Annotated in this window: 53 protein-coding genes (2 of these 53 cut by a window edge); 32 read left to right on the forward strand and 21 right to left on the reverse strand. The window is 65.9% G+C overall.

Annotation, left to right across the window (positions count from 1 at the left end; all coding sequences use genetic code 11):
• Positions 1-883, forward strand: partial view of a lipopolysaccharide biosynthesis protein gene (locus tag SBA_RS02525; RefSeq protein WP_261935783.1) — the 3' portion only. It extends 605 nt beyond the left edge of the window; only the last 883 of its 1,488 coding nucleotides appear in the window; the start codon falls outside the window, past its left edge; the stop codon is at positions 881-883.
• A 19-nt stretch (positions 884-902) separates the two neighbouring features.
• On the opposite strand, the gene SBA_RS02530 is transcribed toward SBA_RS02525, so the two are convergent.
• Positions 903-1,328 carry a CBS domain-containing protein gene (locus SBA_RS02530; RefSeq protein ID WP_224546694.1) on the reverse strand — a complete coding sequence of 142 codons (426 nt, stop codon included), beginning with the start codon at positions 1,326-1,328 and terminating at the stop codon, positions 903-905.
• Positions 1,329-1,401: 73 nt separating this feature from the next.
• Here SBA_RS02530 and SBA_RS02535 point away from each other — a divergent pair, with 73 nt between their 5' ends.
• A complete protein-coding gene (locus tag SBA_RS02535; RefSeq protein ID WP_224546693.1) occupies positions 1,402-1,701 on the forward strand; it encodes a hypothetical protein in 300 nt (99 codons plus the stop codon).
• Positions 1,691-2,086, forward strand: a complete 396-nt coding sequence (locus tag SBA_RS02540; protein ID WP_224546691.1) for an acyl-CoA thioesterase — start codon at positions 1,691-1,693, stop codon at positions 2,084-2,086. Before SBA_RS02535 ends, SBA_RS02540 begins: the two co-directional genes overlap by 11 nt.
• A gap of 17 nt (positions 2,087-2,103) precedes the next feature.
• On the opposite strand, the gene SBA_RS02545 is transcribed toward SBA_RS02540, so the two are convergent.
• The 6 genes from SBA_RS02545 to hisS form a co-directional block, all read right to left on the reverse strand.
• Positions 2,104-3,666 (reverse strand): DUF4139 domain-containing protein, encoded by a 1,563-nt coding sequence (locus SBA_RS02545; protein WP_261935784.1) that lies wholly within the window; start codon positions 3,664-3,666, stop codon positions 2,104-2,106.
• 13 nt (positions 3,667-3,679) lie between these two features.
• Positions 3,680-5,083 carry a DUF4139 domain-containing protein gene (locus tag SBA_RS02550; RefSeq protein WP_261936661.1) on the reverse strand — a complete coding sequence of 468 codons (1,404 nt, stop codon included), beginning with the start codon at positions 5,081-5,083 and terminating at the stop codon, positions 3,680-3,682.
• Between the two features lie 286 nt (positions 5,084-5,369).
• Positions 5,370-6,350 carry a DUF4167 domain-containing protein gene (locus SBA_RS02555; RefSeq protein ID WP_261935785.1) on the reverse strand — a complete coding sequence of 327 codons (981 nt, stop codon included), beginning with the start codon at positions 6,348-6,350 and terminating at the stop codon, positions 5,370-5,372.
• A 310-nt stretch (positions 6,351-6,660) separates the two neighbouring features.
• Positions 6,661-7,491, reverse strand: coding sequence for a peptide chain release factor N(5)-glutamine methyltransferase (gene prmC, locus SBA_RS02560; RefSeq protein ID WP_224546734.1), 831 nt, complete (start codon positions 7,489-7,491; stop codon positions 6,661-6,663).
• 13 nt (positions 7,492-7,504) lie between these two features.
• The gene (gene prfA / locus SBA_RS02565) at positions 7,505-8,599 is read right to left on the reverse strand and encodes a peptide chain release factor 1 (RefSeq protein WP_390902368.1); all 1,095 of its coding nucleotides are present in this window, start codon (positions 8,597-8,599) and stop codon (positions 7,505-7,507) included.
• The gene (hisS, locus tag SBA_RS02570) at positions 8,599-9,861 is read right to left on the reverse strand and encodes a histidine--tRNA ligase (protein WP_261935786.1); all 1,263 of its coding nucleotides are present in this window, start codon (positions 9,859-9,861) and stop codon (positions 8,599-8,601) included. Before hisS ends, prfA begins: the two co-directional genes overlap by 1 nt.
• Before the next feature lie 142 nt (positions 9,862-10,003).
• On the opposite strand from hisS, the gene SBA_RS02575 reads away from it, so the two are divergent.
• Positions 10,004-11,923 carry a M61 family metallopeptidase gene (locus tag SBA_RS02575; RefSeq protein ID WP_261935787.1) on the forward strand — a complete coding sequence of 640 codons (1,920 nt, stop codon included), beginning with the start codon at positions 10,004-10,006 and terminating at the stop codon, positions 11,921-11,923.
• Positions 11,924-11,960: 37 nt separating this feature from the next.
• Positions 11,961-12,503 carry an inorganic diphosphatase gene (gene ppa / locus SBA_RS02580; protein WP_261935788.1) on the forward strand — a complete coding sequence of 181 codons (543 nt, stop codon included), beginning with the start codon at positions 11,961-11,963 and terminating at the stop codon, positions 12,501-12,503.
• A gap of 126 nt (positions 12,504-12,629) precedes the next feature.
• Here the strand turns inward: ppa and yczR are convergent, their stop codons facing one another.
• On the reverse strand, positions 12,630-14,093 hold the full coding sequence (yczR, locus tag SBA_RS02585; RefSeq protein WP_261935789.1) for a MocR-like transcription factor YczR: 1,464 nt from the start codon (positions 14,091-14,093) through the stop codon (positions 12,630-12,632).
• 90 nt (positions 14,094-14,183) lie between these two features.
• Here yczR and yczE point away from each other — a divergent pair, with 90 nt between their 5' ends.
• The gene (gene yczE, locus SBA_RS02590) at positions 14,184-14,795 is read left to right on the forward strand and encodes a membrane protein YczE (protein ID WP_261935790.1); all 612 of its coding nucleotides are present in this window, start codon (positions 14,184-14,186) and stop codon (positions 14,793-14,795) included.
• A gap of 119 nt (positions 14,796-14,914) precedes the next feature.
• The gene (locus SBA_RS02595) at positions 14,915-15,421 is read left to right on the forward strand and encodes a DUF1993 domain-containing protein (protein ID WP_261935791.1); all 507 of its coding nucleotides are present in this window, start codon (positions 14,915-14,917) and stop codon (positions 15,419-15,421) included.
• Here SBA_RS02595 and SBA_RS02600 read toward each other — a convergent pair.
• The gene (locus tag SBA_RS02600; protein WP_261935792.1) at positions 15,418-15,912 is read right to left on the reverse strand and encodes a hypothetical protein; all 495 of its coding nucleotides are present in this window, start codon (positions 15,910-15,912) and stop codon (positions 15,418-15,420) included. The two genes, SBA_RS02595 and SBA_RS02600, sit on opposite strands and share 4 nt — an antisense overlap.
• Before the next feature lie 86 nt (positions 15,913-15,998).
• Here SBA_RS02600 and gyrB point away from each other — a divergent pair, with 86 nt between their 5' ends.
• From gyrB to SBA_RS02615, 3 genes are all read left to right on the forward strand, one after another.
• On the forward strand, positions 15,999-18,515 hold the full coding sequence (gene gyrB, locus SBA_RS02605) for a DNA topoisomerase (ATP-hydrolyzing) subunit B (RefSeq protein WP_224546673.1): 2,517 nt from the start codon (positions 15,999-16,001) through the stop codon (positions 18,513-18,515).
• A 96-nt stretch (positions 18,516-18,611) separates the two neighbouring features.
• Positions 18,612-19,172 (forward strand): DNA-3-methyladenine glycosylase I, encoded by a 561-nt coding sequence (locus tag SBA_RS02610; protein ID WP_261936662.1) that lies wholly within the window; start codon positions 18,612-18,614, stop codon positions 19,170-19,172.
• On the forward strand, positions 19,169-19,714 hold the full coding sequence (locus tag SBA_RS02615) for a membrane-like protein (RefSeq protein ID WP_261935793.1): 546 nt from the start codon (positions 19,169-19,171) through the stop codon (positions 19,712-19,714). Before SBA_RS02610 ends, SBA_RS02615 begins: the two co-directional genes overlap by 4 nt.
• Here the strand turns inward: SBA_RS02615 and SBA_RS02620 are convergent.
• Positions 19,711-22,134 carry a ligase-associated DNA damage response DEXH box helicase gene (locus SBA_RS02620; RefSeq protein ID WP_261936663.1) on the reverse strand — a complete coding sequence of 808 codons (2,424 nt, stop codon included), beginning with the start codon at positions 22,132-22,134 and terminating at the stop codon, positions 19,711-19,713. The genes SBA_RS02615 and SBA_RS02620 overlap by 4 nt on opposite strands.
• A 157-nt stretch (positions 22,135-22,291) precedes the next feature.
• On the opposite strand from SBA_RS02620, the gene SBA_RS02625 reads away from it, so the two are divergent.
• The 5 genes from SBA_RS02625 (at position 22,292) to SBA_RS02645 (ending at position 25,403) form a co-directional block, all read left to right on the forward strand.
• Positions 22,292-22,489: a hypothetical protein gene (locus SBA_RS02625; RefSeq protein WP_224546668.1), complete on the forward strand. Its 198-nt coding sequence runs from the start codon at positions 22,292-22,294 to the stop codon at positions 22,487-22,489.
• Positions 22,490-22,626: 137 nt separating this feature from the next.
• A complete protein-coding gene (locus tag SBA_RS02630; RefSeq protein ID WP_261935794.1) occupies positions 22,627-22,770 on the forward strand; it encodes a hypothetical protein in 144 nt (47 codons plus the stop codon).
• Positions 22,771-22,803: 33 nt separating this feature from the next.
• Complete coding sequence (locus SBA_RS02635; RefSeq protein WP_224546668.1) at positions 22,804-23,001, forward strand: hypothetical protein; 198 nt, start codon at positions 22,804-22,806, stop codon at positions 22,999-23,001.
• 137 nt (positions 23,002-23,138) lie between these two features.
• Positions 23,139-24,464, forward strand: coding sequence for a cystathionine gamma-synthase family protein (locus SBA_RS02640; RefSeq protein ID WP_224546666.1), 1,326 nt, complete (start codon positions 23,139-23,141; stop codon positions 24,462-24,464).
• A gap of 3 nt (positions 24,465-24,467) precedes the next feature.
• A complete protein-coding gene (locus SBA_RS02645; RefSeq protein WP_261935795.1) occupies positions 24,468-25,403 on the forward strand; it encodes a 2-hydroxyacid dehydrogenase in 936 nt (311 codons plus the stop codon).
• Between the two features lie 104 nt (positions 25,404-25,507).
• Here SBA_RS02645 and SBA_RS02650 read toward each other — a convergent pair whose 3' ends face one another.
• Positions 25,508-26,236, reverse strand: coding sequence for a hypothetical protein (locus SBA_RS02650; RefSeq protein ID WP_224546664.1), 729 nt, complete (start codon positions 26,234-26,236; stop codon positions 25,508-25,510).
• A 256-nt stretch (positions 26,237-26,492) separates the two neighbouring features.
• On the opposite strand from SBA_RS02650, the gene SBA_RS02655 reads away from it, so the two are divergent.
• From SBA_RS02655 to SBA_RS02680, 6 genes are all read left to right on the forward strand, one after another.
• On the forward strand, positions 26,493-26,939 hold the full coding sequence (locus SBA_RS02655; RefSeq protein ID WP_224546662.1) for a DUF3576 domain-containing protein: 447 nt from the start codon (positions 26,493-26,495) through the stop codon (positions 26,937-26,939).
• Between the two features lie 100 nt (positions 26,940-27,039).
• Positions 27,040-29,568 (forward strand): leucine--tRNA ligase, encoded by a 2,529-nt coding sequence (leuS, locus tag SBA_RS02660; protein ID WP_261935796.1) that lies wholly within the window; start codon positions 27,040-27,042, stop codon positions 29,566-29,568.
• Positions 29,569-29,631: 63 nt separating this feature from the next.
• Complete coding sequence (gene lptE, locus SBA_RS02665; RefSeq protein ID WP_261935797.1) at positions 29,632-30,132, forward strand: LPS assembly lipoprotein LptE; 501 nt, start codon at positions 29,632-29,634, stop codon at positions 30,130-30,132.
• Positions 30,129-31,157: a DNA polymerase III subunit delta gene (gene holA / locus SBA_RS02670; RefSeq protein ID WP_261935798.1), complete on the forward strand. Its 1,029-nt coding sequence runs from the start codon at positions 30,129-30,131 to the stop codon at positions 31,155-31,157. The genes lptE and holA overlap by 4 nt, the downstream gene beginning before the upstream one ends.
• A 45-nt stretch (positions 31,158-31,202) precedes the next feature.
• A complete protein-coding gene (msrB, locus tag SBA_RS02675) occupies positions 31,203-31,607 on the forward strand; it encodes a peptide-methionine (R)-S-oxide reductase MsrB (protein WP_066607291.1) in 405 nt (134 codons plus the stop codon).
• Positions 31,608-31,819: 212 nt separating this feature from the next.
• Entirely contained in the window at positions 31,820-33,949 is a 2,130-nt protein-coding gene (locus SBA_RS02680; RefSeq protein WP_261935799.1) for a transglycosylase domain-containing protein, read from the forward strand.
• 3 nt (positions 33,950-33,952) lie between these two features.
• Here SBA_RS02680 and SBA_RS02685 read toward each other — a convergent pair whose 3' ends face one another.
• Complete coding sequence (locus tag SBA_RS02685) at positions 33,953-34,933, reverse strand: retroviral-like aspartic protease family protein (RefSeq protein ID WP_261935800.1); 981 nt, start codon at positions 34,931-34,933, stop codon at positions 33,953-33,955.
• A 267-nt stretch (positions 34,934-35,200) separates the two neighbouring features.
• Between SBA_RS02685 and rho the strand changes: the two genes are divergently transcribed.
• Both rho and SBA_RS02695 read left to right on the forward strand, forming a co-directional pair.
• On the forward strand, positions 35,201-36,457 hold the full coding sequence (gene rho / locus SBA_RS02690) for a transcription termination factor Rho (protein ID WP_261935801.1): 1,257 nt from the start codon (positions 35,201-35,203) through the stop codon (positions 36,455-36,457).
• A gap of 119 nt (positions 36,458-36,576) precedes the next feature.
• Complete coding sequence (locus SBA_RS02695; RefSeq protein ID WP_261935802.1) at positions 36,577-37,299, forward strand: YjbE family putative metal transport protein; 723 nt, start codon at positions 36,577-36,579, stop codon at positions 37,297-37,299.
• 72 nt (positions 37,300-37,371) lie between these two features.
• On the opposite strand, the gene SBA_RS02700 is transcribed toward SBA_RS02695, so the two are convergent.
• Both SBA_RS02700 and SBA_RS02705 read right to left on the reverse strand, forming a co-directional pair.
• Entirely contained in the window at positions 37,372-38,340 is a 969-nt protein-coding gene (locus SBA_RS02700; protein ID WP_261935803.1) for a quinone oxidoreductase family protein, read from the reverse strand.
• Positions 38,337-39,038, reverse strand: a complete 702-nt coding sequence (locus SBA_RS02705) for a dienelactone hydrolase family protein (protein WP_261935804.1) — start codon at positions 39,036-39,038, stop codon at positions 38,337-38,339. Before SBA_RS02705 ends, SBA_RS02700 begins: the two co-directional genes overlap by 4 nt.
• A 152-nt stretch (positions 39,039-39,190) precedes the next feature.
• Between SBA_RS02705 and SBA_RS02710 the strand changes: the two genes are divergently transcribed.
• From SBA_RS02710 to pepN, 7 genes are all read left to right on the forward strand, one after another.
• Complete coding sequence (locus SBA_RS02710; RefSeq protein ID WP_066607277.1) at positions 39,191-39,439, forward strand: DUF6489 family protein; 249 nt, start codon at positions 39,191-39,193, stop codon at positions 39,437-39,439.
• 4 nt (positions 39,440-39,443) lie between these two features.
• Positions 39,444-40,736, forward strand: coding sequence for a tRNA uridine-5-carboxymethylaminomethyl(34) synthesis GTPase MnmE (gene mnmE, locus SBA_RS02715; protein WP_261935805.1), 1,293 nt, complete (start codon positions 39,444-39,446; stop codon positions 40,734-40,736).
• A 60-nt stretch (positions 40,737-40,796) separates the two neighbouring features.
• Complete coding sequence (mnmG, locus tag SBA_RS02720) at positions 40,797-42,647, forward strand: tRNA uridine-5-carboxymethylaminomethyl(34) synthesis enzyme MnmG (protein ID WP_261935806.1); 1,851 nt, start codon at positions 40,797-40,799, stop codon at positions 42,645-42,647.
• Positions 42,644-43,279: a 16S rRNA (guanine(527)-N(7))-methyltransferase RsmG gene (gene rsmG / locus SBA_RS02725; RefSeq protein ID WP_261935807.1), complete on the forward strand. Its 636-nt coding sequence runs from the start codon at positions 42,644-42,646 to the stop codon at positions 43,277-43,279. Before mnmG ends, rsmG begins: the two co-directional genes overlap by 4 nt.
• 2 nt (positions 43,280-43,281) lie before the next feature.
• On the forward strand, positions 43,282-44,064 hold the full coding sequence (locus SBA_RS02730; protein ID WP_224546637.1) for a ParA family protein: 783 nt from the start codon (positions 43,282-43,284) through the stop codon (positions 44,062-44,064).
• The gene (locus SBA_RS02735; RefSeq protein WP_261935808.1) at positions 44,061-44,987 is read left to right on the forward strand and encodes a ParB/RepB/Spo0J family partition protein; all 927 of its coding nucleotides are present in this window, start codon (positions 44,061-44,063) and stop codon (positions 44,985-44,987) included. Before SBA_RS02730 ends, SBA_RS02735 begins: the two co-directional genes overlap by 4 nt.
• A gap of 112 nt (positions 44,988-45,099) precedes the next feature.
• Positions 45,100-47,700, forward strand: coding sequence for an aminopeptidase N (gene pepN / locus SBA_RS02740; protein WP_261935809.1), 2,601 nt, complete (start codon positions 45,100-45,102; stop codon positions 47,698-47,700).
• Between the two features lie 54 nt (positions 47,701-47,754).
• On the opposite strand, the gene SBA_RS02745 is transcribed toward pepN, so the two are convergent.
• The 4 genes from SBA_RS02745 to SBA_RS02760 are packed head-to-tail and all read right to left on the reverse strand — an operon-like array spanning position 47,755 to position 51,373.
• The gene (locus SBA_RS02745) at positions 47,755-48,381 is read right to left on the reverse strand and encodes an ABC-type transport auxiliary lipoprotein family protein (protein ID WP_224546728.1); all 627 of its coding nucleotides are present in this window, start codon (positions 48,379-48,381) and stop codon (positions 47,755-47,757) included.
• Between the two features lie 32 nt (positions 48,382-48,413).
• Entirely contained in the window at positions 48,414-49,376 is a 963-nt protein-coding gene (locus SBA_RS02750; RefSeq protein WP_224546634.1) for an MlaD family protein, read from the reverse strand.
• A gap of 3 nt (positions 49,377-49,379) precedes the next feature.
• On the reverse strand, positions 49,380-50,264 hold the full coding sequence (locus tag SBA_RS02755; RefSeq protein ID WP_224546633.1) for an ABC transporter ATP-binding protein: 885 nt from the start codon (positions 50,262-50,264) through the stop codon (positions 49,380-49,382).
• Positions 50,264-51,373 (reverse strand): ABC transporter permease, encoded by a 1,110-nt coding sequence (locus SBA_RS02760; RefSeq protein WP_261935810.1) that lies wholly within the window; start codon positions 51,371-51,373, stop codon positions 50,264-50,266. The genes SBA_RS02755 and SBA_RS02760 overlap by 1 nt, the downstream gene beginning before the upstream one ends.
• Positions 51,374-51,501: 128 nt before the next feature.
• On the opposite strand from SBA_RS02760, the gene SBA_RS02765 reads away from it, so the two are divergent.
• Positions 51,502-52,149, forward strand: a complete 648-nt coding sequence (locus SBA_RS02765; protein WP_390902428.1) for an HAD family hydrolase — start codon at positions 51,502-51,504, stop codon at positions 52,147-52,149.
• Between the two features lie 9 nt (positions 52,150-52,158).
• Here SBA_RS02765 and SBA_RS02770 read toward each other — a convergent pair whose 3' ends face one another.
• Complete coding sequence (locus SBA_RS02770) at positions 52,159-52,713, reverse strand: thiamine phosphate synthase (RefSeq protein WP_261935812.1); 555 nt, start codon at positions 52,711-52,713, stop codon at positions 52,159-52,161.
• Positions 52,714-52,736: 23 nt separating this feature from the next.
• Here SBA_RS02770 and SBA_RS02775 point away from each other — a divergent pair, with 23 nt between their 5' ends.
• Positions 52,737-53,471: a YggS family pyridoxal phosphate-dependent enzyme gene (locus SBA_RS02775; protein WP_261935813.1), complete on the forward strand. Its 735-nt coding sequence runs from the start codon at positions 52,737-52,739 to the stop codon at positions 53,469-53,471.
• On the opposite strand, the gene SBA_RS02780 is transcribed toward SBA_RS02775, so the two are convergent.
• Together SBA_RS02780 and pdeM are read right to left on the reverse strand one after the other, a co-directional pair.
• Positions 53,468-56,278: a TonB-dependent receptor gene (locus SBA_RS02780; RefSeq protein ID WP_261935814.1), complete on the reverse strand. Its 2,811-nt coding sequence runs from the start codon at positions 56,276-56,278 to the stop codon at positions 53,468-53,470. The two genes, SBA_RS02775 and SBA_RS02780, sit on opposite strands and share 4 nt — an antisense overlap.
• 189 nt (positions 56,279-56,467) lie before the next feature.
• Positions 56,468-56,992, reverse strand: the 3' portion of a protein-coding gene (pdeM, locus tag SBA_RS02785; RefSeq protein ID WP_224546625.1) for a ligase-associated DNA damage response endonuclease PdeM. It continues 135 nt past the right edge of the window; only the last 525 of its 660 coding nucleotides appear in the window; its start codon lies beyond the right edge, outside the window — the gene reads right to left on this strand; the stop codon is at positions 56,468-56,470.

The following is a 56,992-nucleotide window of genomic DNA, read 5'->3' on the forward strand; positions in this document are numbered from 1 at the left end:
GTTCAGGCCGATACCCAGCTTCGATTTCCGCGGCACCGGCGCGATGGTCGCCTATGGCGCATCGCTGCTGGGCGGGCAGCTCTTCTGGATCGTCCAGAGCCAGGCCGATATCTTCATCGGCGGCCGGATGCTGGAACCGCACCAACTGGGCCTCTACGCCGAAGCCCTGTTCCTGACCCAGATTTTCGTCAGCAAATTCGTGCCGCCGCTCAACGACGTCGCCTTCCCCGCCTATGCGCGGATGCAGAAGGACGTATCGCGGGTGGCCTGGTCCTTCTGCAAGGCGGTGAAGCTGCTGCTGCTGCTGACCTGTCCCATCTATCTGGGCATGGCGGTGACGGCCGAGCCGCTGGTCGAGACATTGTTCGGGCAGAAATGGCTGGAAATGGCGCCCTTCGTCGCGATCCTGGCGCTGGCGATGCCGTTCATGACGCTGCAGGTGATGTTCGCGCCGGTCAGCAATGCGCTGGGCCGCCCCGGCACGACCGCGCGAGTCGCCGCGGTCGGCGCGGTGCTGATGCCGGTCGCCTTCCTGATCGGCATCCAGTCCGGCGCGATCGGCCTGGCCTGGGCCTGGCTGATCGCCTTCCCGATTCTCACCGCTGTCACCGCCCGATTGGCGGGCGGCCCGATGGGATTGCGCTTCGTCGACCTGATCCGCGCCGCCGCACCGGGGCTGGGCTGTTCGATCCTGATGGCGGGGGTGGTGATGGCGATCGACCGGCTGCTGCCGCCGCTGGCAGCGCCGTTGCGGCTGTGCGTGCTGGTGCCGGCGGGAGGGCTGGCCTTCCTCGCCGCGCTGATGCTGTGCGCGCGCGGCACGTTGATGGAACTGGTCGCGCTGGTGGTGCGGCGCGCGCCGCCGGTCCAGGCCCCGGCCTGAACCGACGGCTGGGGCCGGATCAGGCGGTCTGGATATAGTCGCGCAGCGCCGCGGCTTCCGATTCGATGGTATCGATCCGGAATTTGACCAGATCGCCGATCGAGATCATGCCCACCAGCGCGCCGTCGACCACGACCGGCAGATGGCGGATGCGCCGCTTCGTCATCAGCGACAGGCCGTGAATTACCGGCGTTTGATGGTCGATGGTGATGGCGGGCGCGGTCATGACTTCGCCGACATCATGGTCGAGTGCGGCTGCGCCTTCGGTGGCGACCCGATAGACCACATCGCGTTCGGAAAAAATGCCGACGACCTGCCCATCCTCAACCACCGGCACGCAACCGATCCGCCGTTCCGCCAGCAATTGCACGACGGAGAGCACGCTGTCGGTGGGCCGTACGCTGACAACGTCGCCCTTGCCCTGCAAAATCGTTGCGATGCTCATGACCACTCTCCTTTTCCGAGACATTTCCCGATAGGCGCTTGATGATCCCACTTTCGCGGCCCAATGAAAAGAGATGACGCGCAAGCAAGCCCTGGATGATCCACAGATCGCCGCAACCGCCTGGGCGCGGTTTCGCCGCATCATGGCGTGGATGGCGCTGGGCGGCGCGGTCTGTGTCGGACTGGCGCTGTTGTTCCTCCATTGGTGGGCGGGCCAGTTGCCGATTCACATGGCGATCGCCACCATATTGGGCGTATGGCTGACCTTCATGCTGGGGACCGGCCTGATGGCGCTGACATTCCTGTCGAGCGGCACCGGGCATGACGAACAGGTGATGGACAGGCTGAAGGACGAGGTGCCGCTTGACGACTGACACGGCGAAAACCGGAAAGCGGGGTGAGGTGGTGCTGCGGCTGGTGCCGCATCTGACCGACATCAACGCCAACGGCCACATCTTCGGCGGCTGGGTGCTGAGCCAGATGGATATCGCCGGCGGCATCGTCGCGGCGCGAATCGCGCGCGGCGCGGTGGCCACGGTGGCGATCGAGAGCATGACCTTCATCACGCCGATCCTGCTGGGCGATGTCGTGTCGGTCTATGCGGTCGAGGAACGGCGCGGCCGCACGTCGGTCGCGATCCGGATCGACGTGGTGGCGATCCGCGGCGTCGGCATGGACGAAGTGCTGCTGACCAGCGGCGTCTATACGTTCGTGGCGCTGGACGCCAATCACCGGCCGCGGCCCCTCCCCGACTTTTGACGTCCGACGCCTGACGGTCAGCGCGCCAGCCGCTCCGCATAGGACCAGGTCACCGTGTCGTTGGCCGGGATCGTGACCCGCCAGATCCATCCGTTGCCACGCCGCTCCATGGCGGTGGGACGGGGCGCGATGTCGTGCGGAATGGTGACTTCCGCCGTCACCGCGAAGGGACGGGCGTTGCTCAGCGTGATCGCCCAGTTGCGGGACTTGCGGGACTGTCCCGTCGCCCGCGCGGCGATGCGGACGTCGGCGCTGGCCGCGATGTCATAATCGACCCGTTCGCCTTCCGCCTTGTCGCCGATATCGGCTTCGCCCGCGAGCAGGCGCAGGCCGCCGACATCCTCGAAGATCGCGACCCGGCCCGACGGCATGGGCAGGCCGAGGCCGTCATCCTTACGATTCTGCAATCGCAGCCGCAGCGTCATCGGCCGCGAATCGCCCGCGCCGTCGCCATAGCCGATGGCGGCCGCATAGAGCCGCTCCACCTTGACGCCCGGCTGGCGCAGCAGCGCGACCTGCTTCTGGGCATTGGCGGCGACATCGACGGTCACCGGCACGCGATAGAGTTTGAGGTCGCCGACATCTTCGGGCGGCGGCGGTGGCGGTGGCGGAGGAGGGGGCGGCGCCGCGGGCGCTGCCATGGCGACGCGTTCGGTGCGGCGCATCGAGGTGACGACGATGTCCTGCGCGCCCTCCATCATCATCGCGGCTTCGGGCGCCTGCACCGGGAACAGATCCCAGCGCGGATGGGTGCTGGTGACGTCCATCGGCCAGCAGGTCAGGCGCAGCGGACCGCCGGTCGGGCGCGGTTGCACCCCGCGCGCCTGCTTGTTGGGCTGGCCCGCGATGACGCTCAACTGCGCGTCGGGAAAGCCGGTGACCCCGCCATTGGCGACCGTCAGCCAGGCCATGAGGTCGAGCATGCTGCCGTCATCGCCCAAGTCCGCGACATAGTTGGCGGCCCAGTCGAACCCTTCGGCCAGATAGGTGAGTTGCAGCGTCGCACGGGTCGGCCGGTCGCTTGTGGCGATCACCGACAGGGTCGGGCGGGGCGACAGATCGGCGGGTCTTTGCGGATAGAGCATCCGCTCTGGCAGGCCGCTGCACCCCAGCGCCTCATAGCCCTGCGCCGTCTTGAGAATCACGCCCCCGGTCGGCCCGGCGCTGATGATCGCGTCCTGCTCGGTTACCTTGCCGGTCTTGCGGTCGGTGCGGCGCAGGGTGACGCTGCGCTTGAGATAGGCGTCGACGAGGCCGGCGGGGGACAGCAGCCGGGCGTCCCGGTTCTTTTCCCGCACGCCGCGCGGCATGCCGGAGAGGATCGCGGTTTCGGGCATCAGTCCTTCGGCCACCCCTTCGAACCGCACGACCGAGTCGCCCTGGGGCAGATCGACGGTGCGGCTTTCGGTGACGAGCGCATAGCCGCCCGGCCAGTCGCGGTCGATCGGCCCCTTGGCCCGGAAGGGCGCGCGGTAGACGGTGACGGAGACGGAATCGGCGCGGGGCGAAACGATCGTTTCCGCCTGCGCCGGGACGGCCAGCGCCCAGAGCGCCAACAACAGGACAAGGATGCGCGGCACGGGCGCTCTCCCGTCAGTAGCGCGAATCGAAGGTGACGCTGAGGTCGATCGTGCCGTTGGCCGGCACCGGCACGCTCCATTCCATCCGGTCGGCAGAGACGCGCTTGCCTTCCAGACTTTGCGCCGTCACGCGCTTGTCGCCCCATAATCCCTGCTGCGCCAGATCGATCGTCACGGATTCGGGCCGGGCGTTGGTGAGCGTGTAGCGCATCCTGGTTTCCCAGCGCGCGCTGCCCTTGCGCGTGCGCTGTTCGACGGTGGGGCGCACCTTCACGTCGAACGCCTCGCCGGTGCGGAGCGCCATGGAAGACCCCATGGGCGTATGGTCGATGCTGTTTTCGCCGATGAATTGCGGGTTGCCGCGCGCGTCGCGCATATAGACGCGGATCGTGCCGGCAGGCAGTTGATCGCCCAGGCCGCCTTCCTTCGAGGTGGAGAATTTCAGCACGCTCGATGCGCTCATCGGTTCGGCCGAACTGCCAAGCCAGCCATTGACATATTCATAGGTGGCGCGGGCCGGCGCGCCCTTCACGTCGAGGAAACTGACCTGTTTCTGCTGCGCATTGGCGATCGTGGTGCGGGCGGCCAACGGATAGAGATAATAGTCGCCCAGCCGTTCGCGTGGACCGCTTTCGGTCCCGGCCTGATCGATCGCGCCGCTGCCTGTTTGCCACCAGTTGGTGCGCCCGCCGCCATTGGCCGGGTTGCCCGCGACCAATATCGTCTTCGCGTCGGTGAAGGTCGTGCCCGTATTGTTGGTGAGCGTGACCCATCCCTGCATGTCCATGGCCCCCTTGGCCGCGTCGAACAGCGCGACATAGTCGGCCGTCCAGCCCAGATTGGGGGTGAGGTAGGAGAGGCGCGCGGGCACCGTGCCGCCGCGATCCGCCTGCACCGTGACCGACAGGGTGGGACGGGCGCGCAGATTGGGGGGCACCCGGTCGAAGATGACGCGGACCGGCAGGCCATCGTCGCGCAGCACCTCGATCCGGCTGCCAATCTGGAGGACAATGCCCCCATTGGCGGCGAGAATCTTGGCGCGTTCGCGCGTTTCCGCGCCGGTGGCCGGGTTGGTGCGCAGCAGCGTCACTTCCTGCCCCACCGCCTTGTCCATCAACTTGTCGGGGGAAAGGAGGTCATAATCGAAATTCTGTTCGACGATGGCGAGGCCGGGGCCGGACAGGTTCACCGTTTCCGGGCGGATGCGGGCCGACACGTCGGGAAATTCGATGCGGTTGCGGCCTGCCGTCACCGGCAATTGCCGATCGTCCTGCACCAGCGACTGGCCATTATTGTAGATGGTGACGGCGACATCGCCCTGCGCGGTGGCGCCGGTGGGATCGGCCGCGCTTTGCGCCATCGCCGAAGGGGACAGGGCCGACAGGGAAAGGGCCGACAGGGGCAGGGCAGTGAACATCAGGGGCAGCAGGTGCGCGGCACTCATCGGCCTCTCTCCAGATATGTGCCAGATATATAGAGCGATTTCTAATCAGATGAAATCATCTGATGACTCGGAAATCGCGTAAAACCAATAATCTAGAGCGGTTGATCCGATACAATCGGATCAACCGCTCTAGCGCCTTGTGCCGGATCGCGCCGGGGTTGCAAAGCCGGCTTGTCGGTAGCGGCAAGAAAAGACAGGGACATGAAAAAGGGGACGGCGCGTTGCGGCGCCGTCCCCTGATTTTTTCGCTATCGAGCGCTTATTCGGCGGCTTCGGTCGCCGGGCGGGCGCGACGGGTGCGCTTCTTGGGCGCTTCCTCGGCCACTTCGGCGTCATTGTCGGCGCGGGCGATCGAGGGCGGCAGCACCGCCAGGTCCAGCCCTTCGCTCGCTTCCGCTTCAGCCACGACCTTGCGCGGGCGACCGCGACGGGGGCGCGGGGCCTCGGCTTCGGGCGCGGCCGCTTCGGGTGCGGTCTGGACGACCGGCTGCTGGCGCGGGGCTTCCGTAGCGGGATTGCCCGCCGGGCCTTCTACGCCCATTTCCTGCTGCACCGGGGCATCGCCGTCGGCATTGAAGCGATCGCGGCGGGGACGGTCGCGACGGACATTGCCGGCGCGCGCCTCGCGGGGTTCGCGCGGCTCGCGATTGTCGCGGGGTTCCCGATAGTCGCGACTGTCGCGCGGCTCGCGGGCTTCGCGATCGTCCTGACGCTCAGACCGGCGATCCTGCTGGTCACGCGGGGCCTGCTGGTCGCGCTGACCCTGTTCACGCTGGCCCTGTTCACGCTGGCCCTGTTCACGCTGGCCCTGGTCCCGCCCATTTTGTTCACGGGGGGCCTGCTCCCGCGGGGTACGATCATAGGCGTGCTGCTGGTCGCTGCGGAAATCGTCGACGCCATCGTAGCCGCCGTCGAAATCGTCGCCATCCTGGTCGAAATTCTCGTCGCGGGTGCGCTGCCGGGGGTTCTGCTCCTCCTGGCGGGCGCGGTTGTCGGCGAGCACGCGGAAATAATGATCGGCGAACTGGAGATAATATTCGGCATTCACCCGGTCGCCCGCCATCTGGGCGTCGCGGGCAATATTCTTGTATTTCTCAAGAAGCTGGGTCGCATTGCCGCGGGCGCGGTTGTCGATGCGATTACCGTTGTCGCCACCGCCCCGATTATTGCCGTTGGGACGTCCGTTGTTATTATTGTTCCGGCCGCGATTGCGGCGGCCGGCCTGCCGGTTGTTGATCAAGACATGATCCTTGCGTTCGCTATGATATCATTCACTGAAAACACTGTTCAGTCGCCATCCCCAAGCACGGCCTGTCCTTCAGGCCGGATACGGCTCCGCCACGGCATGATCCTTCCCGGATCATTACCCCGACTGCCAGCGGCGCTGCGCAGCATGCGCCGTCATGACTTTAAGGAGCGGGAAAACGGCCTTTTCTATCAACGATCTAAGCGACCATGTCACAAGATAGAGCCGTCCCTGACGCTGATGTAGTGGCTTTCGCGCGATAAACCAAGCAATTTTCGCTTGCCCGATGGTAAATCGACCATTTCTAACCTGGGTTTGTCACGATCAGGCAGCGGTCGTGCCCGGCGAGGTCGCGCCGCAAGGCGACGGCCAGCCCCCTTTCCTTCAGCAGCGCGGTGACGCTGGCCGCCTGGTCATGGCCGATCTCGATCGCGGCCATGCCGCCCGGCGCGATCAGCCGCAGCAAATCGGGCGCGATGCGGCGATAATCGTCCAGGCCATCGGCGCCCGCGAACAGCGCGCTGGCCGGTTCGCGCAGCACGTCGCCGGAAAGCGGCAGGTCGGCGACGATATAGGGCGGGTTGATGAGCAGCAGGTCGAACGGGCTTTCCACATCCTGCGCCCAGTCGCCCAAGCGGAAAACGGCGCGGTCGGCCATGCCCAGTCGCATCGCATTGCCCTGCGCCACCGCGAGCGCGGGTGGGGAAGCGTCTATGCCGAGCCCCTGCGCGCCGGGCCATTGCGCCAGCGCCGCCAGCAGCAGCGCGCCGGAGCCGGTGCCCAGGTCGAGGATCGTGGCGGGCGATTGGGTTGCGAAATGATCGACCGCCGCCTCGATCAGCGTTTCGCTGTCGTGTCGGGGGATCAGCGTGTCGGGCGTGACGGACAGGCTGATCGTCCAGAAATCGCGGGTGCCGGTGATATGGGCGATCGGTTCGCCCGACAGGCGTCGGTCCAGCAGCGCGGGGAAGGTGTCGGGGATGCCGAGGTCGCGCTGGCGCAGCAGCATGTCACCCCGCGACAGGCCCAGCGCATGGGCCATCAGCAGTTCGGCGTCGAGCCGGGCCGTGTCGCTGGCGACGGCGAGTTGGACAGTGGCTGCACGGAGCGCGTCTGCCACGCCCTCGATCGTCATGCGGGCAAAGGGATCAAGACACCCCGTCCAGTTGCGCCAGCCTTGCCGCTTCATCTTCCGCGACCAGCGCGTCGATGACGTCGGCGAGGCCCGGGCCTTCGAGAATCTCGGGCAGGCGGTGCAGGGTGAGGTTGATGCGGTGGTCGGTGACGCGGCCCTGCGGGAAATTATAGGTGCGGATGCGTTCGGAGCGGTCGCCCGATCCCACCATCGCCTTGCGTGCGCCGGCCTGTTCGCTCTGGGTGCGCTCGCGCTCGGCTTCGTAGAGGCGGGCGCGCAGCACCTGCATCGCCTTCGCCTTATTTTTGTGCTGCGAGCGTTCGTCCTGCTGGATGACGACGGTGCCGGTCGGCAGATGGGTGATGCGCACGGCCGAATCGGTGGTGTTGACGTGCTGACCGCCCGCGCCCGATGCGCGGTAGATGTCGATCTTGAGGTCGCCATCGGCGATCTGCACATCGACTTCCTCGGGTTCCGGCAGGATGGCGACGGTCGCCGCGCTGGTGTGGATGCGCCCGCCGCTTTCGGTCGCAGGGACGCGCTGGACGCGGTGGACGCCGCTTTCGAACTTCAGCTTGGCGAAGACGCCGACGCCATTGATGCTGGCCACCACTTCCTTGAAGCCGCCGACTTCGGACGCATTGGCCGACATCAGCTCCATCTTCCAGCCCTGGGTGTCGGCATAGCGCTGATACATGCGGAACAGGTCGCCGGCGAACAGCGCCGCTTCGTCGCCGCCGGTGCCGGCGCGGATTTCCAGCATGGCGGGGCGGGCGTCGGCGGCGTCGCGGGGGAGCAATTGCAGCGCCAGCGCGCGTTCGGCTTGCGGAAGCTGGCTTTTGAGGATCTGCATTTCCTCCTGCGCCATTTCGCGCATGAGGGGGTCGGCGTCGGGATCGCCGCCGCCGCCCGCCATGACATCGAGCGCGGCCAGTTCCTGCCGCAGGCGGCGCACCTCATGCGCGGCGCGGGCGACCGGTTCGATCTCCGCATATTCCTTCGACAGTTTGACGAACGCTTCGGGCGCGAGGTCGGCGCGCGTCATCGACGCCTGCACCTCGTCCCGGCGCGCCTCGATCTGCGCGATGCGTTCGGGGGAGATGTGCATCAGAGCGCCGTCACCGTCCCGATCAGGGCGTCCAGCGCGACGGCCTGCTGCTGGCCCGTGCCTAGATTCCGCACCGACGCTTCGCCGCGGGCCAGTTCATCGTCGCCCAATATGATCGCCCATGACGCACCAGACGCATTAGCGCGCTGCATCCGCTTCTTCATATTGCCGCGATAGCCCATGTCGCAGGCGACGCCAGCGCGACGCAGATCGGCGACGATGCCGATCGCCTTCGTTTCGGCCGCTTCGCCCATAGGAATCAGCACCACGCTGGGCTTCTCGATGTCCGGCATATCCATCAGCATCGCCAGCCGCTCGATCCCTGCCGCCCAGCCGACCGCAGGGGTCGCGGGGCCGCCCAGATTTTCGATCAGGCCATCATAGCGCCCTCCGCCCAGCACGGTGCCCTGTGCGCCCAGACGGTCGGTGATGAATTCGAACGCGGTGTGGCGATAATAGTCGAGGCCGCGGACCAGCCGGGCATTGCGTTCCCACGCCACGCCTGCGGCATCCAGCCCCGCCGTCACCTTCTCGAAGAAGCTGCGCGCTTCGTCGGTCAGATAGGCGTCGATGTCCGGCGCACTGTCGGCGACCGGGCGGTCGCGCGGGTCTTTGCTGTCGAGGATGCGCAGCGGGTTCTTCGCCAGCCGCTCGACGCTGTCTTCCGACAACTGGTCGCGATGCGCCTCGAAATGGGCGATCAGCGCCGCGCGCCAGGCATCGCGGCTCAGCCCGTCGCCCAGCGTGTTGAGGGTGAGCGTCACGCCGTCTGCGACGCCCAGTTCCTTGAGCAACTGGTCGGCCAGCACCAGCAGTTCCACGTCGGCGCCCGGTTCGCCCGCGCCGATGATTTCGGCGTCGAGCTGGTGGAACTGGCGGAAGCGGCCCTTTTGCGGGCGTTCGTAGCGGAAGAGCGGGCCGTGGGTCGCCACTTTGAGCGGCGCATATTGCTGCCAGCCTTCGGTGATGTAGGCGCGGCTGATCCCGGCGGTGAATTCGGGGCGCAGGGTGATGCTGTCGCCGCCGCGATCCGTAAACGTGTACATCTCCTTCGAGACGACGTCGGTGCTTTCACCCAGCGACCGGGCGAAGACGGCGGTGGATTCGAACACCGGCACTTCGACCCGCTGGAAGCCATAAAGCTTGCGCACCCGGTCGAAGGTCGCGACCACATGGGCGAAGCGTTCCGCAAACGCCTCCGTGGTGCCGCCCAGCATGTCCTGCGTTCCGCGCACCGGGCGCGGCGTTTCTATCTTCGCCATGGGGCCGGGCCTTTAACGGCAAATCACCCCCAAGGAAACGCGCTTTTTACCGGCCGCCATCAGGGGGTGGACGACGCGCCGCGCCCTCGCCATGCTAGGGGCAATCGGGCCGTTCGGCCCATCTGCATTTTCGGAGACCTCCATGATCCGCAGCATTGCTGCCGCCCTTTGCCTTTCGACGGCCATCGCCAGCCCGCTCTTCGCCCAGGACGCGATCCGGTCCAAGCCGACCGCCCTGCCCGTCGACAGCGCCGCACCTGCACCAAAGGACATCCCCTATCCGGGCGGCACCATCAAGCTGGAGGTCGATGCGACCGACACGGTCCAGCGCATCTTCCGCGTCAAGGAGACGATCCCCGTCGCCGCCGCCGGGCCGATGACGCTGATGATGCCGGCCTGGCTGCCGGGCAATCACGCCCCGCGCGGGCAGATCGAGAAGCTGACGGGCCTGACCTTTACCGCCAATGGCCAGACGCTGGCATGGAAGCGCGATCCGTTGAACGTCTATGCCTTCAATCTCGACGTGCCGCAGGGTGTGACCGAAGTCGTGGCGCAGTTCCAGTTCCTGTCCGCCACCCAGCCCGCCCAGGGCCGCGTCGTCGTGACGCCCAAGATGCTGAACATCCAGTGGGAGAGCGTGTCGCTCTATCCGGCCGGCTATTATACGCGCCAGATTCCGATCCAGCCGACCGTGACCTATCCCGCCGGCTGGCAGGCCGCGACCGCGCTGCGCGGGACGAAGAGCGGCAATGTCATCGCCTATGAGACGATCGACTATGAGGCGTTGCAGGATTCGCCGGTATTCGCCGGCACCCATTTCAAGGCGGTGGACTTGGGGCAAAACGTCACGCTGAACCTGGTCGCCGACGATGCCGACGAACTGGATTACAAGCCCGAGCAGATCGCCAAGCACAAGAAGCTGGTAGCGGAGGCGGGCGCCTTGTTCGGCGCCTATCATTTCAACCATTATGACTTCCTGCTCGCCATCACCGACGAGATGGGCGGGATCGGGCTGGAGCATCATCGCAGTTCCGAGAACCAGGTCGAGCCGGGCTATTTCAAGAGCTGGGACAAGGGCGAGGCGCTGCTGGACCGCAACCTGTTGCCGCATGAATTCACCCATAGCTGGGACGGCAAGTTCCGCCGCCCGGACCTGTTGTGGACGCCCGACTTCAACGTGCCGATGCAGGACAATCTTCTGTGGGTCTATGAGGGGCAGACGCAATTCTGGGGCTATGTGCTGGGCGCGCGGTCGGGGATGTTCAGCAAGCAGGAGACGCTGGACGCCTATGCCCAGATCGCGGCCAAGCTGGACACGGCGGTCGGCCGCCAGTGGCGCCCGATGGAGGACACTACCCATGATCCCATCATCTCCGCCCGCCGGCCCAAGGGCTGGGCAAGCTGGCAGCGGTCCGAGGACTATTATAATGAAGGGCTGATGATCTGGCTGGAGGCCGACGCGATCATCGCCAAGGCGACCCGCGGCAGGAAGGGGCTGGACGATTTCGCCAAGGCCTTCTTCGGCATCAATCCGGGCGACTGGGGTCAGGTCGTCTATAATCGCGGCGACGTCATCAAGACGCTGAACGCTATCGCGCCCTATGACTGGGCGGGCTTCTTCCAGAAATATGTGGATGCGCCCACCAGGGAAACGCCCAAGGGCGGCTTCATCCTGGGCGGCTACTCCCTCGTCTATGGCGACGAACCGGGCGCCATCACCAAGGCGGCCGAGGGCGCCAACAAGATGGTCGACCAGAGTTTCGGCATCGGCGCGATCGTCAAGAATGACGGCGAAGTCAGCGGCGTCATCTGGGACAGCGCGGCGTTCAAGGCGGGCCTTGTGACCGGCGCGAAGATCGTTGCGGTCAATGGCGACGAATATTCGGGCGACGCATGGAAAGCGGCGATCAAGGCCAAGACGCCGATCCAGATCATCCTAAAGCAGGATAAATACTATCGTGTTTTGACACTCGATTATTCGGGCGGGCTGCGCTATCCGCGCCTCGAAAAGACAGGAGAGGGTGAAGGCAGTCTCGATAAGCTGCTCAAAGCCAGAACGTGACTCACCCGCAACGCAACATGAAGCAGAAGGCGTTTCCATGAACATCGAACTGATCCCGGTCGGCGACGATCCGCCCAACAGCCTGAACGTCATCATCGAAGTGCCGGTCGGCGGCGAACCGGTGAAATATGAATTCGACAAGGCCAGCGGCGCGCTGTTCGTGGATCGCATCCTGCACACGCCGATGCGCTATCCGGCCAATTACGGCTTCGTGCCGCACACGCTGTCGCCCGACGGCGATCCGCTGGACGCGCTGGTCATCGCCCGCTCGCCCTTCGTCCCCGGCTCCGTCGTGCGCGCGCGCCCGATCGCGGTGCTGAACCTGGAAGACGAAGCCGGCGGCGACGAAAAGCTGGTCTGCGTCCCCGACAACAAGACCTTCCCCTATTATGCCGACATCAGCGAAAAGGACGACCTGCCCGGCATCGTGATGGAGCAGATCGAGCATTTCTTCACCCACTATAAGGATCTGGAAAAGACCAAGTGGGTCCGCATCGGCACCTGGGGCGGGGCGGAGGACGCCAAGCAGATCACCCTGGAAGCGATCGCGCGCTATCAGGCAGCGAAGAAGACGGACTGAGGTCTGTTCTTCGAATGACATAAAAGGCCGCGCGGATCACTCCGCGCGGCCTTTCTGTTATACATATATATATATGCCGTGTTCCCGCCTTCGCGGGAACACGCAGCATTCAATGCAAGCGCCCGCTCAAATCAGCCGGTCCGCGTCCAGCGCCATGGCCAGCGAATCGCGGCCCTTGGGCAGGCGCGCATGGAGCCGGGCGTCGGCCTCGACCAGCCGCTCGACGCCGATGTCGAGTTGCTCTTCGGGCAGGGTGAAGGGCAGGCGCAGGAAGCGTTCGAACGCCCCGCTGACGCCGAAGCGCGGGCCGGCGGCGATGCGGACGCCCAGACTTTCGGCCAATGCCGCCAGCGCGGTCGCCTCCGCACGGGGCAGTTCGGCCCAGAGCGACAGGCCGCCCGCGGGCGATTCCACCCGCCAATGGGGCAGGCGCCGCGCGATGAGGCCCAGCAGATGGTCGCGCCGCCCGCGCAGCAGGCCGGCCCGTTCGCCCAGGCCCACATCGGCGTCGATCAATTGCGCGACCGCGATCTGTTCGACCACCGGGCTGGCCATGTCCATCGTGGTGCGCAGACGGCCGAGCGCCGCGACCGTCTGAACATCGGCGCGAATCCAGCCCACCCTCAGCCCGCCCCAGAAAATCTTGCTCGCCGACCCCAGGGTGATGACCTGCCGCCCCGACGGATCGTGCATCGCGACCGGCGGCGGCGGCGCGAAGTCCAGCCCCATCGCCACCATCGTTTCGTCGACGATCAGCGGGGTGTGGGTACGCATCGCCGCCGCGACCAGCGCGCGGCGGGTGGCGGGGTCCATGCTGCGCCCGGTGGGATTGTGGAAATCGGCGATGACATAGGCGAAGCGGGGGCTGGTCTGGCGGAAGGCGGCCTCCATCGCGTCGACGTCCCAGCCCTGCATGGGCAGGCCGACCGGCACCGGCACGACATGGGCGCGCTGCAACGCCTGGATGGCGTTATGATAGGTCGGATGGTCGATCACCACCCTGTCGCCCGGCCCGGCCAGCCATTTGAGCAGCAGCGAAAAGCCCTGTTGCGCACCGTTGGTGACCATGATCTGGTCCGGGGAGGTGGGGCAGCCGCGCCGCTCATAATGGGCGGCGATCGCGCGGCGCAGCACCATGATGCCCAGCGGATCATAGCCCAGATCGCCGAGATAGCCGGGCAGCGCCTCCACCGCATGGGCATAGGCGCGCGCGACGCCGGGCGCGGCGGGCAGGGCGGCATGGGTCCAGTTGAGCAGGTTGCCGCCGGTCGTCGCGTCGATCTCCCCCGGCGTCGTTTCGGCCCGGCCCGGCGGGATGCGGGTGACGCTGCCCGACCCCTGCCGGCTTTCCAGATAGCCTTCGTCGCGCAGCCGGTCGAAGGCGGCGGCGACGGTGGTGCGCGAGAGGCCCAGCGCCGCGGCCAGTTCGCGTTCGCCCGGCAGGCGGACATTAAGGCCGACCCGGCCGTCCAGCACCAGCATCCGCAGCGCCTGCGCCAACTGGCGATAGGCCGGTTCGGCGCTGTCCTGCGCGCGCCAGGCGCCGAGCAGGCGGAGCAGGGACGGGGGACGGAGAAGCGAAGTGGACATGGGGCGCATTCCAATCTGGCCATGGATCAAGGCCATTTACCCGCAATTGGCTGTTTTGGAAAAGGCCAGTTGCGCGAAATAAGCCTCCCCATGACGCACAACCGCTACGCCCTCCGTTTTTGGCAACTCTTCTGGGGCCTTGGCCTCTACGGCTTTTCCATGGCGCTGATGCTGCGCGCCAATCTGGGGCTGGATCCGTGGGACGTGCTGCATCAGGGACTCGCGCCCCGGATGGGCCTGAGCTTCGGCATGACCGTCAACCTGATCGGCGCGCTCGTGCTGCTGCTATGGTGGCCGCTGAAGCAGCGACCGGGGGTCGGCACGATCGCTAACATCCTGGTGATCGGGACCGCGGTGGACCTGTCGCTGATGCTGCTGCCGACACCCGAAGGCCTGTGGGTGCGCACGGCGTGGCTGGGCGCGGGGATCATCCTCAACGGCATTGCCGGGGGCGCCTATATCGGCGCGGGGATGGGGCCGGGGCCGCGCGACGGATTGATGACGGGCCTGTGCCGCCGCACCGGCTGGCCGGTCAAATGGGTGCGCACCGCGATCGAGATCGGCGTGCTGGCGATCGGCTGGCTGCTGGGCGGCACGGTGGGCGTGGGCACCATCCTCTATGCCGCGACGATCGGCTGGATCGTCCACCATGCGTTGCCCTTTTTCCGCATCGCCGCGCCGGAGCGTCCGGCGCGCGCGTGACGGTGGCGCCGCTTCGGGTCGATGCCGTTTGAACTCCACGGCATTGATACCGGCAGCGGCCGCCATATCTATGCGATCAGGGCCGATACCGGCATCCAATGAGAAGAGGGACGCGCGCCATGGCGACCGCATTATATGACCTGACCGTGCCGCTGTTCGTCCGCGGGCTGACCGCGCTGTCGGGACTGCTCGACAAGGGCGCCGCCTTTGCCGCCGAAAGGGGCATCGACCCGGCGACTTTGACCGGCGCGCAACTGATCGCGGACATGAAGCCGCTGACCGCGCAGGTGCAGTTCGCCTGCGACACCGCCAAGGGCACGGTCACGCGGCTGGGCGAGCTGGAGCCGGTGGCGATGGCGGATACCGAGCAGACATTCGCGGAATTGCAGGCGCGCATCGCCAGAACGATCGCTCTGCTGGAAGCGGTGCCGCACGAGAAGATCGACGGGCGGGAGGACGCCGCCGTGGTGCTCAAGGTGCCGGGTGGCGAGATTCCCTTCACCGGGCGCAGCCATGTGCTGACCTTTGCCCTCCCCAATTTCTATTTCCACCTGACGACGGCCTATGCGCTGCTGCGCCAGGCGGGCGTGCCGGTCGGCAAGATCGATTTTCTGGGCGGGATTTAACCCGCGATCAGCCGCACATAGGCGCTGGCGACCCAGCCGCTGGCGCAGGGGCCGGCATAGGGCTGCTTGCGTTCCACGGGAGACGCCACGCCGCAGTCGGCCGCCGGCGGCGCTTGGCCAGCCGCCGGTGCGGGCAGGACGACGACGCCCAGCCATTTCTGGTCGAGGCTGCGGGTGCAGACGTAGGCCCGCTGGCCCTCCGCCAGTCGGCCCAGTTCCTTCGCGTCGCCGAAGGGCGCGGCATGGAGGCCCAGGCCGTTGGGGCCGGCACGGCTGACCTGTCCCAGCGTGCCGCAGGCGTCGAGCCGCGGTCCGTCCTCGCCGATCGTCACCGGCCGCGCGACCGGCGCATCCATGCGGGTTTCGGGCACGTCCGCGCGCGGCGCGCCGGCGAGCGAGCTGTTGGGCAATTCCTCATAGACGTCGTTGCTTTTCGAGCAGGCGCCAATCGGCAGCAGCAAGGGCAAAAGGAGGAGAGGGGCGACGCGCATGAACGCCGTGATAGACCGCGCCCGACCCAAGCGGAAGCCGCCATGTTTCGCTTTAGTTTTGGGGCCGCTTTCCCTATATGCTCGGCATGAGCGAAGAACCCGTCAATACCCCCAACAGCAATGAATATGGCGCCGACAGCATCAAGGTGCTCAAAGGCCTGGACGCGGTGCGCAAGCGCCCCGGCATGTATATCGGCGACACCGACGATGGATCGGGCCTGCATCACATGGTGTTCGAGGTTTCGGACAATGCGATCGACGAAGCGCTGGCGGGGCATTGCGACCGCATCACCATCACGCTGAATCCCGACGGATCGGTGAGCGTCGAGGATAATGGGCGCGGCATTCCGACCGGCATCCACACGGAAGAGGGCGTGTCGGCGGCCGAGGTCATCATGACCCAGTTGCACGCGGGCGGGAAGTTCGAGAATACCAGCGACGACAATGCCTATAAGGTGTCGGGCGGCCTGCATGGCGTGGGCGTGTCGGTGGTCAACGCGCTGTCCGAATGGCTGGACCTCAATATCTGGCGGGACGGCAAGGAACATTATATGCGCTTCGCCTTTGGCGATGCGACCGCGCCGCTGGCGGTGATCGGCGATGCGCCCGCCAAAGAAGACGGGACGCTCAAGAAGGGCACGCGCGTCACCTTCCTGGCCAGTATGGAGAAGGCGCCGGGCGACGGCGCGACGTTCAAGAACCATACCGAATATGATTTCGAGAAGCTGGAGCATCGCTATCGCGAACTGGCTTTCCTCAACAGCGGCGTGCGCCTGTTCCTGGTCGATGCGCGCCATGAGGAGACGAAGGAGATCGAGCTATATTATGAGGGCGGCATCGCGGCCTTCGTCAAATATCTCGACCGCAACAAATCGGCGATGATGCCGGAGCCGATCGCGATTTCGGGCACCCGCGACGACGTGACGATCGACGTCGCGCTGGAGTGGAACGACTCTTATTATGAAAACGTCCTCTGCTTCACCAACAACATCCCGCAGCGCGACGGCGGCACCCATCTGGCGGCGTTCCGCGCGGCGCTGACCCGCACGCTCAACAATTATGCGGAAAAGTCGGGCGCGCTGAAGAAGGAGAAGGTGTCGCTGACCGGCGAGGATATGCGCGAGGGCCTGACCGCGATCGTATCGGTGAAGCTGCCCGATCCCAAATTCAGCTCGCAGACCAAGGACAAGCTGGTCAGTTCCGAAGTGCGCCAGCCGCTCGAAAGCCTGATGGCCGACAAGATGGCCGAATGGCTGGAGGAAAATCCCGCGCACGGCAAGATGATCGTGCAGAAGGTGATCGACGCTGCCGCCGCGCGCGAGGCCGCCAAGAAGGCGCGCGAGCTGACCCGGCGCAAGGGCGTGCTGGATATCGCCAGCCTGCCAGGCAAGCTGGCCGATTGCCAGGAGCGCGACCCCGCCAAGTCCGAACTCTTCCTGGTCGAAGGCGATTCGGCGGGCGGATCGGCCAAGCAGGGGCGCAACCGGCATAATCAGGCGATCCTGCCGCTGAAGGGCAAGATCCTGAACGTCGAGCGTGCGCGGTTCGACAAGATGCTGTCGTCCAAGGAAGTCGGCACGCTGATCCAGGCGATGGGCACGGGCATTCGCGACGATTTCAACCTGGAAAAGCTGCGCTACCACAAGATCGTCATCATGACCGACGCGGACGTCGACGGCGCGCATATCCGCACGCTGCTGCTGACCTTCTTCTATCGGCAGATGCCGCAGATTATCGAGGGCGGGCATCTCTATATCGCCCAGCCGCCGCTCTACAAGGCGACGCGCGGCCGGTCCGAAGTCTATCTGAAGAATGAAGCCGCGCTGGAGCAATATCTGGTCGACAATGGCGTCGAATCGATGGCGCTGGAAACCGGCAAGGGACCGCGCACCGGCGAGGATCTGCGCAGCCTGATCGAACATGCCCGCCGGATGCGCGCGGTGATGCGCTATGTGCCGCGCCGCTACAATCCCGCGATCATCGAGGCGCTGAGCCTCAATGGCGCGCTCGATCCCGAGCTGGATCAGGGCACCCAGGCCGAGCGTCTGGCCGCAACCGTCGCCTGGATGGGCGCGCAGGATGCCGAGGGCCGCTGGACCGGCAGCGTCGCCGAAGAGGGTGGCTTCCACTTCCAGCGCCTGTGGCGCGGCGTCACCGACCATCATGTGATCGAGGGCGGCTTCGTCGGATCGGCCGAGGCGCGCAAGTTGCACAGCATCGCCGCCGAGGATGCCGGCAGCTACCTGACCCCCAGCCGCCTGATCACGGTCAAGGCGCTGGCCGCCGAGGCGAATGACGACGACCTGCCCGCCGCACCGACCAAGGGCGCGATGGTGACGCGACCGAGCGAGCTGCTCGACGCGATCCTGACCGCGGGCCGCAAGGGACTGGCGATCCAGCGCTACAAGGGGCTGGGCGAGATGAACGCGGAACAACTGTGGGAAACCACGCTGGACCCGGACAATCGCTCGATGCTGCGCGTGGAGGTCGAGCAGGCCGACGTCGCCGACGAAATCTTCACCCGGCTGATGGGCGACGTGGTCGAGCCGCGCCGCGAATTCATCCAGGACAATGCGCTGAACGTCGCCAATCTGGACGTTTGATTTGATCGCGGCGCCAGCCCATGCCTCCACCCGGCCTCCCTGCCTGGGTGGGCTGGTGCGGCGGACATGCGCGTTGCAGCGCATGAAGAAGCTGTGATGGAGCGGGTCCGCTGCGGCTGGGCCGGGACCGACCCGCTTTATTGCGCCTATCATGACGATGAATGGGGCGTGCCGGAACGCGATTCGCGGATGCTCTGGGAAATGCTGATGTTGGAGGGATTCCAGGCCGGACTGTCCTGGATCACCATCCTGCGCAAGCGCGAGACATTCCGCGCCGCCTTTGCCGGCTTCGACCCGGACAAGGTCGCGGCCTTCACCGATGCGGATGTCGAGCGGCTGATGGGCGACCCCGGCATCGTCCGGGCGCGGGCCAAGATCGTCGCGACGATCGCGGGTGCGCGCATCTTCTGCGCGATGCGGGACGCGGGCGAGGATTTTTCCGCCTATGCCTGGTCCTTCGTCGATGGGGTACCGTTGCAGGGGGACGGGGTGACCGTCCCGGCGCAGATCCCGCTATCGGTTGCTATCTCGAAGGATTTAAAGGCGCGCGGTTTCAAATTCGTCGGCCCGACCATCGCCTATGCGTGGATGCAGGCGACCGGCCTGGTCAACGACCATGCCGTCTCCTGCTTCCGCCGCGACGCGCTGCGGCCATGAAGGCGGCGCGCCTGCTGCTGCCCGTCGCCCTGCTCGGCGGGTGCGGGGACGGGGAACCGGTCGCGAATCAGACGCAGCCGGTGCCGGCCAAGGCGATCGCCGTGCCGATCGACAAAGGCGGCGTCGTGCATGAGGCGATGACGGCGGCCCCGCCTCCGCCGACCGCCGTACTGCCCAAGCCTTTGGTTTCACGTGGAACATCATCGCCACGCCCCGCCGCACCCGCTTATCGCGCGATCGGCACCGAGCCTTTCTGGGCGGTCACTGTCCGCGGGTCGACCGCTACGCTGGAACGGCCGGACCATGCGCCGCAGCGCTTTTCCGTGCGGACGGAGGCGGACGACAAGGCTATCCGCTATCAGGGCGACGGCTTTGCCATGACGCTGACGCAAGGACCGTGCAGCGACGGCATGAGCGATGCGATCTGGTCCGACCGGGTGCAGGTGGCGTTCGGCGAGGGGACGCTGAAAGGCTGCGGCGGCGAACGGGATGGGGGTGAACGGGACGGGGGCGAACGGGACGGGGGCGACGACGCGCCTTAATCCGCGCGCATCGCTTCGGCCACCAGCGCTTCGGCCTCTATCAGCAGCGCATCCTCGGCCGCTGATTGCGCCACATGTTCGCGGCCGATCAGGATCAGCACCGGCACGGCGAGCGGACTGACCCGTTCCAGCGTGACATGGAGCATCGTCGTCGCCGCCCGGTCGATCAGGTCGCCCAGCCGCCCGACATCGGTCATGCGCGCGCGCGCATCGGCCCAGGCGGCCTTCAGGAGCAGATGGTCGGGCTGATATTTGCGCAGCACGTCATAGATGAGGTCGGTCGAGAAGGTCACCTGCCGCCCGGTCTTGCGCTTGCCCGGATGCTGACGCTCGATCAGGCCCGAAATCACCGCCACATCGCGAAAGGCGCGCTTCAGGAGGCTCGATTGCTCGACCCAGTCGACAAATTCATGGTCGAGGATATCGGCGGAAAACAGGCTTTGCGGATCGGTCACGGGCTTCAGTCCATAGACCGCCAGCGCATAGTCGTTGGAGACGAAACCCAAGGGCATCAGCCCCTGGCTCTCCATCCGCCGGGTCAGCAACATGCCGAGCGACTGATGCGCGTTCCAGCCTTCGAAACTGTAACAGACGAGATAATGGCGCCCTTCATGCGGGAAGGTTTCGATCAAAAGCTGGCCGGGCTGGGGCAGGGCGGAGCGTAATTTCTGCATCTCCAGCCATTCGCGCACATCGGGCGGGAAGCGATGCCATTCCTGCGGCGCCGCCAGGAAATGCCGCACCCGGTCGGCGAGGCGGGTGGACATCGCCATGCGGGTGCCGCCCCAACTGGGAATGCGCGCCTGTTTCGATGTCGCCCGGACCGTGAGGTCGGACGTGTCCATCCGCACCACCTCCAGCGCCATGCCGGAGAAGAAGAAACTGTCGCCGGGGCGTAGCTGCGCCGCGAAGCCTTCCTCGACCGTGCCCAGCTTGCGCCCGTTGGCGAAGCGAACAGCGAGCGCCGGCTGGTCGACGATGATGCCGGCATTGAGCCGATGCTGCTGGATGAAGCGCGGGTGGGACACGCGCCAAAGCACATTGCCCTGGCCATCATCGTCCTGCGTCAGCCGCTTGAACCGGTCATAGGCGCGCAGCGCATAGCCGCCACCCTCGATGAAATGCAGGACATGGTCGAAGGCTTCGGCGGTCAGCCCGCTATAGGGCGTGGCGGATCGCAGCTCGTCCAGCAGATCCTCCGCCCGGAACGGCCCGGCGCAGGCCAGGCCCATCACATGCTGGACCAGCACATCCAGGCTGCCGGCGCGGAAATCGTCGGCGTCGCGCTCGCCCGCCTCGACGGCATCGAGGGCGGCGCGCGCCTCCAGATATTCGAAGCGGTTCCCCGGAATCAGGATCGCCTCGCTCGCCTGATCCAGCCGGTGATTGGCGCGACCGATCCGCTGGAGCAGGCGTGACGATCCCTTGGGCGCGCCCATCTGGATCACGCAATCGACATTGCCCCAGTCGACGCCAAGATCGAGCGAGGCCGTCGCCACCAAGGCGCGCAGCTTGCCTGCCGCCATCGCGGATTCGACCTTGCGCCGCGCCTCGATCGACAGGCTGCCATGGTGGATGGCGATCGGCAGGTTGGCGTCATTGACGGACCAGAGTTCCTGGAAGATGAGTTCGGCGAGGCCGCGCGTATTGCAGAAGACCAGCGTCGTCTGCCGCGCCTCTATCTCCGCCATCACCTGTTTCGCGGCATATTTGCCCGAATGGCCCGACCAGGGGACGCGGCCTTCGGGGATCAGGATGGCGACGTTCGGCTCCGCGCCCGCTTCGCCCATCACCGGCGTCACCCTGTCGATATCGCCATCGGGTGCGAGCCAGGCGCGATAGGCGTCGACATCGGCGACCGTGGCGGACAGGGCGACGCGGCGCAGCGCCGGGTTGATCGCCTGCAACCGCGCCATCGACAGGCTGAGCAGGTCGCCTCGCTTCTGCGTGGCGAAGGCATGGACTTCATCGACGATCACGGTCCGCAGGTCGGAAAAGAGCAAGGCCGCGTCGGGATAGCTGAGCAGCAGCGACAGCGATTCGGGCGTGGTCAGCAATATCTGCGGCGGACGGACGCGCTGCCGCGCCTTGCGATCGGACGGCGTGTCGCCGGTGCGCGTCTCCACGCTGATGGGAAGCCCCATCTCCTCGATCGGGGTCAGGAGGTTGCGCCGCACATCGACCGCGAGCGCCTTCAGGGGCGAGACATAAAGGGTATGCAACCGGTCGGTCGGATGGGCGATCAGATCGGCGAGGCTGGGCAGGAATCCGGCCAGCGTCTTGCCCGCGCCGGTCGGCGCGACCAGCAAAGCATGATCGCCCCGCTGCGCCGCCCCCAGCATGTCCATCTGGTGCCGCCGGGGTCGCCAGCCGCGCGACGCGAGCCAGCGTCCAATGATGGCGGGGAGGGCGAGCGGCATCAGGGGGATGTAGGGAGCCATGGCCCCGCTGTCACGCTCTGCGCTTTGCCACGAGGTTTCGGCCATGGTAGATTGCGCCTCTTCCTTCAGGACCGCGCAACGCCCTACAGGATCAAGCGTATAGGCTGTTGCGCAGCATAGCGCATGGAGAGTGGCCATGACCAAGACCATCCACACAGAGCCGATGCCGGACGTCTTTTTCGACATCTGGTTCATGCCTGCCGCCTTCTGGACCCAATGGTGGGGCTTTTATGCCGAGACGTTGAATGTCGGTCGTCTCTGCACGCCGCATCATCCGGTCGTACAGGATGAGTCGCCGGTCGATATCGAGGTCGAAGAGGGGCTGGTCGCCTGAATCGCCGCGGGGTACGCGGAATAATCATATAACGGCAAGAAATAATCTTACGCGCCCCTCTGGCCCTCCGCCGCCGCCCTGCGTTACACTCCCGCCACGACAGCGGCGCATCAGACGCCGCCAGCAGGAGATATGATATGACCGGCGAAACCGAAGCCGACCTGACCGGCGTGGAAGCCCCGCGCAACCGCCGCCGCCCCAAGGCCCCGATCATGGAGATCGACGGCCGTAAGCTGAAGCCTGCCACGCTCGCGCAACGCCCTACAGGATCAAGCGTATAGGCTGTTGCGCAGCATAGCGCATGGAGAGTGGCCATGACCAAGACCATCCACACAGAGCCGATGCCGGACGTCTTTTTCGACATCTGGTTCATGCCTGCCGCCTTCTGGACCCAATGGTGGGGCTTTTATGCCGAGACGTTGAATGTCGGTCGTCTCTGCACGCCGCATCATCCGGTCGTACAGGATGAGTCGCCGGTCGATATCGAGGTCGAAGAGGGGCTGGTCGCCTGAATCGCCGCGGGGTACGCGGAATAATCATATAACGGCAAGAAATAATCTTACGCGCCCCTCTGGCCCTCCGCCGCCGCCCTGCGTTACACTCCCGCCACGACAGCGGCGCATCAGACGCCGCCAGCAGGAGATATGATATGACCGGCGAAACCGAAGCCGACCTGACCGGCGTGGAAGCCCCGCGCAACCGCCGCCGCCCCAAGGCCCCGATCATGGAGATCGACGGCCGTAAGCTGAAGCCTGCCACGCTGATGATGGGCCATGGCTATGATCCGACCCTGTCGGAGGGGTCGCTCAAGCCGCCCATCTTCCTGACCTCCACCTTCGCCTTCGAAAGCGCCGCGGCCGGCAAGCGCCATTTCGAGGGCGTGACCGGCATTCGTCCCGGCGGATCGGAAGGGCTGGTCTATTCCCGCTTCAACGGCCCCAATCAGGAGATTTGCGAGGATCGCCTGTCGGTGTGGGAAGAGGCGGAAGATGCGCTGCTCTTTTCCAGCGGCATGTCGGCCATCGCCACCACATTGCTGGCGCTGGTGCAGCCCGGCGACGTGATCGTCCATTCGGCGCCGCTCTATGCCGCGACCGAATCGCTGATCGGCCGCATATTGGGCAAATTCGGGGTGCAATGGCTCGATTTTCCGGCCGGCGCGACCGAAGAAGAAATCGGCGCGGTGATCGAGAAGGCCAGGGGTCTGGGCCGCGTCGCCCTGCTCTATCTGGAAAGCCCGGCCAACCCGACCAATGTGCTTGTCGACGTGGAAGCGGTGGTCGCGCGGCGCGACTCGCTGTTCGCCGGGGAAGCGCATGTCCCGCCGATCGCGATCGACAATACGTTCCTGGGGCCGCTGTGGCACAAGCCGCTCGCCCATGGCGCTGACCTCGTCATCTACAGCCTGACCAAATATGCCGGCGGGCATAGCGACCTCGTCGCGGGCGGGGTGCTGGGCTCCAACGCGCTGATCACCACCATCCGGTTGATGCGCAACACGATCGGCACGATCCTCGATCCCCATAGCGCCTGGATGCTGCTGCGATCGCTGGAGACGCTGGAATTGCGCATGAGCCGGGCGGGCGAGAATGCGGAGAAAGTCTGCGCCTGGCTCAAGGACCAGCCGCAGGTGGAGAAGGTGGTCTATCTGGGCTTTCCCGAAACCGAGCGGCAGGCGGACATCTATCGCCGCCATTGCACCGGCGCGGGATCGACCTTCTCGCTCTACCTCAAGGGTGGCGAGGCGGAGGCCTTCGCCTTTCTCGACGCGCTCAAGATCGCCAAGCTGGCGGTCAGCCTGGGCGGGACCGAGACGCTCGCCAGTCATCCCGCCGCCATGACCCATCTGTCCGTGCCGGCCGAGCGCAAGAAGGCGCTGGCGATCGGCGACAATATGGTCCGCATCTCGATCGGCTGCGAGGATGCCGACGACCTGATCGCCGATTTCGCCCAGGCGTTGCGGCAGGTCGGCTGAGCCATGACCCGCCCCTTGCTGTTGCTGGGCCAGCCGCATCTGGCGCCGCTGCTGCCGCTGCTGGAGGCGGATCATGACGTCATCGCCTTGTGGGATGCGCCCGCGCCGGATCGGCTGTCCGCAGTGGATGCGCTGGTCTGGGCGGGCGAATTTCCACTCGGCCGCGACCTGATCGACGCGATGCCGCGGCTGCGCCTCATCGCCTGCTTCACCGTGGGCTATGATGGTGTCGATCTGGGGCTGGCGCGGCAGCGGGGCATCGCCGTCGCCCATGCCGGCAATGTCAATGCGGAGGATGTCGCCGACCATGCGATCGGCCTGCTGCTGGCGCATCGCCGCCGGATCGTGGACGGCGACCGCCAGGTGCGTGGCGGCGGCTGGACCGCCGCGACCAAGATGATCACCCGGTCGATCGGCGGCGCACGGCTGGGGATCGTGGGCATGGGCGCGATCGGCCAGGCGGCGGCCGAACGGGCTGCGGCGATGAAGATGCGCATCGGCTGGTGGGGGCCACGGCCCAAGCCCGACCTGCCCTGGCCCCGCGCCGACACGCTGGAGACTCTGGCCCGAGACAGCGACATCCTGCTGGTCGCCGCACGCGCCGATGCGGATAATCGCGGCATGATCGATGCCCGGATCATGGACGCGCTGGGCCCGGACGGATTGCTGGTCAATGTCGGACGCGGACAATTGGTGGATGAGGCGGCGCTGGTCGTCGCGTTGCGGAAGGGGCGGCTGGGCGGCGCAGCGCTCGACGTGTTCGACCCCGAGCCGACCGATCCGTCACGCTGGGTCGATATGCCCCATCTGGTGCTGACCCCGCATAGCGGCGGCGCGACGCATGAGGCAGTGGGCCGGATGGCGCAGGCGCTGATGGCCAATCTGGCCGCCCATTTCGCCGGCGAACCGCTGCCATCGCTCGTGACCGGGCACGGGTGACGCCGAATCGATCGAAACGACAAGGCGAAAGGCGCAGCACGGCCGAATCAACGAACGCAAAGCAATCAGATGAACGGGAAGACGATCGACGGACCGTCAGCGCATCAGAATTTGAAGATGGTGCCCAGATAGACGGCCTGGCTGTCCTGCCGCTCGTCGGTCATCGGGGTCAGGCGACCCGCCACGCTATTATTGTAGCGCACGCCGGCGGTGACGTTCAGGTTGCGCGTCAGCGAATAGGAGCTGGCGAGATCGAGCGAATAATCCTTGTCCGCCGACGGATTGCGTACGGTCGCGCCGGGTTCGCGGCGGCTTTCGAGCAGCACCTTGGTGCTGAACCGATCCTTCTTGCCGTCATCCAGCGAGAAATTCTTCGCATCGACCATGGTTTCGACCGGCACCGGGTCCAGCGCCTTGCGGCCCACCGCGTCGGGCAGGGCGAACTTGCGCCAGTTATGCGCGCCGTTCAGGCTGAACGCCACCGGCTTGATGTCGATCGCATCGATCGCGCGGTTCACCGCCACCCGGTCGTCACCGGCCGCGCGCACCATGACGGTGATCGAACGCTGGCCGCTCTGCGAGCCGCTGGTCGGGGTGAAACGAAAACCCTGCCGACCCGCCGACGCCGCGATCTTCGCATAGGCCGCGGCAAGACGCGGGTCCTTGATGGTGGGGGTGAAGGAGGAGATGCTGCCCAGATCGCCCAGCGACACGGGCGCTTCCGCACGCAGCCGCATCAGATCGGTCGCCGCGCCGAAAGCGGGAGACAGCATGAAGCCAGCGACGGCCAGCGCCGCGCCCGTTCCTGCCAAATATCCCCTGTTCACACGCATGACCCGATTCTTTTCCCCGCCGATATGTCTTGCGTAACGCTCTACACCCGCAAAGCCTCCACTGACTAGGGGCAGAACGCCTTTTTGTCCGAGCTGTTGCATGGAACACACAGGCGTCGGCCGCCGAACGGGAGCGTTACCAGCGCGCGCGATCACGCATCCCGTCGCGTGCGCGGTCGCGCCCCCTTGCCCCGCGCCGCACGACCACTATAGAAGCGGTCAGTTTTTGTCGTCTTTTCATGCTAGGACATGCCTGATGGTCCGCCGCCTTCCCGCTTCTGCAACCGCCGGCCTGCTGCTGGCCGCGCTCCTTCCGCTGGCCGCTTGCGGTGGCGGCGCCAAGGACCGGCCCAAGGCCGACCTCGCCGCATCGAAGGTCACGACGATCGGCGTCAACGCCTATCTATGGCGCGCCTCGCTCGACACCCTGTCCTTCATGCCGATGGTGCAGACCGATTCGAACGGCGGCGTGATCGTCACCGACTGGTACGCCAATCCCAACAGCCCCAATGAACGGATGAAGCTGACCGTGTCGATCCTGGACCAGGATCTGCGCGCCGACGCGCTGCGCGTCGCGGCCAGCCGCCAGGTCAACCAGGGCGGCCAGTGGGTCGACGCCCCGGTCGCCGCGGCCACCGTGCAGAAGCTGGAGGAAGTGATCCTGACCAAGGCGCGCGACCTGCGCCGCATGGCGATCGGCTGACCCACCGGTTCGGGCGGCGCAGGCGCGGCGTCCCATTTTTCTGATCCGTCGGGGCTGGGCTTGGAAAGGTCCAGCCCGATCGCATTTGTAAGGACATGACATGCAAAGGCGCTTCAACCCGCTTGAGGCCGACGCCCGCTGGCAGGCGACCTGGGACGAGCAGCAGAGCTTCAAGGCCGACGATGCGTCGCCCAAGCCGCGCAGCTATGTGCTGGAGATGTTCCCCTATCCGTCGGGGCGCATCCATATCGGCCATGTCCGCAACTATTCGATGGGCGACGTGCTGGCGCGATTCCGCCGGATGACGGGGCATGAAGTGCTGCATCCGATGGGCTGGGACGCCTTTGGCATGCCGGCCGAAAATGCGGCGATGGAAAAGAAGGTCCATCCGGGCGAATGGACGCGGTCCAACATCGCCAACATGCGCGCGCAGTTGAAGAAGCTGGGCTTCGCGATCGACTGGAGCCGCGAACTCGCCACCTGCGAGCCGGACTATTATGGCCATGAACAGGCGCTGTTCCTGGACATGCTGGAAGCGGGCCTGGTCTATCGCAAGGAATCGGCGGTCAATTGGGATCCGGTCGACATGACCGTGCTGGCCAACGAGCAGGTGATCGACGGGCGCGGCTGGCGATCCGGTGCGCTGGTCGAGAAGCGCAAGCTGAGCCAATGGTTCCTGAAGATCACCCAGTTCGCCGACGATCTGGTCGCGGGGCTGGCTACGCTGGACCAGTGGCCCGACAAGGTGAAGCTGATGCAGGAAAACTGGATCGGCAAATCGGTCGGTTTGCAATTCCATTTCGAACCGGTCGCGCCGTTCGACAGCCGGATCGAGGTCTATTCGACCCGGCCCGACACGATTTTCGGGGCCAGCTTCGTCGCGATCGCCGCCGACCACCCGATCGCGCAGGCCGTCGCCGCGAACAACCCGCAAGCGGTCGCCTTCATCGATCAATGCAAGGCGGGCGGCACCACCGCGGCCGAACTGGAAACGGCGGAGAAACTGGGTTTCGACACCGGCCTGACCGTCGCGCATCCGTTCGATCCCGACTGGCACCTGCCGGTCTTCATCGCCAATTTCGTGCTGATGGACTATGGCACCGGCGCGGTCATGGGCGTGCCCGCGCACGACCAGCGCGACCTCGACTTTGCGCGCAAATATATGCTCCCCGTCGAGCGCGTGGTCGCGGCCGAGGGCGACGAGCAGGCGCCGATCCATAACGAAGCCTATAGTGCGCCGGGCCGCCTGGTGAACTCCCGCTTCCTCGACGGCATGACCGTGGACGAGGCGAAGGCCGAGGTCATTCGCCGCGCCGAATCGGAAGGCTGGGGCGCGGGCAAGACCGTGTTCCGCCTGCGCGACTGGGGCGTATCGCGCCAGCGTTACTGGGGCACGCCGATCCCGGTCATCCATTGCGAGGCCTGCGGCCCGGTGGGCGTGCCCAAGGACCAGTTGCCGGTCGTGCTGCCCGACGATGTCACGTTCGACATTCCCGGCAATCCGCTCGATCGCCATCCGACCTGGAAGCATGTCGATTGCCCAAGCTGCGGCCAGCCGGCAGTGCGGGAAACCGATACGCTCGACACATTTGCGGATTCGAGCTGGTATTTCATCCGCTTCGCCAGCCAGCCGGACGACAAGCCGTTCGACCGCGAAACGGTCGAACAATGGCTGCCGGTCGGCCAATATATCGGTGGCGTGGAACATGCGATCCTGCACTTGCTCTACGCCCGCTTCTGGACCCGCGCGCTCCAGCATATGGGGAAATTGGGTTTCGCCGAGCCGTTCACCGGCCTGTTCACGCAGGGCATGGTGACGCACGAGACCTATAGCCGCGAGCAGGGCGAGGGGCTGCCTCCCGTCTATTTCGCACCCGGCGAGATCGACAGGACGTCCGAGGGCGCGACGCTGATCGCCGACGCTGCGCCGGTCGAGGTCGGCCGGGTCATCAAAATGTCCAAGTCCAAGAAGAATGTCGTCGATCCCGACGACATCATCGCCCAATATGGCGCGGACGCGGTGCGCTGGTTCATGCTGTCCGACAGCCCGCCCGAGCGCGACCTGCCCTGGACCGAGGCAGGAATCGAGGGATCGTGGCGCTTCGTCAACCGCGTGTGGCGGCTGTTCGGCGAATATGACGCGTCGGCGGAAGGCGCCGACAAGGCGCTGGATCGCAAGCTGCACCAGACCGTCGATGGCGTCGCCCGGGATATCGAGGCGCTGGGCTTCAACAAGGCCGTCGCCAAAATCTACGAACTGGTCAACACGATCGAGAAGGCCAAGCCGTCCGCGTCGCGCACCGCCGCGATCCGTGGCCTTGCGCTGCTGGTCGCGCCGATGACCCCGCATCTGGCCGAAGAGGGCTGGGCGGAGATGCACGGAGACGGCCTGATCGCCGACGCCGCCTGGCCGCCGGTCGATCCGGCGCTGCTGGTGGACGATGAAGTCACCATCGCCTGCCAGGTGATGGGCAAGCTGCGCGACACCATCACCGTGCCCAAGGGGACGCCGAAGGACGAACTGGAGAAGCTGGCGCTGGCCGCGCCCAACGTCATCCGCACGCTGGACGGGGCCACGCCCAAGAAGATCATCGTCGTGCCCGACCGGCTGGTGAATATCGTCTTCTAAAACCGCCTGGAAGGCAGGAAGGGGCTTCGACAAGCTCAGCCCGAACGGTTAAAGGTCTCACCCATGAAGCGCATCCTGCCCCTGCTCGCCATCCCGTTGCTCCTCTCCGCCTGCGGGCTGCGCCCCGTCTATGGCGGGGGCGGACAGGGTGCGGTGGCGCAGGCACTGGGCAATGTCACGGTCGAACCGATCGAGGGCAAGGGCGGATGGCTGGTGCGCAATGCGCTCAACGACCGGCTGTCGGCGATGAACAGCGGCAGCGGCCCACGCTACAAGCTGGTGGTGAAGCTGGACGACGATATCAGCGGTTTCGGCCTGCGCGCCGACGCCGCCATCACCCGCGAGCGCCGCACCTTGCGGGCGCGCTATCAACTCGTTGATGAAGCCACCGGCGCGCAGTTGCTGGACGATACTGCCGGGTCCGACGCGGGCATCGACGTCACGTCGAGCGAATATGCCACGATCGCGGCCGAAGACACGGCGCTGGAACGGCTGTCGCAGACGGTGGCGGACCAGATCGTCACCCGGCTGGCGCTCTATTCGCGCAAGGCGGCCAATCCTTGAAGGCCAATCGCGGCCAGATCGAACGGGCGCTCGACGCGCCGCCACAGGATATCCGCTTCTTCCTGCTCTACGGACCTGACGAAGCAGGCAGCCAATCGCTGGCCAAGCGGCTGGAGCGCGCCATGGGGCCGCAGGCGGAACGGATCGACCTGGACGGCGCGACGCTGAAGGACGATCCCGCCCGGCTGTCCGACGAAGCCGCATCCTTTTCCATGTTCGGCGACAAACGCTGGATTCGCATCAACGGCATGGGCGAGGAATCGGTGCCGGCGCTGACGGCGCTGCTGGAGGCGGAAGCCGCTGGCAACCCGGTGATCGCGGTCGCCGGCGCGCTGAAAGCCACGTCGAAGCTGGTCAAGCTGGCTCTGGATCACAAGGCGGTGATGGCCTGCATCTCCTACCAGCCCGACGCGCGCGAATCGGAACAGATCGCGGTCGGCATCGCCCGCGACGGCGGGCTGCGCCTGCCATCCGACCTCGCCCGCCGCATCGTAGATCTCGCCAATGGCGACCGCGCGCTGATGGCCGGCGAGATCGAGAAGCTGATCCTCTATCTCGACGCCGCGCCCGACCGGCCGCGCGAGGCGACGGCGGAGGCGCTCGACGCCTTGTCCGCCGACAATCCCGACACGGAAGTCGGCCCGCTGGTCAACGCCGTGCTGGGCGGCGACCTCAAGGCCATGCACCGCGAACTCACCAGCCTCAGCGAAACCGGCACGGCGATGGCCTCGGTCATCCGCCCGCTGCTGAACCGCGCGATGCTGATCGCCCATATCCGCACCGATTTCGACGCCGGCGGCCGGCTGGAAGGCGCGGTCGAGGCGGCGGGCAAGGCAGTATTCTGGAAGGAAAAGGGGCTGGTGTCGCGGCAGGTGCGGCAATGGGATGCGCCTGGCATCGCCCGCGTGCTGCAACGGCTGCTGGATGCAGAGCGCGCCACCCGGTCGGGCCGGGGGCTGGGCGACCTGATGGTACGCCACGAATTGCTGACGATCGCGCGGCAGGCAGCGCGCGAGCGGGTCTGAATCCGAAGGCTTGAACCCCCGGTTCGCCGGGGCCATATTGCGGTCATGGACAAGCTGAACCTGAGCGAAGCCGAATGGCGCGCGCGCCTTTCCCCCGAACAATATCATGTGCTGCGCGAAGCCGGCACGGAACGGGCCTTCACCGGCCCCTATAATGGCAACAAGGCCGACGGCGTCTATTATTGCGCCGGATGCGGCGCGGAACTGTTCGACGCGGAAGAAAAATATGACAGCGGATCGGGCTGGCCCAGCTTCACCGCGCCGGTGGATATCGACGCGGTCGAGGAGATTCGCGACGCCAGCCACGGCATGGTCCGCACCGAAGTGCGCTGCGCGACCTGCGAGGGCCATCTGGGCCATGTCTTCCCTGACGGGCCGGGCGTCAACGGCCTGCGCTATTGCATGAACAGCGCCAGCCTGGACTTCAAGCCGCGCGACGAAGAAGCGTAACCACCACTATCCGCTCGTTTCGAGCATGTGGAGAAACGCGTGCGCCATGCTGGCCGCTTCTCGACTAAGCTCGAAGCGAACGGATTTGTTGGCGTCGGTTCATCCCCGGTAAAGCGCCGCTCTCCATGGAAGGCGCGACGGTCTTTTTCCGCGCCGGACGCATGATTTGCGCTGGCAGGGGCCGGGATTAGCGCGTATCCGGGGCGGCACAAATGGCAGGATCAGGCAAGAGCAAGGGCGCGCCGCGTGGCCGCGCGAAGACATGGATGCTGCGCGGGCTGAAGATCGGCCTCGCGGCGGCGGTGGCCGGGCTGCTGGCCGTGGTTATCGCGGTGGTGATCGCGATGCAGTCGCTGCCCGACTATGACAGCCTGAAATCCTCCCCCAATGGCCAGATGATCCGCGTCCATGCCGCCGACGGCAGCGTGATCGTGTCCCTGGGGCCGAGCTTTGGCCGCTGGATGGATTATGACCAGATCCCCCAGGTCATGGTCGACGCGATGGTGTCGACCGAGGACAAGCGTTTCTACCTCCATCCCGGCGTCGATCCGATCGGCATGGCGCGCGCCGCCTGGGTCGCGGTGGAACGGCGCGGGTCGGGCCGCCGCTGGCAGGGTGCATCGACCATCACCCAGCAGGTGACGCGCAACATCTTTCTCAACAACAGCTATAGTTTCGGCCGCAAGCTCCGCGAAATGGTGCTGGCGCTGGCGCTGGAGCGCAAATTCTCCAAGCGGCAGATCCTCGAACTCTATCTGAACAAGGTCTATTTCGGCGGCGGCGCCTATGGCATCGACGCCGCGAGCCGCAAATTTTTCGGCCATCCCGCCAACAGCCTCAGCCTGCCCGAAGCCGCGATCGTCGCCGGGCTGGTCAAGGCGCCGTCCAGCTATTCCCCCACCGCCGACGCGGAAGCCGCGATCGGCCGCGCCGGCGTGGTGCTGGACCTGATGCAGGAAAATGGCGCGATCTCCGCGTCGCAGCGGGCCGCGGCCGACATCCAGGACGTCAAGCTGGCGCCCGAAGCGCCGCAGAACAGCGTGCGCTATTTCACCGACTGGGCGCTGCCCCAACTCGACCTGCTGATCGACGAGCCGAACGAGCCGCTGGAGGTCTATACCACCATCGACCTGGGGATGCAGAAGGCCGCGACCGCAGCGATCCAGGCCAATGTCCCGTCCGGCACCCAGGGTGCGCTGGTCAGCCTGGACCGCGACGGCGCTGTGCGGGCAATGGTCGGCGGCCTCGATTATGTGACGTCCAACTATAATCGCGCCACTACCGCGACGCGCCAGCCGGGGTCCGCCTGGAAGATTTTCGTCTATATGGCGGCGCTGGAGGCGGGCTACACCCCCGATACCGGCGTTACCGACGAGCCGGTGACGATCAATGGCTGGTCGCCGCGCAACAGTTCGGGGCGCTTTTCCGGCGACATCGATATCCGCACCGCCTTCGCCTATTCGATAAACACGGTCGCGGCTAAGCTGGGCGTCGAGGTGGGCTTCCCGACCGTCGCCGACATGGCCCGCCGCTTCGGCGTCACGACCCCGGTCAATACCCATCCCTCGATGGTGCTGGGCACGTCCGACGTCCGCCTGATCGACATGACCCGCGCCGCCGCCTCGATCGCGCGCAAGGGCATCGCGGTGACGCCCTATGGCATCACCAAGGTGACCACCGCCGACGGCCGGCTGCTCTACAGCCACCAGGACGACACCAGCCGCGTGCTGGTCGCCCCCTGGGTCGCCGCCGGCATGACCGACCTGATGCAGACGGCGGTCAGCACCGGCACCGGCAAGGCCGCGCAGATCGGCCGGCCGGTCGCGGGCAAGACCGGCACCACGACCAGCAACAAGGACGGCTATTTCCTGGGCTTTTCCAGCGGCATCACGACCGGCGTCTGGATGGGGCGCGACGACGCCAAGTCCGTGGGCGGACTACAGGGCGGCCGCGCGCCCGCCCGCGCCTTCGCCGATTATATGAAGGCGGCCGTCGCCAAACGCCCCGTGGAACAGTTCGAAACTCAGGTGACCTTGCCCGAATGGCAGCTGGAGCCGGACGAGGAGGCCTATTATGGCAGTCCGGACAACGGGATGGACGGCGGCGCGGACGGGCCCGGCGGCATGATGGTCGACGAGAATGGCCTGCCGATCCAACGCCCCCGCGCACGGTCTCCGGACGGGGATAGCGACGATCCGCAGATGGAGATCGACCCCGAAGACCGGCCCCAGCAGGACCGGCCGCAGCCGCCGCGTATCGACCAGCAATGGATCGACAATGTGCTGGGCCGCGACCGCCAGCGGCAGCAGCAGCCCCCGCCGCGGTCGACACCCAATCCCTAGGCCCTAACCCTTCAACCCGTCATTGGCGGCGAAGCGCGTCTTGCTCAGCGCGCTCGCGTCGGGCAGCAGGAAATCCACCTTCCCCCGGCCGAAATCGATCGCCACCCGGTCGAAAATCTTGAGCGCGCTGATGCCCAGCAGCAGCGCCGGCTTGTCCTTCATTCCCAGTTCGGCAAAGGGGCTGGCGTCGGCGAACAGCACTGGCACCTCGGTCAGGTTGACGCGTCCCATCCGCACCGATTTGATCCGTCCGACCTGCCCGGTCAGCAGGCCGCCCGTCACGCTCGTCAGCGTCGCTTCCAGCATGGCGGGCGCGCGCTTCTTCGCCAGCAATTTGTCGCGCAGCGCCAGATTGCCGATGCTGAAATTGGTGCCGGTGTCGAGCATGATGTTGACCCGCATCCCGTTGACGTTGGAATCGAGCAGGATCAACTGCCCCCGCTTGCGCCGCGCCTCCACCACGATCGTGTCGGGATCGGCCGACCGGGGGCGCACAGCGCCGCTATCGGCGATCTCCATCCGCCCGGTGCGGAAATTAAGCGTCACCCGTTTCGCGTGCAGACTGTCCAGCCCCAGCAGGCCCGGCGCGCCCAGATCCCCGCCTTCCAGCACCGGCGCTTCGATATCGTCGATCGTCCCACCGCCAAAGCCCAGCCGCGGCACGGCGACGGTGCTGGCTTCCGATCGCCCCGTCATGCTGATGATCGTCACATTCGCGCGCGGCGGCAGCGCCAGCTTTTCGGCCAGGTCGCGGGCAATGACGGTCCGCTGCGATCCGGTGTCGATGACGAAGTTCCACGGCCCCTTGCCGTCGATCGAGATGGGGATGGTGACGCGGTCGTCCAGCGACGGGCCGGTATGCACTATGGTCGGCGGCACGGCCGGATCGAGCGGAGGGCGCATAGTCTGAGCGGCCAGCGGCCAGCCGCCGACCGCAAGGCCGGTCCCCAGCAACAATGTGCATGAGACAGCGCGCCGTCCCATATTCTCATCCTCTCATCTTATGGCTTTATTCTATCATGAAAGGCCATCGTCGCGCCAGCGCCACCATTGGGCGCGGATCGGCGGTAAAACCGCTCTTTTCCGCTGCTGCATCCTGTCTTCCTATCTTGACTTGCCTATCATCGGATCGCTAAACGCCACACTATTCATCCCGTCCATCCGGAACGGGACTCGACCGGCGTCCTGCCCGGTTCGCCAACCTTCCCTTTTCCGACCCATTTCACCCTCTCGCCATCGGACCGATTCGCAATGCATCTCAAGGACCTCAAGAAAACAGCGCCCGCAGACCTCGTCCAACTGGCCGAAGAGCTGGGCGTCGAAAGCGCGTCGACGCTGCGCAAGCAGGATCTGATGTTCGCGATCCTCAAGGCGGAGGCGGAAAATGGCGAGCAGATCATGGGCGAGGGCACGATCGAGGTGTTGCCCGACGGCTTCGGCTTCCTGCGCAGCCCCGAAGCGAACTTCCTGGCCGGCCCCGACGACATCTATGTCTCGCCCAACCAGGTGCGCCGTTTCGGTCTGCGCACCGGCGACACGGTAGACGGCGAGATCCGCGCGCCCAAGGACGGCGAGCGGTATTTCGCCCTGACCAAGCTGGTGTCGGTCAATTTCGACGACCCCGATGTGGTCCGCCATCGCGTCAATTTCGACAATCTGACGCCGCTCTATCCCGAACAGAAGCTGACGCTCGATCCGGGCGACCCGACCCAGAAGGACAAGTCGGCCCGCGTCATCGACATCGTCTCGCCCCAGGGCAAGGGCCAGCGTACGCTGATCGTCGCGCCGCCCCGCGTCGGCAAGACGGTGATGCTCCAGAATATCGCCAAGGCGATCACCGACAATCATCCCGAAGTCTTCCTGATCGTCCTGCTGATCGACGAGCGCCCGGAAGAAGTCACCGACATGCAGCGCAGCGTGAAGGGGGAAGTCGTCTCCTCCACCTTCGACGAGCCCGCCACCCGCCACGTCCAGGTCGCCGAAATGGTGATCGAAAAGGCCAAGCGGCTGGTCGAGCATAAGAAGGATGTCGTCATCCTGCTCGATTCGATCACCCGCCTCGGCCGCGCCTACAACACCGTCGTGCCCTCGTCGGGCAAGGTGCTGACCGGCGGTGTCGACGCCAATGCGCTCCAGCGCCCCAAGCGCTTCTTCGGCGCCGCGCGTAATATCGAGGAAGGCGGCTCGCTCTCCATCATCGCCACCGCGCTGATCGACACCGGCAGCCGCATGGACGAAGTCATCTTCGAAGAGTTCAAGGGCACCGGCAATTCGGAAATCGTGCTCGACCGCAAGGTCGCGGACAAGCGCATCTTCCCGGCGCTCGACGTCGGCAAGTCCGGCACCCGCAAGGAAGAGCTGCTGGTCGAGAAGGGCACACTCAGCAAGATGTGGGTGCTGCGCCGCATCCTGATGCAGATGGGTACGATCGACGCGATGGAATTCCTGCTCGACAAGATGAAGGACAGCAAGACCAACGAGAATTTCTTCGATTCGATGAATCAGTAAGCGGCGCCCGCGATCCTTGCGGTCGCGCGCCGGTCCATCATAAATTTTGCCGCGACAGCCGGGCCATGTATATGGTCCGGCTTTCTTCTTCCTACAGACAGGGACGTTAGCAGGCCGCCATGATCGACCTCATCGCCACCGCCGCGTCGGCGGCCCAGGGCCTCGGCTCTCCCGCCGATATCTGGCAGCATATCGTCAATGATTTCAGCAATATAACCTCACCCAGCGCGCTGGCCGCCTTCGGGCAGGTGCTGATGATCGACATTCTCCTGGCCGGCGACAATGCGATCGTCGTCGGCGCGCTGGCGGCGGGGCTTCCGGCCGCCCAGCGCAAGAAGGTGATCCTGATCGGCATCATCGCCGCGCTGGTGCTGCGCATCGCCTTCGCGCTGGTGGTCAGCCAGTTGATGCAGATCGTCGGGCTGATCCTGGCCGGTGGCCTGCTGCTGCTGTGGGTCAGCTTCAAGATGTGGCGCGAACTCCATCCCAAGCGGGGCGGGGACACGCCGGGCGACAGCAGCGATGACGATGTATCGGGCCTGCGCCCGGCCAAGAGCTTCGCTGCGGCCGCCTGGGCCGTGGCGGTCGCCGACGTCAGCATGAGCCTGGACAATGTGCTTGCGGTTGCCGGCGCCGCGAAGGACCATCCCGGCATCCTCATCATCGGGCTGATCCTGTCCGTGGCATTGATGGGCATCGCCGCCAACATCATCGCCAAATATATCGAACGCTTCCGCTGGATCGCCTATCTCGGCCTCGCCGTCATCATCTATGTCGCGCTCAAAATGATCTATGAAGGCTTTGTCGACCATCAGGTCGGGATATTGACGCTGTTCGGCTGAATGGCCGGACGCGCAAAAATGGGGGCGGAACCATATCGGTTCCGCCCCCATTTTTTGTGCTTCAGCAGAGCATCAGGGGATGAGGATCGTCGCCCCCGTCGTCTGCCGCGCCTCCAGCGCGCGGTGCGCCTCGGCCGCATCCGCCAGGGCGAAACGCTGGCCGATCACCGCCTTCACCACGCCGCGTCGCATCCGGTCGAACAACCGGTCTGCGCTATGCGCCAGTTCCTCGGCCGTCGCGATATAGTCGAACAGAGTCGGCCGGGTGACATAGAGCGATCCACCGCGGCTCAGGTCCAGCAGGCTGACCGGCGGCACTGCCCCCGACGCATTGCCATAGCTGACCATCAGCCCACGCCGCCTGAGGCTGGCGAGCGAGGCGGCCCAGCTATCCTTGCCCACGCCGTCATAGACCACGTCCACGCCCTGGCCCCCGGTCAGGTCGCGCACACGCGCAGCCAGATCATCGAAGCGCCCGTGCAGGCTATGGTCGGCATCGACGCTTGCCGCCTTTTCGGCCGATCCGCAATGGGCGATGACGATCACGCCCTTGTCGCGCAGCCAGGGGACGAGGACGGAGCCGACGCCGCCGGCCGCGGCATGAACCAGCGCGACCTGCCCGGCCCGGAGCGCGATCGTGTCTTCGGCCAGATAGCAGGCGGTCATGCCCTTGAGCATCATCGCCGCCGCATCCTGCGTCGATACGCCATCTGGAATGCGCACCACCCGATCCGCCGCGACGATCCGATGGGTGGCGTAGGCGCCCAGCCCGGTGGTGCAGCCAACGACATCGCCGACCGCAAAACCGGTCACGCCCGGTCCGATCGCGGCGATCCGTCCCGCCCCCTCCGACCCCAGAGGGGTGGGCAAGGGGGCCGGGTAGAGGCCGGTGCGATAATAGGTATCGATGAAGTTGAGGCCGACCGCATCCTGCGCGATCAATATCTCGCCCTCACCCGGCGCGCCGGGATCGAAATCCTCGCGCGCGATCACCTCCGGCCCGCCATGAGCGCGGGCGACCATGCGCCATGCGCCGCTCATCCGGCGAGATGCTCGGCGAAGAAATCAGCGGTGCGGCCATCCGCCAGTTCGGCGCCCTCTTCGTCGCGACGCTGGCCCATCTCCGCCGCGAAGCCATGATCCAGCCCTGCATAGTCATGCAGCGTGACATGGCGATTGTCGGCCAGCCCCTCATGCATCGCCTTTTGCGCATCGGGCAGGACGAAATGATCGGCGGTCGGCACATGCAGCAGCACCGGCTTGCCGATCGCATGTTGTTCGCCCAGCAAGCCGTCGATGCCGACGCCATAATAGGCGACGAACGCATCGCCATCGGTGCGACAGGCGCTCATGAAGGCCAGCCGCCCGCCCAGGCAATAGCCGACCAGTCCGACCTTGCCGCCGCCAGCGGCGGGGCGCGCCGCCTTGATCGTCGCCTCGATATCGCGAATGGCCTGGTCCTGGTTGAGTTTCTGCATCAGGCCGAGTGCAGTCTGAAACTCTTCGGGCACATCGGCATCCAGTTCGACATGCGGCTGCTGTCGCCAGAACAGGTCGGGCGCATAGGCGACATAGCCGGCCTTTGCCCAGCTATCGCATTTGCGACGAATGCCTTCATTCACCCCGAAAATTTCCTGGATGACGATGATCGCCGCGCTCGCCTCGCCTTCGGGCTTCGCCACATAGGCGTCGAATTGTGCGTCACCGTCCAGGGTCTTGATAGAAGTGAACTCGCCCATGCCGATATCCTTTCCGCTATGAGAATGGAGCGCATATTGGCCGATCCGGGCGGAGGCGCAACCGCCTGTCGCGTTTAAAAATTTGCCTTGATGCCGGCAATTGCGGCATGACAGCGCGCAGTGGATGCAAAGGCCAAGGGAAGGGCAGCGACATGAAGGTTACCGTCGACGTGGACTGCACTCCGGCCGAAGCCCGCTCTTTCCTGGGCCTGCCCGATGTCACCCCCATCCACGATAAATATATCAAGACGATGCTCGACGGCTTCGACGGCGTCGCCAATGTCGAGCAGATGGAAACATTGTTCAAAAGCTTCTCGCCCATGGGTGATGCGGGGATGCGCCTGTTCCAGCAGATGATGAATATGGGCCTGGCGGGCATGTCCGGCGGCGACAAGAAATAGGCCTGTGTCCGGTTCCGACGGCGACACGATCTTCGCCCTGTCGAGCGGTGCCCCGCCGGCGGGGATTGCAGTCATAAGGATCAGCGGCGTCCGGGCCGGGGCAGCGCTTGCTGCTTTGGCCCGCCGCTTGCCATCCCCCCGCACCGCCAGCCTGGCGCTGCTGAAAGACCCGCGCGACGATGCGCCGCTCGACCGGGCGCTTCTGCTCTGGCTGCCCGGTCCCGCCACCGTCACCGGTGAGGATATGGCCGAACTTCATTGCCATGGCGGCCGCGCCGTGGTGGCCGCGGTCGAAGAGGCGCTGGCCGCCATGCCGGGATTGCGCCGCGCCGAAGCCGGAGAGTTCACCCGGCGCGCCTTCACCCATGGCCGTATGGACCTCAACGCGGTGGAGGGCCTGTCCGACCTGCTCGCCGCCGAAACCCAGGGGCAGCGCCGCGCCGCCCTGTTGATGGCGGAGGGGCATTTTTCCCGCCGCATCGACGGTTGGCGTCGCACCTTGCTCGACCTGTCCGCCATGGCCGAAGCCGCGCTCGATTTTTCCGACGAGGATGACGTGCCCGACGCCGCGATCGAAACGCGGATCGGGGAGGGGATCGCCGCGCTGGCGCAGGACGTCGCCGTCATCCTCGCCGCCCCATCCGCCGAGCGTCTGCGCGACGGCATCCGCGTTGTGCTGGCCGGGCCACCCAATGCCGGCAAGTCCACCCTGCTCAACGCGCTGGTCGGGCGCGAGGCGGCGATCGTGTCGGACATTGCCGGCACCACCCGCGACCGGATCGAAGTCCCCGCCGCGATCGGCGGCACCGCCTTCCTGTTCACCGACACCGCCGGCCTGCGCGGGGAGACGGACGATGCGATCGAGGCGATCGGCATCGACCGCGCCCGCGCGGCGTTGGACGCGGCCGACATCATCCTGTGGCTGGGCGATGCGGCTGAACTGCCGCGCACCGACGCCCTGCTGGTCGCCGCCCAGTCCGACCGCAGCGAGGCGGATCGCCCCGGCCTGCGCCTTTCCGCCCGTACCGGTGAAGGCATGGACAGGCTGATCGCCACACTTAAGAGCCGTGCCGCTGCGCTGCTGCCCGGGGAGGGCGACTATGCCCTGCATGCGCGACAGAGACAGCAAGTTGGACAGTTGCACGCACATCTCGACGCGGCGGGCGCGACCGCCGATCTGCTCGTCATCGCCGAAGATTTGCGCCAGGCACGCCGCACCATCGACGCGCTGACGGGGCAGGCGGGGACAGAAGATATGCTCGACCGTCTCTTTTCGGGCTTCTGCATCGGCAAATGATGCATGTTCCACGTGGAACGCTTTTGACCCCACCCCCCTCATTCTGATAAGGGGCGGCTCATGCAAATACGCTATGATGTGATCGTGGTCGGCGGCGGCCATGCCGGCTGCGAGGCCGCCGCTGCAGCTGCGCGCAAGGGCGCGTCGGTCGCACTGCTCACCTTCGCCCGCGACACCGTCGGCGCCATGTCCTGCAACCCGGCGATCGGCGGGCTGGGCAAGGGCCATCTGGTGCGCGAAGTCGATGCGCTCGACGGGCTGATCGCCCGCGCGGCAGACGCTGCCGCCATCCATTATCGGATGCTCAACAGCAGCAAGGGCGCCGCCGTCCAGGGACCGCGCGTGCAGGCCGATCGCAAACGCTATCGCGCAGCCATTCACCAGATGCTCGACGCGCAGGCGGGGCTGGAGATCGTCGAAGGGGAGGCCGACGCGCTGCTGATCGCGGGCGACGCGATCGCCGGCGTGGCGCTGGCCGATGGCCGGACCATCGCAGCGCCAACCGTGGTGCTGGCGACCGGCACCTTCCTGGGCGGCAAGCTCTTTCGCGGCGATGAGCGCGAAACCGGCGGCCGGATCGGCGAACGCGCCGCCAGCGCGCTGGGCGTCCAGTTGCGCGACCTCGGCCTGCCGATCGCCCGGCTCAAGACCGGAACACCGCCGCGCCTCGACGGTCGCACCATCGACTGGGGGCGGCTGGAAACCCAGCCGTCGGACGGGGAGGGGTGGACCATGTCGCCGCTCTCGCCGGGCCGCGTCCTGCCGCAACTCGCCTGTGCCATCACCCGCACCAATGACGCCACCCATGCGATCATCCGTGACGGCATGGACCGGTCGCCCTTGTTCAGCGGCGCGATCGAAGGGCGGGGGCCGCGTTACTGCCCGTCGATCGAGGACAAGGTGCTGCGCTTCGGCGACCGCGACGGACACCAGATTTTCCTGGAGCCGGAGGGGCTGGACGATCCGCTCGTCTATCCAAATGGCATCAGCACCTCGCTGCCGACCGATGTGCAGATCGCGATGGTGCGATCGATGCCGGGGCTGGAGCAGGTCGAGATTGCTGTGCCGGGCTATGCGGTCGAATATGACCATGTCGATCCGCGCGCACTCGATTCCACGCTGGAGGTGCGGCAACTGCCCGGCCTGTTCTGTGCCGGCCAGATTAACGGCACGACCGGCTATGAGGAGGCGGCGGCACAAGGACTGATCGCCGGCGTCAACGCCGCCGCCCGCGCGCGCGGCGACGCGCCGATGATCCTCGACCGCGCCAGTTCCTATATCGGCGTGATGATTGACGACCTGGTTTTGCAGGGCGTGACCGAACCCTATCGCATGTTGACCGCCCGCGCCGAATATCGGCTGCGGCTGCGCGCCGACAATGCGGAAACACGGCTAGGCCCGATCGGCCTGACCCATGGCGTCATCGGCACCGATCGCGCGGCACGACTGGCTGACCGCCAGACCCGACGCGCCGCGATCGAAGCCGAACTGGCCCAACCGAGGAGCGCCAGCGAAATGGCGCGCGCCGGCGCAGCGGTCCGGCAGGATGGCGCGCGACGCAGCCTGTTCGACTGGGCGCGCTTCCCCGAAGTCGATCGGGACCTGCTCTGTGCGCTCGCACCGACCTTGCGCGACGCGCCCGCCGACCTGCGCGACGAAATATGGGAGGACGCCCATTACGCCCCCTATCTGCAACGGCAGGATAGCGAGATTGCCGAACTGCGCCGGAACGAGCGTGTCATCATCCCCACCGATTTCGACTTCCGCACTATCGGTGGCCTGTCCACCGAGATGATCGAACGTCTTGACGCCGCCCGCCCCGATACGCTGGCCGCCGCCGGTCGCATCCGCGGTATCACCCCCGCGGCGCTGGCTGCCATCCTCGTCCATGTCCGCCGGGTGGCGGCGTGACCGAAGAGGAAGCCCGCGCCTGGCTAGCGGCGCAGTGCGATGTTTCACGTGAAACATGGAACAGGCTGGAACGCTATGTCGCAATCCTGCTGTCCGCGATGGATGAGCAGAATCTGATCGCGCAATCGACCCGGCCCCATGTCTGGGCGCGGCATATCGTCGATTCCGCGCAGCTGCTCCTGCACACCAGGGATGCGAGCGATGGCGACTGGATCGATCTCGGATCGGGCGCCGGTCTGCCCGGTATCGTGCTGGCCTGCCTGTCCGGCCGGCCGCTGATGATGGTCGAATCCCGGCGCAAGCGGATCGATTTTCTGGAAGGCGTGATCGCCGAATTGGGCCTCACCCACGCGCGCGTCTTCGGCGGCCGGGTCGAAATGGTGCCGCCAGCCCATGCGGCTGTCATCAGTGCGCGCGCCTATGCGCCTCTGCCTAAATTGTTTGAATCGGCGCTCCATCTTTCGGATAAAAAAAGCCTCTGGGTGCTGCCCAAGGGACGAAATGCAGAAAATGAACTGGAGGCGGCGCGTCCGGCATGGCAAGGTGTGTTTCACGTGGAACCCAGCGTAACGGACGCCGATAGCGCCATCATCGTTGCCCACGCCGTGAAACCCGCCAAAAGGAAAGGCTAAGGATGATCCGCATCGCCATCGCCAATCAGAAGGGCGGCGTGGGTAAGACCACCACCGCGATCAATCTCGCCACCGGTCTGGCCGCGACCGGGCTGCGCGTGCTGCTGGTCGATCTTGACCCACAGGGCAATGCCTCCACTGGCCTGGGCGTCGGCCATGCCGATCGCGCCCAGTCCAGCTACGACCTGCTGGTCGGCAATTGCGCGCTGGACGATACCGTCATCGCAACCCGCGTTCCCAAGCTGGACCTGGTCCCGGCGACACAGGATCTGTCTGGCTGCGAGATCGAACTGATCGATTATGAGGAACGCACCCACCGGCTGGAGCGCGTGCTGGCCGAAGCCCAACCGGGCCGCTGGGACATCTGCCTGATCGACTGCCCGCCGTCGCTGGGCCTGCTGACCATCAATGCGATGGTCGGCGCGCAATATCTGCTGGTCCCGTTGCAGTGCGAATTTTTCGCGCTGGAAGGCCTGTCGCAACTGCTCCAGACGGTCGAGCGTATCCGCGGCCGCTTCAACCCCGGCCTGTCGATCATGGGCGTGGCGCTGACCATGTATGATCGCCGCAATCGCCTGACCGATCAGGTGGCCGACGATGTGCGCGCCTGCCTCGGCGATCTTGTCTTTTCGACCGTCATCCCGCGCAACGTTCGCTTGTCGGAAGCGCCCAGCCACGGCGTGCCCGCCCTTATCTACGACTTCCGCTGTTCGGGGTCCGAAGCCTATATGCGTCTGGCGCGCGAACTGATCGCCCGACTGCCCCGACAGGAGGTTGCCGCTTGAGCGACGAAACGACCGACAAGCCCAAGATCGCCAAGCGCCCCCATGGTCTGGGCCGCGGCCTGTCCGCTTTGCTCGGCGATGTCGCGCGCGAGGAACCGGTGTCGCCCAGCGCCATCCCCGCCAATGGCAAGGCGGTGCAGAGCATCGAAGTGTCGTTGATCCAGCCGCACCCCGAACAGCCGCGCCGCCATTTCGACGAAGGCGCGTTGCAGGAACTGGCCGAAAGCATTGCCAAGCGCGGCGTGATCCAGCCGATCATCGTGCGCGCCCATGGCGGCGGGTTCCAGATCATCGCCGGCGAACGCCGCTGGCGCGCGGCGCAGCGGGCGCAGATGCACCGCATCCCCGCGATCGTCCGCGATTTCGACGAGCAAGAAACGCTTGAAATCGCGCTGATCGAAAATATCCAGCGCGAGGATCTCAATCCGATCGAAGAGGCGGAAGCCTATCGCAAGCTGATCGCCGAATTTCATCACAGCCAGGATGCGCTGGGCCGCATCGTCGGAAAATCGCGCAGCCATGTCGCCAACCTGATGCGCCTGCTCGAACTGCCCCAGACGGTGCAGCAGCAGGTGATGGAGAACAAGATCAGCATGGGCCATGCCCGCGCGCTGATCGGCGTGCCCGATTGCGAGGCGCTGGCGCGGCAGGTCGAGGATAAGGGCCTGTCGGTCCGCGACACCGAGAAGCTGGTGCGCCGGGTCAAGACAGGCGCCGACGCACCCGCCGCCCGCCGCAATGCCGGAAACGGCGACAAAGACCCGGACATCGCGGCGCTGGAACAGCATCTGGCCGACATATTGGGCCTGAAGGTCGAGATCGCGCATGAAGGCGCATCGACCGGCGGCATCCTGGCGCTGCGCTATTCCAATCTCGACCAGCTCGACATGCTGTGCCAGCGCCTGTCGGGCGAACGCATCTAGCGGCCGTTGCCCACGATTCGTCACAGCGCATAAGGGCGACGTTCGCGAAGTTCGGGCAGCGTATCCGCAAAGCCCACTGGTCTTTTTGCCCCCCGCTCCCTAGGTTGCGGGGATGGCCGACATGATCTCCACCCACGCCGCTGCGCCCGTCATCATCCGCCGGCTGGACTATCGTCCGCCCGACTGGCTCGTCCCCGACGTCACGCTCGATTTCGATCTCGATCCTGCCTTGACCAAGGTGCGCGCGACCCTGTCGGTCACGCGCAACGGCGATCACGACCGCCCCCTGCGCCTCGACGGCGAAGGCATCGTGCCGCTGGCGGTCTGCGTCGATGGCCGCCCGTTGGCGCAGGACGAATGGCATCTGGAAGCCGGCGCGCTCATCATCGCGCTACCAGACAGCGCGCACAGCGTCGAAACGCTGGTGGAGCTGTCGCCAGAGGGCAATAGCAAGCTGATGGGCCTTTATGCCAGCGGCGGCCTGCTCTGTACCCAATGCGAGGCGGAAGGCTTCCGCCGCATCACCTTCTTCCCCGACCGTCCCGATATATTGTCGCGCTACAGCGTGCGGATGGAAGCGGACAAGGCGCGTTTCCCGATCCTGCTGGCCAATGGCGACCCCATCGAACAGGGTGACCTGACCGGCGGCCGTCACTGGGCGCGCTGGAACGATCCCTTTCCCAAGCCCTGCTATCTTTTCGCGTTGGTCGCGGGCGATCTTGCCTGCAACGCCGACCGCTTCGTAACGATGAGCGGGCGGGAAGTCGCCCTCGGCATCTGGGTGCGCGAAGCCGATATCGCCCGGACCGATCACGCCATGCAGGCGCTCAAGAACAGCATGGCATGGGACGAGCGGGTCTATGGCCGCGAATATGATCTGGACGTGTTCAACATCGTCGCGGTCGCCGACTTCAATTTCGGCGCGATGGAAAATAAGGGCCTCAACATCTTCAATTCGCGCTACATATTGGCCGATCCCGAAACCGCGACCGACATCGATTATGACGGGGTGGAAGGCGTGGTGGCGCATGAATATTTCCACAACTGGTCGGGCAACCGCGTCACCTGCCGCGACTGGTTCCAGCTTTCCTTGAAGGAAGGCTTCACCGTCTTCCGCGACCAGAATTTTTCCGCCGACATGGGCAGCCATGCGGTCAAGCGGATCGAGGATGTCCGCATCCTGCGCGCCGGCCAGTTTCAGGAGGATTCAGGCCCGCTCGCCCATCCGGTGCGTCCCGAATCCTATATGGAAATCAGCAACTTCTACACGGCGACCATCTATAATAAGGGCGCCGAGCTGATCCGGATGATGGCCTTGATGCTGGGGGCGGAGCGCTTCCGGGCGGGTACTGACCTTTATTTCGACCGGCATGACGGGGAGGCCGCCACGTGCGAGGATTTCGTGCTGGCGATGGAAGAGGGTGGGGGCATCGACCTGACCCAGTTCCGCCTCTGGTATGAGCAGGCCGGTACGCCCCATGTCCGCGCGCTCGTCACCCATGATCCGGTGAGCCAAAGCGTCGAACTGACGCTGGACCAGACGATGCCGCCGACGCCGGGCCAGGTGGACAAGCAGCCCATGGCGATCCCGCTGCGCACCGCCCTGTTCGATCCCGCGAGCGGGGAGCATCGCGGCGACGAGCTGCTGATGCTGACGGAGGGCCGGCAGAGCTTCACCTTCACCAGCTTCCCTGCTGCGCCGATCCTGTCGATCAATCGCGGCTTTTCCGCGCCGGTGATCGTGGAGACGAATCGCAGCCAGGCCGATCTCGCCTTTTTGTCGGCGCATGATGACGATCCCTTCGCCCGCTATGAGGCGATGCAACAGTTGATGGTCAATGTGCTGGTCGGCCGCATCGCCGGTCATGCCACGGACGACGCGGACGTTGTCGATGCCGTGCGCAACATCATCACCGATCCGCTGCTCGACCCGGCCTTCGTCGCGGAAGCGATCCGCCTGCCCAGCGAAGCCTATCTGGGCGATCAGATGCGCCTGGTCGATCCCGACGCCATCCATGCCGCGCGCGATGCCCTGCAGCAGCAGATCGGGGCGGCGCTGGAGCCATTCTGGCGCGATATCCATGCCCGGACGAAGGCCAACGCCTTCTCCCTCTCGCCGGCCGCCAAGGGCGCCCGCAAGCTGCGCAACGCGGCGCTCCATTATCTGGTGGCGTCGGGCGCGCAGGACGGCCCCGCCATCGCCTTCGCTCAGTTCAGCGAAGCCGACAATATGACCGAGCGGCAGGCGGCGCTGGGCACGCTGGCCAATGGCGCCAGCCCGGAGCGCGAGGCGGCGCTCGACATTTTCTACAATCGCTATGCCGCGGACGCGCTGACGCTGGACAAATGGTTCCAGACCCAGGCGTTCGCGCTGCATCCCGACACGGTGGAACTGGTGGCGCAACTGAGCGAGCATAAGGATTTCACGCTCGCCAACCCCAATCGGGTGCGGTCGCTGTTCGGCGCCTTTGCGGGCAACCAATGGGGGTTCCACCACAAGTCGGGCAAGGGCTACCGCCTGCTGGCCGACTGCATCATCGCGCTGGACCGGCTCAACCCGCAGACCGCCGCGAAGCTGGTGCCGCCGCTGGGTCGCTGGAAACGGTTCGAGGAAGGGCGCGCGGCGCTGATGCGCGCCGAACTGCAGCGCATCCTGGCGCAATCGGGCTTATCCAAGGACGTGACCGAACAGGCAGGCAAGAGCCTGGAATAAGCGGGCATCGCCGGTTCGGTCCGCGTCCAGGCGCGACGCGAACCGGCAGGATGCTCAGTCCTTCACCGCCGCGGCCCAGGCCGCCACGTCGGCTGCCACCTTGTTCGCCGCGACATTGATCGGCGCGCCGATCGTCCCGGCTTCGATCTTGCCGCCCACCGGCTGGCTGGCGGTGAACCGCTGCCGCGCCAGCGCGACGCCATTGGGGGTGGTCAGCACGGCATCATAGGTGACGACGGCATTGTTGCTCGCCGCATCCAGTCCGAAAGCGACCAGTTCGCCGCTCAGCCGCTGCCCGCCGTCGCCCGAAAACTGCCCCGAATCCAGCACCACCCGATCCGTGGTGGCGGAGATGGTTTCGGCCAGCAGGCGCCGGAACAGATGGCGGGGCGTGTCGGCCCATTGCACCTTGGTCACATAGGCGACCGATGTCGGCCCCAGTTGCACCGGCACGCGCACCGTATCCAGCATCTTGGGCGCATCGGGATCGGCGACGATCAGCGTTCGCCCTCCGCCCGCTACCCGCGACGCTCCAGAAGGCACCTTCTGCGCCGCATCCAGCGTCAGCAATTGCGACGGCGGCTTGGCGCCGAAGGATACGCAACCCGACAGCAGGAAAGCGGCGGTCAACGCGGTCAGCGCGCCCTTCCGGTTCGCGCCGGGGTGTTTCACATGGAACATGGTCCGCATCTCTCTCATCATCCTGTCCGCGATCATGGCTTATAGTCCGGCAGCTTGGGCGATCCGACCAGCGATCCGGCGCCCTGCTGGTCGAGCTTTTCCGCAACGCCGCGGAAGGAACGCGACATTTCGCGCAGGTCGCGGACCAGCTGGTTGACCTCCGGCATGGTCTGCGTGCTGAACTGCTTCACGCCCGGCTGCGCCTCGCCGATAGTCTTGTCCAGCGTCTCGATGCTGCGGGTCGCAGCCTGCACGCTCTTGCGCAAGTCGCCCATCAGCGGCCGGCCTTCCTCGTTCAGCATCGTATCGGTGGTGGCGGCGAGCTTGCCGATCTGTTCGACCGCGACGCCCGTGCGCTGCACCGCGATGCGGGCTTCGGCCAGGGTAGCGGCGATTTCGGGGCTGCGATCGGCCAGCGCGCCGGATACCCGCTCGACATTGGCCAATATGCCCGCGATCGACTGCTGATTCTTGTCATTCAGCAATTCGGTCAGGCGCTCGGTCAGCGTCGACAGCCGCTCCAGCAGTTGCGGCGCATTGTTGAGAAGCTCGCCCAGCGCGCCCGGCTTGGTAGGTATCACCGGCACGCCATCGGGGCAGGCGGCCAGCACATTGTCGGCGGGGCAGGCGATCGGCGGCGCGCCCTTGACCGCGCCGTCCAGCACCACTTCGCTGACGCCGGTGAAGCCGACGCCGGCGATGGTCGCGGTCGTACCCTGCAGGACGGGGGTGCCGTCCTTCACCGAAATGCGGACCTTTACGAAGCTCGGATCGCGCTTCCACAGCTCGATCTTCTCCACCTTGCCCGATGGAACGCCCGAATAATTGACGCTCGATCCCTTGGCGAGGCCATTGACCGACTGTTTGAAGAAGATGTCATACTCCTTATTCTCGCCATCGGAGATGCGCGAGAACCAGAAGGCGGCGGCCATGATCGCGGCCAGCAGCAACAGCGTGACTGCGCCCACCAGCACATGATTGGAGCGGGTTTCCATATCCTATCGCCTTCCGTCCGGCGGACTGAGCGCCGCCTGTGTCTGTTCCCGGTCCTTTTCGCGCGAGACCGCCGCGGTCGCGGCCCGGCCGCGCGGACCGTTGAAATATTCCTGAATCCAGGGATGATCGGTCGCCAGCAATTCCTCGATCGTACCCACCGCCGTCACCTTTTTGTCGGCCAGCACCGCCACCCGGTCGCAAATCGAATAGAGCGTATCGAGATCATGGGTGATGAGGAAGACGGTCAGGCCCAGCGTCTGCTGCAATTTGCGCGTCATCTCATCGAAGGCCGCCGCGCCGATCGGGTCCAGGCCCGCCGTGGGCTCGTCCAGAAACAACAGGTCGGGGTCCAGCGCCAGCGCACGGGCGAGGCCGGCGCGCTTCTTCATGCCCCCCGACAATTCAGCCGGATATTTGGGGCCTGCTTCGGTCGGCAGGCCGGTCATGCGGATCTTGTAGGCAGCGATCTCGTCGCGCAACTCCGCCCCGATATTGGGATAATATTCGCGGATCGGCACCTCGACATTCTCGGCCACCGTAAGGGTCGAAAAGAGCGCGCCGCCCTGGAACAGCACGCCCCAGCGTTTGCGGATCGCCAGCGCCTCGTCATCCAGCCGCCCGATCATCGATTCGCCAAAGACGTGAATCTCGCCCTCGTCCGGGGTCTGCAAGCCGATGATCGCGCGCATCAGCACCGACTTGCCGGTGCCGGAACCGCCGACCACGCCCAATATCTCGCCCTTGCGCACGTCCAGGTCCAGCCCGTCATGCACCACCTGGTCGCCGAAACTGTTGCGCAGCCCGCGCACCGAGATAGCGATATCCGACGTCTCGACCGCCTGTTCGATCCGCTCTTCCTCGGCGCGCTGAATCTCTTCTTCGCTCATCAGTTCCAGCCTACCCAGGTGAAGAAGACTGCGAAAAAGGCGTCGATCACGATCACCAGGAAGATCGCCTGCACCACGGCCGCGGTGGTGCGCAGGCCGACTTCCTCGGCATTGGCCTTCACCTGCATACCCTGGTAGCAGCCCGACAGCGCGATGATGATGCCGAAGACGGGCGCCTTGATGAGGCCGACCCACAGGTCGGTGATCGGCACGACCTCCCGCAGTCGCTGGATGAAGGTGATGGGCGGAATCTCCAGCGCGATCGCGCAGAGGAAACCGCCGCCGACGACCGCCATCACCGATGCGTAAAAGCCCAGCAGCGGCATCATGATGACGACCGCAAGCGTGCGTGGCAGCACCAGCGCCTCCATCGGCGACACGCCGATGGTGCGCATCGCATCGACCTCTTCGGTCAGCTTCATCGTGCCCAACTGCGCGGCGAAGGCGGAACCGGAACGCCCCGCAACCATGATCGCGGTCGTCAGCACGCCCAGCTCCCGGAAGGTCAGCCGGCCGACCAGGTTGATCGTCAGCATCTCCATGCCGAACTGGCGCAACTGCACCGACCCTTGCTGGGCGATGACGATACCTATGAGGAAACTCATCAAGCCGATGATGCCGAGCGCCGACACGCCGACCACCTCGAACCGCTGCACCACCGCATTGATGCGGAAGCGATGTGGATGGCGGATGACGCTCCATGTCGCGATCAGCGTGGCGCCGAAAAAGCCGAGCAGCCCCATCAGGGTCGCGCCGGACGCGATCACCGCTTCGCCAATCTGGCCGACGACGCGACGCAGCGGATGGACATAGGCCGGCCGGATCGGCACCGGCTCGTCCAGTTCGCCGACTGCATGGATCAGGCGGCGCGCATCGTCGCTGGCACCGGTGACCTCGCAACCCAGCCGCTTGGTCGCGCGATGCACGGTCCAGGCGCCGATCGTATCCATGTGGTCGACAGCCGACAGGTCGATCGCGCCGACCGGCTCCTGCACGGCGTCCAGCCGGTCGGGCAGGTCGCCCAGACAGGCGATCGCGAGCGATCCGGAAAGCCGGACCACATTGCTGCCGTCGCGCTGTTCCTCGGCAAGTTCGGCGGCTTTGTTCATGCGATGGGATTACTGGTCCATTATCGGTTGCACGGCAAGCCGAAACGGCCCATCCGCAAGCCAGAACGAAGGGCGGACAGAAAAGTTTCGGAAACGGCATGACGAGCTACAGGCTGGCGATCTACGACATGGACCGCACGGTGACCTTCAGCGGCACCTATACCGGCTTCCTGATCCATGTGGCGGGGCATATGGCGCCATGGCGACTGGTGCTTTTTCCCTGCGTCATCCTGCTGATGCTCGCCTATGTGGTGAAGCTGATCAGTCGCCAGCGGCTGAAGGAGCTGAATCAGGCGCTGATGATCGGCTTCAATGTCGAACGCGCGAAACTGATGCCCCATGTCGAAAGCTATGCTGACCGGGTGATCGCCCGCAACCTGCGCGCCGGCGCGGTGGCGCAGATCGCGCAGGATCGCGCCGACGGCTATACGCTGGTGCTCGCCACCGCCTCCTACCGCCTCTATGTCGAACCGATCGCGCGGCGGCTGGGCTTCGACGCGGTGATCGCCACCGATCATCTGAGCCAGGATCTGCGCTATGTACGCGCCAAGATCGCGGGCGAAAATTGCTACGACACCGGCAAGCTGCGGATGATCAAGGCATGGATGGCGTCGCAGGCGATCGACCGTGCGCAGGCGCATATCCGCGCCTATTCCGACCATGTCTCCGACGCGCCGATGCTGGAGTTCGCCGATATCCCCTTCGCCTCCAACCCGCACAAGCCGCTGGCCAGGCTGGCGGAGGACCGCGGGTGGACGCGGGTGGACTGGAGCTGATCTGGCGGCTTAGTCCGTCAACCCGTCGATCGCGGCCCAGCCGTCCGCGCCGATCCCCCGCAACATAGGCCGATGCCCCCGGCGCACGCCGCCCAGCGCCATGACCGGCACATCGACCTGCCGTGCCAGGGCGGCGAAGCGCACCCGCCCCAATGCGCGCCCTCCGACATGCGACCGGGTCGGGAAGAGAGGGGAGACGAAGCAAAGATCGGCGCCGGCCCGGCGCACCGCCACAGCCTCCCGCCCATCATGGACGGCGCGGCTGCGCAACAGGGGGCGGGCCGCCCGACGCGCGTCCCGCCCATGCGCGCCATCGGCCCGCCACGCCGCCGCATCGCGCACCGGCCCGGCCAGCATCAGCACCAGCCGCCGCCGCCGCGCGATCGTCCGCAGCACCTCGAACAGCGCCCTTCGCGCCAGTGGCTCGGTCCGATAGTGCCGAAACACGATGCCGCCGCCACCCTTGGGCAGGCGCGCGGCCGCCGCCAGCAACGCCGCCGGCGCGACCCGCTCGTCGGTCATCAGCCAGAGGGCAGGGCGTTTTTTGCGGTGGCGACCATCCATGGGCTTCGCCTATAGCAGCGCGTATGACCACAGACAGCCTTATCGACGCGGCGCAGCGCCTCGCCACCCTGCGCGACAGCATCGACCGCGCCGCGCGCCTGACGCAGCGCACCGCCGACGACATCCGCCTGATCGCGGTGTCCAAGACCCACGACGCCGACACGATCCGCCCGCTGCTCCATGCCGGGCAACGCCGCTTCGGCGAAAACCGGGTGCAGGAAGCGCAGGAGAAATGGCCCGCGCTGCGCGAGGAATTTTCCGCCGTCGAACTGCATCTGGTCGGCCAGCTCCAGTCGAACAAGGCCGCCGACGCCGTCGCGCTGTTCGACGTCATCCACAGCCTCGATCGGCCCTCGCTGCTCACCGCGCTGGCGAAAGCGATGGACGCAGCGGACAAGCGCGTTTCTTGTTTCATCCAGGTCAATATCGGCGCGGAGGCGCAGAAGGGCGGCTGTGCCATAGCGGATCTGCCTGCATTGATCGCAGCGGCGCGCGCCGCCGATATCCCTGTTTTGGGCCTCATGTGCGTCCCGCCGGCCGATATCGAGGCGGCACCCTTCTTCGCGCTCTTGGCGAAGATCGCGCGGGAAGAGGGGCTGGAGCGCCTTTCCATGGGCATGTCGGGCGATTATGAAACCGCCATCATGCTGGGCGCGACCGACATTCGCGTCGGCACGGCGCTGTTTGGGGAAAGGCCATCCCCCGTTCGCCCCGTACCGGCGAGCGGGAGAGGGATGCTCAGAAACTCCCGCGCCTAGAAACTCCCGCGCAGCGTGATGCCATAGGTCCGCGGTTCGGCCAGATAGGCGGAGATGAGCTGGTTCGCCATCGGTGCGCCCAGCGCGAACTGGCCGGTGGTCGATGTGCCCGGACTGCTCGACTGGAGCGGGCTGGAGAAGGCGACCTGGGTATAATTCTGGTTGAAGATATTCTGGCCCCAGAACTCCACCGCCCAGCGCTGGTCCGCACCGCGGATGCCGACGCGGGCATTGACGATGGCATAGCCGTCCTGCCGTTTTTCGGGGAACAGGTCGGACCCGGTATTATAGTCGCTGGTCATGCGGCCATCGACGTAGAAGAGGGCCGACAGGCCCGATGAGCCGATGTCCGGGGTCCACGCGACGCTGGCGGTCGTCACCAGCTTGGGCGCATTGCTGTTGATCGATCCGGGCAGCAGGAACAGTGCGGTGTCCAGCGGCACGCTGCCGTCGCCGCTGCCCACCAGACGGTTGGCGAATTTGGCGCGGGCATAGGTCGCGCCGCCCGACACGCGGAAGTTGCGCGCGGGGGTGACCGACGCTTCCAGTTCCACGCCCTGGCTGATCAGGCCCGGCCCGACATCGCCGCTGTCGCAGGTGCGGGCCGCCGACAGCGCCCCGTCACAGCCATTGATATTCTGCACGACGAAGCTGGTGCCGTTGAAGGTGTTGAGCTGGAAGTTCTTGAACTCCTGCCGGAAGGCGGCGATGTTCACGCTCCATTTGGGCTGGACATATTTCAGGCCCACTTCGAACGAATCCACCTTTTCCGCAGCGAAGCGCAGGCTGGTGACGTCGGCATTGGTGCGCGGCGAGAAGACGGCGGGAATGGCGTTCAGGCCGGTCGATCCGAGCTGGAAACGATCGAGATTATAGCCGCCCGCCTTGTAGCCCTTCGAATAGCTGCCATAGAGCAGCAATTCGTCGATCGGCTTCCACGACAGCACCGCCGTGCCGGAAAATTCGCCGTCGCTGATCTTGTCGTTCAGGTCGAGCGCATTGAGGCCGGTGGACCCGTTGCCCAGGCATCCCAGCGTCAGGATGCCGCCCGCCAGCGTCGCCGCGCTGCCCAGTGCCGGGTTGGTGGCGATGCCGGGCAGGCCCGACGCCTGCAAGGCCGCGCAGGTCGCGTTATTATTGTTGAAATCGGCCGAGAAGCGCTTGCTTTCATGGGTGTAGCGCAGGCCCAGCGTCAGATCGAGCCGGTTGGTGATGTGGACGATATTATGGGTGAAGAGCGCCCAATTCTCGCTCTTCTGGCGATAGAGCGACGCGACGTCGCCCGTACCCTCCGGAATTGCGGCCAAAGCGCGCAGGCCATTGCCCAGGCCCGTGGAAATCGCCCCGGCCTGCGCCGCCGCGATCGGCGCGGGCACGCCGCGCGCGATCAGCGCCGCGGTCAGCCCTGCATTGAGCTGTGCCTGCGTGCCGTTGATCAGCGGCTGGGTGGCAAGGCCGCTGCCGCAGGCTGCGAGCTGCGGCGCGGTGAAAATGCTGTTCACGCTGGCCCCCGCCATCAGGCGGCAGGCCGCGAACCGGCCATAATCCGCGCCGAAGCGGATATTGTCCTGCAATGTCAGCTTCTCATTGGCGTAATAGCCGCCGACCAGCCAGTCGAGCTTGTCGGCGAAGGCCGAACCCTGCAACCGCAATTCCTGCGTGAAGGTCTTGAACTGGCGATAGGTGTTGGGATCGCGGTAGAGCAGGTCGGCGCGATTATAGTCGTAATCGCCATAGTCGCGGGATTTATAATCGCGATAGGCGGTGATGCTGGTCAGCTTGGCGCCGCCGAAATCATAGTTGATCTCGCCCGACACGCCCCAATCCTTGAGCTTGCTGACATAGTCGCGGCCCGGCGTGACATGGAGTTCGCGATCATAGGGATCGGCCGGGATAACGCTGCCCTGGCCGGCCAGGATCGCGGCGATGCGATTGAATGGCGCGTCGGTATAGCCGCCGCCGGCCGCGGGCCGCCGCTCGCGCGCTTCGATATAGGCTGCGCCGCAGCAGCTTTCATCGCGATTGGTGTAATCGCCGATCAGCCGGATGGAGAGCGCGTCGTTCGGTTCGATCAGCGCCTGGCCGCGCAGGAAATAGCGGTCGCGGTCATTGGTGTCGCCCACCGTCTTCCCCGCGCCGTCGACCAGCTTGTAGAAGCCGTCGCGCTTGCTCCACACGCCGTCGAGGCTCAGCGCGATACCCTCGGCCACCGGCCCGGTGACGCGGCCCGACAGGCGCCAATAGTCATAATTGCCATAGGTGATCTCACCCTTGGCATGGAAGCTGTTTTCCGGCGCCTTGCTGATGATGTTGATCAGGCCCGCCGACGCATTGCGGCCAAACAGCGTGCCCTGCGGCCCGCGCAGCACCTCGACCCGTTCGATCTCGCCCAGTTCGTTGAGGCCCGCACCGGTGCGCGAGCGATAGACGCCGTCGATGAACACCGCGACCGAGCTTTCCAGGCCGGGATTGTCGCCGACCGTGCCGATGCCGCGGATGCGGGCGGAGGCATTGGCTTCGGACCCGGTGGAGGAGACGAGCAGCGATGGAGCCAGCTGGTTCAGCGTGCGGATGTCGCTCGCGCCGCTATTCTGCATTGCCTGCGCGCCCACCGCAGACACCGCGATGGGCACGTCGGACAGGGGGCTGGCGCGGCGGGTGGCGGTGACGATGATGTTCGCGCCCATATCGTCCACGACCGGCTGCGGCGCCGTCCCGTCCTGCATTCCGTCCTGCGCCTGCGCGGCGGATGCGCCCATGACCAATGCGGCGATGGCGGCAGATGTCCAGAGACTCTTGTCTGTCATGATGGGTCTATCCTCTCCTGGTCCGCACGACTTTTCGCCGCGTCGGAACTGTGGGTGATTATGCGGACACAGCAGGGCGAAGGCAATAGAGCCCAGCTTTTCTGCGCCTTTTGGCGCAGCCGACGGCCGAATGATCCGGCTCTGTTGCCTATCGGCAACGGCTTAATATCTGCTTTCCGTAACGTCGCCTTACGATAAGGGAAAGCGCAGCAACCGGTCGGCGACCGGCACCAGAGCGGCGGCTCCCGGTCCCACGGCGCGGCGAATCTCTCCATGTCCGGCATCCAGACCCCCTGTCAGCGCGCCGAGCGCAGGCAGGATCAGCTTGGTCGCCGATCCCACGAAGCACCGCCGCGACACATGCCGACCGCGCAGCGACAGGCGCAGCTTGGGATGGAAATGGCCGGATATTTCGGGGCGCGGATCGTCCGCCTCCGCCTCATGCCGCAGCCATATCCCCTCGACCTGCGCTTCCGCTACCCGCCGTCCCCCCGGCATGTCCGCGACACCGACGTCATGATTGCCGGTAATCCAGGTCCAGTCCAGCCTTTCCGTAAGGGAAAATAGTCTTTTTCGGGGCGAGGGATCGAGCCGGGCGGCGCCGTCGGCGTCGTGGAAGCTGTCGCCCAGGGACCAGACCGCCTGCGCGCCCGTGCGTTCCACAAGCGCCTCGATCACGTCCAGCGTCGCTTCGCTGTCATGCGGCGGCAGGAA

The sequence above is a fragment of the Sphingomonas bisphenolicum genome (assembly GCF_024349785.1).
In the GTDB taxonomy this organism is placed as follows: domain Bacteria; phylum Pseudomonadota; class Alphaproteobacteria; order Sphingomonadales; family Sphingomonadaceae; genus Sphingobium; species Sphingobium bisphenolicum.

Coding starts and splice junctions, on each gene's coding strand:
- SBA_RS02645 (WP_261935795.1), top strand. CDS start 24,468: ATGACCCGCCCCTTGCTGTTGCTGGGCCAGCCGCATCTGGCGCCGCTG.
- yczR (WP_261935789.1), bottom strand. CDS start 14,093: ATGTCCACTTCGCTTCTCCGTCCCCCGTCCCTGCTCCGCCTGCTCGGC.
- SBA_RS02700 (WP_261935803.1), bottom strand. CDS start 38,340: ATGAGCGGCGCATGGCGCATGGTCGCCCGCGCTCATGGCGGGCCGGAG.
- SBA_RS02760 (WP_261935810.1), bottom strand. CDS start 51,373: ATGAACAAAGCCGCCGAACTTGCCGAGGAACAGCGCGACGGCAGCAAT.
- SBA_RS02550 (WP_261936661.1), bottom strand. CDS start 5,083: ATGTTCACTGCCCTGCCCCTGTCGGCCCTTTCCCTGTCGGCCCTGTCC.
- SBA_RS02635 (WP_224546668.1), top strand. CDS start 22,804: ATGACCAAGACCATCCACACAGAGCCGATGCCGGACGTCTTTTTCGAC.
- SBA_RS02755 (WP_224546633.1), bottom strand. CDS start 50,264: ATGAGCGAAGAAGAGATTCAGCGCGCCGAGGAAGAGCGGATCGAACAG.
- SBA_RS02620 (WP_261936663.1), bottom strand. CDS start 22,134: ATGCCGCTCGCCCTCCCCGCCATCATTGGACGCTGGCTCGCGTCGCGC.
- SBA_RS02655 (WP_224546662.1), top strand. CDS start 26,493: ATGGTCCGCCGCCTTCCCGCTTCTGCAACCGCCGGCCTGCTGCTGGCC.
- lptE (WP_261935797.1), top strand. CDS start 29,632: ATGAAGCGCATCCTGCCCCTGCTCGCCATCCCGTTGCTCCTCTCCGCC.
- gyrB (WP_224546673.1), top strand. CDS start 15,999: ATGAGCGAAGAACCCGTCAATACCCCCAACAGCAATGAATATGGCGCC.
- SBA_RS02625 (WP_224546668.1), top strand. CDS start 22,292: ATGACCAAGACCATCCACACAGAGCCGATGCCGGACGTCTTTTTCGAC.
- mnmG (WP_261935806.1), top strand. CDS start 40,797: ATGCAAATACGCTATGATGTGATCGTGGTCGGCGGCGGCCATGCCGGC.
- SBA_RS02750 (WP_224546634.1), bottom strand. CDS start 49,376: ATGGAAACCCGCTCCAATCATGTGCTGGTGGGCGCAGTCACGCTGTTG.
- SBA_RS02780 (WP_261935814.1), bottom strand. CDS start 56,278: ATGACAGACAAGAGTCTCTGGACATCTGCCGCCATCGCCGCATTGGTC.
- SBA_RS02710 (WP_066607277.1), top strand. CDS start 39,191: ATGAAGGTTACCGTCGACGTGGACTGCACTCCGGCCGAAGCCCGCTCT.
- SBA_RS02680 (WP_261935799.1), top strand. CDS start 31,820: ATGGCAGGATCAGGCAAGAGCAAGGGCGCGCCGCGTGGCCGCGCGAAG.
- SBA_RS02615 (WP_261935793.1), top strand. CDS start 19,169: ATGAAGGCGGCGCGCCTGCTGCTGCCCGTCGCCCTGCTCGGCGGGTGC.
- SBA_RS02535 (WP_224546693.1), top strand. CDS start 1,402: ATGACGCGCAAGCAAGCCCTGGATGATCCACAGATCGCCGCAACCGCC.
- msrB (WP_066607291.1), top strand. CDS start 31,203: ATGGACAAGCTGAACCTGAGCGAAGCCGAATGGCGCGCGCGCCTTTCC.
- SBA_RS02530 (WP_224546694.1), bottom strand. CDS start 1,328: ATGAGCATCGCAACGATTTTGCAGGGCAAGGGCGACGTTGTCAGCGTA.
- prfA (WP_390902368.1), bottom strand. CDS start 8,599: ATGCACATCTCCCCCGAACGCATCGCGCAGATCGAGGCGCGCCGGGAC.
- leuS (WP_261935796.1), top strand. CDS start 27,040: ATGCAAAGGCGCTTCAACCCGCTTGAGGCCGACGCCCGCTGGCAGGCG.
- SBA_RS02745 (WP_224546728.1), bottom strand. CDS start 48,381: ATGTTCCATGTGAAACACCCCGGCGCGAACCGGAAGGGCGCGCTGACC.
- SBA_RS02765 (WP_390902428.1), top strand. CDS start 51,502: ATGGACCGCACGGTGACCTTCAGCGGCACCTATACCGGCTTCCTGATC.
- SBA_RS02775 (WP_261935813.1), top strand. CDS start 52,737: ATGACCACAGACAGCCTTATCGACGCGGCGCAGCGCCTCGCCACCCTG.
- SBA_RS02730 (WP_224546637.1), top strand. CDS start 43,282: ATGATCCGCATCGCCATCGCCAATCAGAAGGGCGGCGTGGGTAAGACC.
- SBA_RS02595 (WP_261935791.1), top strand. CDS start 14,915: ATGGCGACCGCATTATATGACCTGACCGTGCCGCTGTTCGTCCGCGGG.
- SBA_RS02640 (WP_224546666.1), top strand. CDS start 23,139: ATGACCGGCGAAACCGAAGCCGACCTGACCGGCGTGGAAGCCCCGCGC.
- SBA_RS02630 (WP_261935794.1), top strand. CDS start 22,627: ATGACCGGCGAAACCGAAGCCGACCTGACCGGCGTGGAAGCCCCGCGC.
- ppa (WP_261935788.1), top strand. CDS start 11,961: ATGAACATCGAACTGATCCCGGTCGGCGACGATCCGCCCAACAGCCTG.
- pepN (WP_261935809.1), top strand. CDS start 45,100: ATGGCCGACATGATCTCCACCCACGCCGCTGCGCCCGTCATCATCCGC.
- SBA_RS02695 (WP_261935802.1), top strand. CDS start 36,577: ATGATCGACCTCATCGCCACCGCCGCGTCGGCGGCCCAGGGCCTCGGC.
- SBA_RS02685 (WP_261935800.1), bottom strand. CDS start 34,933: ATGGGACGGCGCGCTGTCTCATGCACATTGTTGCTGGGGACCGGCCTT.
- SBA_RS02575 (WP_261935787.1), top strand. CDS start 10,004: ATGATCCGCAGCATTGCTGCCGCCCTTTGCCTTTCGACGGCCATCGCC.
- SBA_RS02770 (WP_261935812.1), bottom strand. CDS start 52,713: ATGGATGGTCGCCACCGCAAAAAACGCCCTGCCCTCTGGCTGATGACC.
- prmC (WP_224546734.1), bottom strand. CDS start 7,491: ATGACGATCGAGGGCGTGGCAGACGCGCTCCGTGCAGCCACTGTCCAA.
- SBA_RS02600 (WP_261935792.1), bottom strand. CDS start 15,912: ATGCGCGTCGCCCCTCTCCTCCTTTTGCCCTTGCTGCTGCCGATTGGC.
- SBA_RS02610 (WP_261936662.1), top strand. CDS start 18,612: ATGGAGCGGGTCCGCTGCGGCTGGGCCGGGACCGACCCGCTTTATTGC.
- hisS (WP_261935786.1), bottom strand. CDS start 9,861: ATGGCGAAGATAGAAACGCCGCGCCCGGTGCGCGGAACGCAGGACATG.
- rho (WP_261935801.1), top strand. CDS start 35,201: ATGCATCTCAAGGACCTCAAGAAAACAGCGCCCGCAGACCTCGTCCAA.
- SBA_RS02650 (WP_224546664.1), bottom strand. CDS start 26,236: ATGCGTGTGAACAGGGGATATTTGGCAGGAACGGGCGCGGCGCTGGCC.
- SBA_RS02705 (WP_261935804.1), bottom strand. CDS start 39,038: ATGGGCGAGTTCACTTCTATCAAGACCCTGGACGGTGACGCACAATTC.
- yczE (WP_261935790.1), top strand. CDS start 14,184: ATGACGCACAACCGCTACGCCCTCCGTTTTTGGCAACTCTTCTGGGGC.